28 protein-coding genes and 2 pseudogenes are annotated in these 44,258 nt (G+C 53.1%); 12 read left to right on the forward strand and 18 right to left on the reverse strand.

Annotation, left to right across the window (positions count from 1 at the left end):
* Window positions 1-481: GH32 C-terminal domain-containing protein (locus CFLAV_RS27080; protein WP_040550394.1), on the forward strand; the 481-nt coding region annotated here is incomplete at its 5' end.
* 24 nt (window positions 482-505) lie between these two features.
* On the opposite strand, the gene CFLAV_RS27085 is transcribed toward CFLAV_RS27080, so the two are convergent.
* Window positions 506-2,089: an N-acyl-D-amino-acid deacylase family protein gene (locus CFLAV_RS27085; RefSeq protein WP_007418088.1), complete on the reverse strand. Its 1,584-nt coding sequence runs from the start codon at window positions 2,087-2,089 to the stop codon at window positions 506-508.
* Window positions 2,090-2,136: 47 nt separating this feature from the next.
* On the opposite strand from CFLAV_RS27085, the gene CFLAV_RS27090 reads away from it, so the two are divergent.
* On the forward strand, window positions 2,137-2,883 hold the full coding sequence (locus CFLAV_RS27090; RefSeq protein ID WP_007418089.1) for a YqjF family protein: 747 nt from the start codon (window positions 2,137-2,139) through the stop codon (window positions 2,881-2,883).
* A gap of 20 nt (window positions 2,884-2,903) precedes the next feature.
* Here CFLAV_RS27090 and CFLAV_RS27095 read toward each other — a convergent pair whose 3' ends face one another.
* The 4 genes and pseudogenes from CFLAV_RS27095 to sorA all read right to left on the reverse strand — a co-directional run bounded on the left by CFLAV_RS27095 (window position 2,904) and on the right by sorA (window position 7,655).
* Window positions 2,904-3,374: a Uma2 family endonuclease gene (locus tag CFLAV_RS27095; RefSeq protein ID WP_007418090.1), complete on the reverse strand. Its 471-nt coding sequence runs from the start codon at window positions 3,372-3,374 to the stop codon at window positions 2,904-2,906.
* Window positions 3,371-6,016: pseudogene (gene uvrA / locus CFLAV_RS27100) on the reverse strand (excinuclease ABC subunit UvrA); the annotation flags it as partial. The pseudogene uvrA (CFLAV_RS27100) and the gene CFLAV_RS27095, both read right to left, overlap by 4 nt.
* A 54-nt stretch (window positions 6,017-6,070) precedes the next feature.
* Window positions 6,071-6,403: a SorB family sulfite dehydrogenase c-type cytochrome subunit gene (gene sorB / locus CFLAV_RS27105; protein ID WP_007418092.1), complete on the reverse strand. Its 333-nt coding sequence runs from the start codon at window positions 6,401-6,403 to the stop codon at window positions 6,071-6,073.
* A gap of 7 nt (window positions 6,404-6,410) precedes the next feature.
* The gene (sorA, locus tag CFLAV_RS27110) at window positions 6,411-7,655 is read right to left on the reverse strand and encodes a SorA family sulfite dehydrogenase catalytic subunit (protein ID WP_007418093.1); all 1,245 of its coding nucleotides are present in this window, start codon (window positions 7,653-7,655) and stop codon (window positions 6,411-6,413) included.
* An 88-nt stretch (window positions 7,656-7,743) separates the two neighbouring features.
* Between sorA and CFLAV_RS27115 the strand changes: the two genes are divergently transcribed.
* Entirely contained in the window at window positions 7,744-8,016 is a 273-nt protein-coding gene (locus CFLAV_RS27115) for a heavy-metal-associated domain-containing protein (RefSeq protein WP_160164672.1), read from the forward strand.
* Window positions 8,017-8,051: 35 nt separating this feature from the next.
* On the opposite strand, the pseudogene uvrA (CFLAV_RS27120) reads toward CFLAV_RS27115, so the two are convergent.
* A pseudogene (uvrA, locus tag CFLAV_RS27120) lies at window positions 8,052-11,168 on the reverse strand (excinuclease ABC subunit UvrA); the annotation flags it as partial.
* A 332-nt stretch (window positions 11,169-11,500) separates the two neighbouring features.
* Between uvrA (CFLAV_RS27120) and CFLAV_RS27125 the strand changes: the two are divergent.
* Window positions 11,501-12,676, forward strand: coding sequence for an NADH:flavin oxidoreductase/NADH oxidase (locus tag CFLAV_RS27125; protein WP_007418096.1), 1,176 nt, complete (start codon window positions 11,501-11,503; stop codon window positions 12,674-12,676).
* A gap of 15 nt (window positions 12,677-12,691) precedes the next feature.
* Here CFLAV_RS27125 and CFLAV_RS27130 read toward each other — a convergent pair whose 3' ends face one another.
* Entirely contained in the window at window positions 12,692-13,540 is an 849-nt protein-coding gene (locus CFLAV_RS27130) for a type II secretion system protein (RefSeq protein ID WP_007418097.1), read from the reverse strand.
* Window positions 13,541-13,746: 206 nt separating this feature from the next.
* On the opposite strand from CFLAV_RS27130, the gene CFLAV_RS27135 reads away from it, so the two are divergent.
* Window positions 13,747-14,358, forward strand: a complete 612-nt coding sequence (locus CFLAV_RS27135; RefSeq protein WP_007418098.1) for a helix-turn-helix domain-containing protein — start codon at window positions 13,747-13,749, stop codon at window positions 14,356-14,358.
* 20 nt (window positions 14,359-14,378) lie between these two features.
* Here the strand turns inward: CFLAV_RS27135 and CFLAV_RS27140 are convergent, their stop codons facing one another.
* From CFLAV_RS27140 to tdh, 3 genes are all read right to left on the reverse strand, one after another.
* Window positions 14,379-14,864: a P-loop nucleotide/nucleoside kinase family protein gene (locus CFLAV_RS27140; RefSeq protein ID WP_007418099.1), complete on the reverse strand. Its 486-nt coding sequence runs from the start codon at window positions 14,862-14,864 to the stop codon at window positions 14,379-14,381.
* A 77-nt stretch (window positions 14,865-14,941) separates the two neighbouring features.
* Complete coding sequence (locus CFLAV_RS27145; protein WP_007418100.1) at window positions 14,942-16,126, reverse strand: glycine C-acetyltransferase; 1,185 nt, start codon at window positions 16,124-16,126, stop codon at window positions 14,942-14,944.
* 12 nt (window positions 16,127-16,138) lie between these two features.
* On the reverse strand, window positions 16,139-17,170 hold the full coding sequence (gene tdh / locus CFLAV_RS27150) for an L-threonine 3-dehydrogenase (RefSeq protein WP_007418101.1): 1,032 nt from the start codon (window positions 17,168-17,170) through the stop codon (window positions 16,139-16,141).
* 371 nt (window positions 17,171-17,541) lie between these two features.
* On the opposite strand from tdh, the gene CFLAV_RS35235 reads away from it, so the two are divergent.
* A complete protein-coding gene (locus CFLAV_RS35235; protein ID WP_150107623.1) occupies window positions 17,542-17,883 on the forward strand; it encodes a hypothetical protein in 342 nt (113 codons plus the stop codon).
* A 111-nt stretch (window positions 17,884-17,994) separates the two neighbouring features.
* Here CFLAV_RS35235 and CFLAV_RS27160 read toward each other — a convergent pair whose 3' ends face one another.
* Window positions 17,995-18,762, reverse strand: a complete 768-nt coding sequence (locus CFLAV_RS27160; protein ID WP_007418103.1) for a hypothetical protein — start codon at window positions 18,760-18,762, stop codon at window positions 17,995-17,997.
* 526 nt (window positions 18,763-19,288) lie between these two features.
* Between CFLAV_RS27160 and CFLAV_RS27165 the strand changes: the two genes are divergently transcribed.
* Window positions 19,289-19,504, forward strand: a complete 216-nt coding sequence (locus CFLAV_RS27165; RefSeq protein ID WP_150107624.1) for a hypothetical protein — start codon at window positions 19,289-19,291, stop codon at window positions 19,502-19,504.
* Between the two features lie 60 nt (window positions 19,505-19,564).
* On the opposite strand, the gene CFLAV_RS33265 is transcribed toward CFLAV_RS27165, so the two are convergent.
* The 3 genes from CFLAV_RS33265 to CFLAV_RS33270 form a co-directional block, all read right to left on the reverse strand.
* Entirely contained in the window at window positions 19,565-21,889 is a 2,325-nt protein-coding gene (locus CFLAV_RS33265; RefSeq protein WP_007418105.1) for a PAS domain-containing sensor histidine kinase, read from the reverse strand.
* Between the two features lie 354 nt (window positions 21,890-22,243).
* Window positions 22,244-25,219, reverse strand: a complete 2,976-nt coding sequence (locus tag CFLAV_RS27175; RefSeq protein WP_007418106.1) for a DUF8740 domain-containing protein — start codon at window positions 25,217-25,219, stop codon at window positions 22,244-22,246.
* Window positions 25,220-25,502: 283 nt separating this feature from the next.
* Complete coding sequence (locus tag CFLAV_RS33270; protein WP_007418107.1) at window positions 25,503-28,319, reverse strand: FG-GAP-like repeat-containing protein; 2,817 nt, start codon at window positions 28,317-28,319, stop codon at window positions 25,503-25,505.
* 379 nt (window positions 28,320-28,698) lie between these two features.
* Between CFLAV_RS33270 and CFLAV_RS27190 the strand changes: the two genes are divergently transcribed.
* The 3 genes from CFLAV_RS27190 (at window position 28,699) to CFLAV_RS27200 (ending at window position 36,208) form a co-directional block, all read left to right on the forward strand.
* Entirely contained in the window at window positions 28,699-29,865 is a 1,167-nt protein-coding gene (locus CFLAV_RS27190; protein ID WP_007418108.1) for a hypothetical protein, read from the forward strand.
* Window positions 29,792-35,446 (forward strand): LamG-like jellyroll fold domain-containing protein, encoded by a 5,655-nt coding sequence (locus CFLAV_RS37040; protein WP_160164673.1) that lies wholly within the window; start codon window positions 29,792-29,794, stop codon window positions 35,444-35,446. Before CFLAV_RS27190 ends, CFLAV_RS37040 begins: the two co-directional genes overlap by 74 nt.
* Before the next feature lie 366 nt (window positions 35,447-35,812).
* Window positions 35,813-36,208, forward strand: a complete 396-nt coding sequence (locus CFLAV_RS27200; protein ID WP_040550405.1) for a hypothetical protein — start codon at window positions 35,813-35,815, stop codon at window positions 36,206-36,208.
* 202 nt (window positions 36,209-36,410) lie between these two features.
* Here the strand turns inward: CFLAV_RS27200 and CFLAV_RS27205 are convergent, their stop codons facing one another.
* Both CFLAV_RS27205 and CFLAV_RS27210 read right to left on the reverse strand, forming a co-directional pair.
* The gene (locus tag CFLAV_RS27205) at window positions 36,411-37,259 is read right to left on the reverse strand and encodes a hypothetical protein (RefSeq protein WP_150107625.1); all 849 of its coding nucleotides are present in this window, start codon (window positions 37,257-37,259) and stop codon (window positions 36,411-36,413) included.
* Window positions 37,260-37,426: 167 nt separating this feature from the next.
* Window positions 37,427-38,536 (reverse strand): hypothetical protein, encoded by a 1,110-nt coding sequence (locus CFLAV_RS27210; RefSeq protein WP_007418112.1) that lies wholly within the window; start codon window positions 38,534-38,536, stop codon window positions 37,427-37,429.
* A gap of 753 nt (window positions 38,537-39,289) precedes the next feature.
* Here CFLAV_RS27210 and CFLAV_RS27220 point away from each other — a divergent pair.
* Window positions 39,290-39,766 (forward strand): hypothetical protein, encoded by a 477-nt coding sequence (locus tag CFLAV_RS27220; RefSeq protein ID WP_150107626.1) that lies wholly within the window; start codon window positions 39,290-39,292, stop codon window positions 39,764-39,766.
* Between the two features lie 219 nt (window positions 39,767-39,985).
* On the opposite strand, the gene CFLAV_RS27225 is transcribed toward CFLAV_RS27220, so the two are convergent.
* Window positions 39,986-40,906: a hypothetical protein gene (locus tag CFLAV_RS27225; RefSeq protein ID WP_150107627.1), complete on the reverse strand. Its 921-nt coding sequence runs from the start codon at window positions 40,904-40,906 to the stop codon at window positions 39,986-39,988.
* Window positions 40,907-41,266: 360 nt separating this feature from the next.
* On the opposite strand from CFLAV_RS27225, the gene CFLAV_RS27230 reads away from it, so the two are divergent.
* Window positions 41,267-42,034 carry a HEAT repeat domain-containing protein gene (locus tag CFLAV_RS27230; protein ID WP_007418116.1) on the forward strand — a complete coding sequence of 256 codons (768 nt, stop codon included), beginning with the start codon at window positions 41,267-41,269 and terminating at the stop codon, window positions 42,032-42,034.
* A gap of 517 nt (window positions 42,035-42,551) precedes the next feature.
* Here CFLAV_RS27230 and CFLAV_RS27235 read toward each other — a convergent pair.
* Window positions 42,552-43,373 (reverse strand): HEAT repeat domain-containing protein, encoded by an 822-nt coding sequence (locus tag CFLAV_RS27235; RefSeq protein ID WP_083809171.1) that lies wholly within the window; start codon window positions 43,371-43,373, stop codon window positions 42,552-42,554.
* Window positions 43,374-44,258: the final 885 nt, after the last annotated feature.

The raw sequence follows: 44,258 nt of genomic DNA on the forward strand, positions 1-44,258 counted from the left end.
TCCCTGCGAACTCACGCTACGAAGCACTCCGAACGGTCCCCGTTTATATCGTCAACCCATTCGCGAAATTGCAATGCTTCACAAAGGGCAGGATGCCTGGACGAATCGCGTTTTGAAGGCCAATGAAGTGCTGCCGTTGGAGCCTTCAGGTCGTTTGTTTCACATTAAAGCGGAGGTCGAAATTCCAGAAGGAGCCAGGCTCACTTTTAACATACGAGGCATCCCGGTCGTTCTGACTCCGAAGTCGATCGAGTCCGGCACCGGCCCGGTTTCCGTCATGGGGCGAATAAAGTCGGTGGAGATTTTAGTGGATCGTGCCTCGATCGAGGCGTTTGTGAATGAGGGTGAAATTTCATCCACCAGGTTCGTGCTGCCAAATGAAAACGGCCTTTCCGTGAAAGCAGACGGCGGTTCCGTGACCATTCAGTCACTCTCCGTATATACACTCAACTCAGCCTGGAAGGACGGAATCGGAGATTAGCAGGCTGCCCCGAAGTACGGGCACTTATTGTATGCTGGGGGTGTGACGCAGGGCCTTGCCTGGGCGCTCGCCGGTAAGTTCGCCGTTTTTGATGACTGCCACACCATTTACGATCACGAACGGGATACCCGAGGGATAATGGTGAGGTTCCTTGTAGGTGGCGTTATCTTGAACTTTTTCGGGATCGAAAATGGTGAGGTCGGCCCAGTTGCCTTCCCGCAACTGGCCGCGATCCTTGAATTGGAAGGTCTGGGCGGGAAGCGTCGTCATTTTGCGAATGGCATCTTCCAGCTTGAGGGTGTGAGTCTCGCGAACATAGCGCGCAAGCACACGGGGATTGTTGCCATAACCGCGCGGATGGGGCACGCCTTTGCCGAACTCGCGCAGGCCGCTATCACAAGCAATCATGGTGTTGGGTTGACTCATAAAAATCTGGAGATCCTTTTCATTGATGCCATGAAACACTCCCGAGGCGCCGCCATTGCTCTCGATTTCCAGGATCATTTCGATCTGATCATCCAGGGAGTCAGAACCGCGCTTGGCTTTGGCGGCTTCGGTTATATCAAGGCCTTGTAACGACCGGTCGTGCTTATATTCGGCAATGAATGCGTATGAGTAATTATCTCGTCCATGCTCTTTCAGGCTGGCCTTCATTTTGGCAATGATGGCGGACTTCTGTTCGGGATCCTTAATGCGTTCCCGGAATTTTTCGTGACCGCCTTCGCGGGCAGTATCAGGCACAAGCTGGCTCATGCCGGTGCTGGAGGCATCGTAACTGTATTCGTCCTGGGTGATGTCGAGACCTTCGGCACGGGCATTTTCGATGGCGGCAATTACTTTTTCGGTCTGTCCCCAGACTGAATTGCCGGAGAGTTTGATGTGGGAAACTTCAGCGCGAATATGGGCTTCCCGGGCAATGCGGAAGAGTTCATTCAACGACTTGTAAATGCCGGTGCCTTCATCGCGCATATGACTGGCATAGATGCCATCATACTTCGAAGCCACTTTGGCGAGTTCGATGATTTCCTCGGTTTTGGCAAAGGTTCCGGGCAGATAAATCAACCCGGTGGAAAGGCCCACCGCGCCATCCCGCATCGCCTGATCGACATAACCCTCCATTTTGTCCAGTTCCTGCGGAGTTGGCGGACGCATGAAGGAACCGCCCATGGCTTTTCCGCGCACGGTTCCGTGGCCGATGAGGGAGGCAACGTTGAGTGCAGCGTTGGTGGCTTCTATGTTTTTGAAAAGGTTGCCGATATTCAGCTCTGAAGCCCCGCAGTTGCCCACCACAATCGTGGTGACACCCATGCGGATGAAATTTTCCGCATATGGCATTTCGGCAACCTCGTCAGCGTGGGTATGCACGTCGATAAATCCAGGAGCCACAATCAGGCCTTTCGCGTCAATTTCCCGTTTCGCATCGCCATCGATTCTGCCGATGGCGGCGATGTGGCCATTGGTGACTGCAACATCAGCAAAGTAGGCGGGATTGCCCGTGCCATCCACCACGCGACCGTGCCGCACGATAAGATCGTAAGTTTCGGCCTGCGCCAAAGGACCACAGATGAGAACCAAAGTGACGGCGAAAATGCGTGGAACCAATTTCATGGCATGACTATTAGCAATTCCGGTTTCGAAACGCTACTGTTTAAGCAATGGAATCCTCCAGTATAGGTAAAGTGCCAATTCGCGAGCGGACGTTTCTTACGGCTGAATGGCGTTATCTTGCCATGTTGAATTACGAGTTCGATCCGGAAATCTTGCGTCCTTATGTGCCCATGGGAACCGAACTGGATTCGTGGGACGGTAAAACTTATGTGAGCATGGTAGCCTTCCTGTTTCAAAAGACGAGGGTGCGCGGCCTTGCCATCCCATTCCATGAGAATTTTGAAGAAATCAATTTGCGCTTTTACGTGCGACGGAAAGGGCCGGAAGGCTGGAGACGTGGGGTGGTGTTCATTGCGGAAATTGTTCCACGTTTTGCGATCGCCGCAGTTGCCCGGCTGTTTTACAACGAAAACTACGTGGCGCTGCCGACTCGACATAAACTTGATCTTACGAAACCGAATCCAACGACAGATTACGAATGGCGATTTCAAGGTTGCTGGAATCGCATTCATTTGAAGACAGAAGGGAGTGCCCAGTTGGTGGAAGAAGGGGCGTTGGAGGAATTCATTACCGAGCATTATTGGGGATACGCCGCGCAGAAAAATGGAGGTTGCGTGGAGTATCGAGTTGAGCATCCGAAATGGCGGGTCTGGCAGGCGGAAGAAGCGCTATTGGAATGTAGTGTGAAGGGGCTCTACGGTGAAAAGTTTGTGCCGTTCCTGAATGCCAAGCCGAGTTCTGCTTTTCTAGCAGAAGGATCGGAGGTGACAGTATACGGTGGGAGGAGGATTTGAGCGGTCCTAATGAAAGGGACCTACGCTTTAAACAACTCTGACATGGCGTATTGAAAATCCGGCAGCAGAGGGTCGGAAAGAACGTCGCGGACTGCCAGAATCTGCTTGAGTGTCAATCCATACTGCCCGGCATGATAAACTTCAACGTTGTTGTAACGCGGGTCAACCATCCAGAGTCTGGGGATTTTAATTTCTTCGTAGAGGGATTTTTTCGTCACGGTATCCCAGCGATGATCCTCCGGGCTGACGATTTCCACGACCAGGAAAGGCTTTTGGTTGGCGGCCATGACGAGCGTCAGATCTGGAGCGACTTCGGTGTCAAGCGACAGAGCGATCCGAGTGCGAGGTGACAGCAGTTGCACCACGGAGCCATTTCCGACACTGGTCGCGACACGATCGTGCAAGCGTTTACAAATCTCCTCGTGGCGAGGTCCGGGTGGCGGTCGCAAACAGATTTCTCCGCCAAACAATTCTTCGTAAGGCTTGCTCATTTTCCGGCCAGGAGCGTACGTAAAAACTGCCCGGTATGCGAGCGTTTGTTGCGCGCGACTTCCTCCGGTGTGCCTTGCGAAACAATCGTTCCGCCTTCCTGTCCACCCTCGGGGCCAAGATCGATGACCCAGTCGGATTCGGCGATCAGGTCGAGGTTATGCTCAATGACGATTACCGAATGACCGGCATCGACGAGGCGCTGGATAACGTCGACGAGACGTTTTACATCGGCCATGTGCAGTCCGATGGTGGGCTCCTCCAGAATGAAGAGATTGCGTTTTGGGACGCGTTCGAACTGATCCGGCTCCCTCAATCCCGTGAGCAGATGGCTGACGAGCTTGACGCGTTGCGCTTCACCGCCGCTAAGTGTGGGGCTGGTCTGGCCGAGCTTGATGTAGCCGAGGCCGGTGTCGCACAAGGCCTGGAGCGGGCGTTTGATTTTTTGGAAGGCGGTGAAGAACTCCATCGCTTCTTCCACGGACATTTCCAGCACTTGTGCGATGTTCTTGCCGCTAAATTCAATGTCGAGCGTCTCGCGATTAAAACGGCAGCCTTCACATACTTCACAACGCACAAATGCAGGCGGCAGAAAATTCATCTCCATTTTGATGATGCCAGCTCCCTCGCATTCAGGGCAACGGCCTTGCGCGCTATTGAAGGAAAAACGGCTGGAGGTGTAACCACGCAGACGGGCTTCCGGGATCTGGGCGAAGAGATCGCGGATTACGTTAAAGAAGCCGACATACGTCGCTGGAGTCGAGCGGGGCGTGCGGCCAATAGGTGATTGGTCCACCTCGTACACGGCCTGCAACAAATCATGGCCGGACAAGTTGGAAACTTTGGCGCCGGATTTACGACCTTTGATGGCAGCATCGGCAGCGGGTAGAAGGCATTCGCGGATCAACGTGCTTTTACCAGAGCCGCTCACACCCGTGACTGTCACAAAGCGGTTCAAAGGAAAATGAACCGTCAGATTTTTTAAATTGTGGACGGAGGCGTTGCGGATGGTGAGCCAGAGATTCTTGACGGTCCTTTTAGCGGGATCACCGACCGGGCGTCGTTGGCCGCGCGCAGGATAACCGGTTTTAGCGCGGAGACATTTGCCAGTAACGGAATCAGGATGGCGCATCAGCTCTTCCAACGTGCCGCTGGCAACCACAGTCCCGCCATGAACGCCAGCACCCGGACCGAGATCGATTACGTGATCAGCGCGGCGCATCGTTTCTTCATCGTGCTCAACAACGATGACAGAATTGCCGCGCGATTTCAGAGATTGGAGAGCGTTAAGGAGTTGCTCGTTGTCGCGGGCGTGGAGGCCGATGGTTGGTTCGTCGAGGACGTAGAGCACGCCGCTGAGATTCGATCCAAGCTGTGCGGAGAGGCGAATGCGCTGGGTTTCACCGCCGGAGAGCGTGGGAACGCCGCGGCCGAGCTGGAGATAGCCAAGGCCGACTTCGGCAAGAAACTTTAGCCGCTCGCTGATTTCCGGCATGATGTCGCGGGCGATCAAGGCTTCGTGGTTCTTGAATTTTACCTTCCGAAAGAATTGTTCCGCCTGCTCGACAGACATGGAGGCGACAGTGTCAATGCTGGGAGGCGGTTCGCTTACGCGGAGGCGGACGGCGCGGGCTATGGGATTCAAGCGGGCGCCATTACAGTCGGGACACAACTCGCGATTTCCTTCCTGCCATTCGAACCACGATTCCTCAATAGCATCAGCGCGGGCGCCACGGTCGACGTCAGGCAAATAAAAGAGTTCGCCAAAGCCGCGGCATTTTGGACACCAACCTTGAGAGGAATTATAGCTGAACATCTTTGGGTCGAGGGGCCCAAAGGAGCGGCTGCATTTGGGGCAGGCACGTTCCGTCGAATGCACCGAAAGTTTGCCATGATTATCGAGGGCGAAGAGAATGCCGTGACCAAGCTTCAAGGTTTCATCAATGAGCATTTGGGGCGGACGCGCAGTTTTGGCTGGCTTGCGTTCCAACACGCCGACGATGATTTCCACATCATGTTCGCGGAAACGATCGAGGCGCAGGCGTTCGCTGGTCTGGTAAATTTTTCCATCGGCACGGATTTCCTTGTAGCCATGCTTGGCAGCCCATTCCGCGACGTCGGTGTGAAAACCTTTGCGGTTACGAACGACAGGGGCGAGCAGGAGGAGGTCGCCACGTTTTTTCTGTTCGGTTTGCAGACCCTTGCCAAGTTGGTCGCGAGTCTGGGCTTCGACCGGGATTTGGCAATCAGGGCAGTATTGGGTTCCCAAACGGGCGAAAAGCAGACGGATAAAGTGGTAAATTTCGGTAACCGTGGCGACCGTGCTCTTGCCACCGCCGCGGCTGTTACGTTGTTCGATGCTGACCGTGGGTGGAATACCGGTAATGAGGTCGACGTCGGGACGCGACAGTTGATCCACGAACTGGCGGGCGTAGACATTCATGGAATCGAGGAAGCGACGCTGGCCTTCCGCAAAAATGAGGTCAAAGGCGAGAGTGCTCTTGCCTGAGCCACTGACGCCAGTAATAACGACAAATTGATTACGAGGAATGGTGAGCGAGAGATTCTTTAAATTGTGCTCGCGTGCACCATGAATGAAAATAGCGTTTTGCGCTTCCGGGAAATGATCAGTTCCATCAAACACCTTGTGAAAATAACATAGGTATATGGTTTGGCAAAAGAATGGAGGCTGATTTCTTTACTTTGTAGATGGTTGATTCGTAGGGTTTTCCTTGCCGTAGTTGACGGTCAGATAATCCACCAGTTGATCGACATTGTTGGTCGAGATGGGAGCGCCGTATTTCTGCTTCATTTTGTTTACCTCGGCAGTCCAGACGGTGCGGGTGAGACGGGGTTGGGTGCTGATGTAATCGGCGGAATGGCAGAGCAGGCATTGGCTGGTGACCAGTTCGGAACCAGGGCCGGGCTTTAGTTTGGCCGTCTCGGGCGGGAGGGTGAATTTTGTTTCGGCGGCGTCAGCGATGAAGCAGAGTGCGGCCAGCGCGGCGAGAGGGAAAAGTTTAAGTTTCATAGGCGGTTTAGGAAACAGAAACGCGGGTGATTTCGACGACATTGCGCATGTAACCGGCAGGATTCCAGAGCGGTTCCATCGGCTGCGATTGGCCGATGCGATTCGTGGCTTTGACTTTTAATTCGTAACTCCCTACCTTGGCGGGACCAAAAGGAATGGTCCATTCGCGGAAGGAATATTTGCCCAAGTCCTTGCCGAGCTCCGCTTCGCGCCAATTTTTGCCACCGTCTTCAGAAAAAAGAATTTCACGGATACCATAGCCGCCGTCGAAGGCGATGCCTTTGACGATACTGGTTTGGGCAGACCTGAGTTTTGCTCCTTCGGCAAGGCTGGTAATGAATGAGCGGACGTTATAGCGGTTGATGGGAATGGTCTTTTTGGGAGTGGTGCCGGGTTCGACGCAGGCGCAGGAATTGTCCGGGATGCGGTAGGCGGGATTCATCCAGAATCCGTTGAACGGTTCGTCTATGACTGTGATTTCATTGAGATGCTTCACCCAATAAGTGCCGTAGTGGCCAGGCACGACGAGTCGCAGAGGGTATCCGTTGAGCCAGGGTAAATCCTCGTCATTCATTTCGTACGCAAGCATCACTTCGCCGTCCAGTGCCTGTTCCACATCGAGTGCTTTGACGAAATCAGGAGTATTGGGGAGGAGCGGCTTATCCATGCCGTTGAAGGTGACTTGCTTTGCTCCTTCTGAAACGCCGCATTTTTCCAGCACGTCCTTGAGGCGAACACCTTTCCAACGAGCATTGCCCATGGCGCCGTTGCCGAGTTGGCCACCAGGGACGCGAGGTTGAAAGAACCCGCGGCTGTTTCCAGAGCATTGGTTTACCGCGACAATTTCGACGGGTTCAAATTGGGATTTCAAATCCGCGACAGAAAGTTCAGCGGCGTTCTTCACCTTGCCCTTGATCTGCACCTTGAAATTTTCCAACTGATTTGCACTGGGGGGCGAGAGCGTCAGATGATAGCGAACAAAGAAGGCGTCGTTGGGAGTGATGACGCCCTCGTTGAAGACGGAAAAAGGAGTTTCAAGTTGAGGCGGACGAGTGGTCTGGCGAATCAGTGGACGTTTTTGCGGGTATTTGACGAGCGGACGTTCACCGTTTTCGAAAGGGAGAGAGATGGTATCGTCGGCAGCGAGAGCAGAGCTGCCGCCCAGGAAACCAAGCGCGCTGAGCATGCCCGCAGCTTGCAAAAAACGACGGCGCGACAGGGGCGTTCGCGTTGGATCGGAAGGATTGCGCATAATGAAATGATAAATCCTTGGAGAAACGGATTAAAGGAAAAATTTGCGCAGGCCATTTTCCTCCATCATGTTAGGAACAGAGGATGATATGGACAAGAAGAACATAGCGAACCTGAGTCCGGAAGAGAGGCTGCTGGAGACGCATGTCATTGAGATTGACGGAATGACATGCGATAGCTGCGTGAACATCATCAACGACGCCTTACAGGCAGTTGACGGGGTGAAAGAGGTGCGCGTTGACCGGCCAAATCGCAGGGTTCATGTAACTTACGACAGCAGCAAAACGAATATTCCCGCGTTGCACGATGTGCTGCTGGACCATGGATATCGGCCGACTATATTTGCCGAACCAGCTCGTTGACCCACTTAGCCCGGGTGTTCGCCGGCAAGCTCTGCTTTGAGAGCTTGTCCAGTATGGCTTTTCGCACAAGCTGCCACTTCTTCGGGCGTCCCTTCAGCAACGATCTCTCCGCCGCGGTCCCCGGCATCAGGGCCAAGATCAATGACCCAATCCGCGGATTTAATCACATCGAGATTGTGCTCTATGATGACCACGGAATGCCTGGCATCCACCAGGCGTTGAAAAACCTTGAGCAACACGCGGACATCGTCGAAATGCAAGCCAGTAGTTGGTTCGTCAAACAGAAAAAGTGTGGGTTTGGTGTCCCCGGCACTGGAATGACTGAACTCCGCGAGATGGCGAACCAGTTTCAACCGCTGACTTTCACCGCCGGACAATGTGTTAATGGGTTGCCCCACCCGGAGGTAACCCAGGCCAACGTCCTGTAGTAACTTCAAACTTTGTGCCGCGCGGCTGGCGGCTTTTGAATCGAGAAACTGCGACAGAAAATCGACAGCTTCGTCCACGGTGGCATCCAGTAAATCGGCAATGCTCATCTCCCTGCTGCGCGAGTCTGCATTGGCGGCGTTGCTGGAAACCAAAGGGGGTTGCACCTTAATTTCCAAAATGTGAGGACGATAACGACGGCCATTGCACTCGGGGCATTTGATAAAGACATCGCTCAGGAACTGCATTTCAATTTTCTCAAAGCCGGCTCCACGGCAGCGTTCGCACTGACCCTGGCCGGAGTTGAAACTGAACGCGCTGGAATTCAAACCACGTTGCCTGGCAAGTTCAGACTGGGCAAAAACATCGCGGATATCATCGAAGGCCCCGATATAGACTGCGGGATTGGAGCGAGGCGTTTTGCCGAGGATGGATTGGTCCACGAGCACGACGCGACCGAGTGACTCTGAACCTGTGAGGGTGGGGGTGTGGCCGTTACCAAGTTGCGTGTTGCGTGTTGCGTGCTCCGTTTCCTCGTTGTCCTCCGATTCACTGGGGGATGATTCCGGCTCATTCAGGCTGGAGCTGAGCAATGGCAGCAGGACTTCGCGGGCAAGGGTGGTTTTGCCCGAACCGCTGACGCCAGTGATGCAAACGAACCGCTCCAATGGGATTCTTACAGTGAGATCCTGCAAGTTGTGTTGAATAGCATGAGCAAGCGTTAAAAAAGATGTCTTTGCGGGTTCGGCAGCAGCCTGGCCGCGGCCGTTCCTGGTGGGTTTGGCCCCTTTGGTCTCAAGGCGCACGTGGCGACGTTGAGGAAGCGGGATATCGCGCGTGCCGCTGAGGTATTGGCCGGTCAACGAAACGGGAGATTTGAGAATATCAGTGTATGAACCTTGAAAGACGACCTGACCACCGGTGGCACCGTGGCCGGGGCCAATGTCGATGATTTGATCTGCCGCACGCATCACGCTCGCTTCGTGTTCCACGACCACGACGGTGTTGCCGGCATTCCGGAGCTGTTCCAGAATATTGACCAGCCGCCCTGTATCGCGTGGATGCAATCCGACGCTCGGTTCATCCAGTACGAAAAGCGTGTTCACGAGCCGTGTGCCGAGACAAGTGGTCAAATTCACACGTTCTGTTTCACCACCGGAAAGGGAGCGGGTGGGGCGGTCCAAGGTTAGATAACCGAGCCCGACGTTGTTGAGGTAACCGAGGCGGGCACGGACTTCGTTAAAGATCAGACCCAGTGGGCTGGAAGGTTTGACATTGTGCCTCGTTGAGAGTTCTTCGATGAAAGCCAGGGCATCGCGTAATGGCAGACGATAAAAGTCGGAGAGCGTGATCAATGAAGTTTGGCTTGAGCCATTGGAAGGGGCATTCCGTGGGGAAAATTTGCTCTGAACTTTATAGAGCAGGGTTTCCGCCTGGAACCTCTGGCCATGACAATCGGGACAAAGCACATATGAACGATAGCGCGAGAGCAGAACGCGGACATGCATCTTGTAGGCTTTAGACTCGAGCCAGCGGAAATAACCTTTGATGCCATACCAGGCGCGAGGCCATTCATGCATGGAATCCTTGCCATAGTCCTTATCGCCATTGATAACCCAATCCTGAAATCCCGCTGGCAAATCCTTGAATCGAACATCGGTCGGAACGCGACGAGTTCGGCAAAATTTCATCAAATCGGCCTGTGACTCTGCGCCTTGACCGGTCTGCCATGGCTTCACGGCACCTTCGGCGAGCGTCTTGGTTTTGTCAGGTAACGCCAGGTCGTAATCGATGGTGATGGTGCGACCAAAACCACGGCAGGTGGGACAGGCACCGATCGGGTGATTAAAGCTGAAGAGAGCCGTGGAAGACTCTTTATAATCGATGTCACAGGTGGCGCAATGGAGCTTGTTGGAGAAAGGTCGAATGTGGCGTATTGCGTGTTGCGTGTCAGTGGACTCAGCGGTCACGTAATGCAGGGAAAGTTTTCCTTTGCCAAAATGGTAGGCCTGCTCACAGGCTTCAACAAAACGCGCGCGGTTTTCTCTGGCAATTTTGACGCGATCTTGAATGACCGTGACCGTTTCTGGCTTTACCCGGCGTAAAAGGTCGGTTGCTTCCTCCAGACGCACAACTTTGTTGTTCACCAGGAGCCGTTGATACCCTTGTTTGCTAATCAGCGCGAGCGATTCATCGAGTGAAAGCTTTTCGGAAATGGGCAATGCAAAGGTTACCAACACTTCGTCAACCTTCGCTCCATTGTCCCTGGTTTTTTGTTCGGCAGAAAGCGTTTCCCAGATCCGCTGAGGCGGGTCCTTGCGGACGGGTTGATGGCATTGACGACAGTAGAGTTGTGAGACATGAGGCCAGAGCAGCTTCATGTAATCGCAGAGTTCGGTCATGGTGCCGACTGTGGATCGCGTGGTCTTGACGGAATTGCGCTGCTCAATGGCAATGGCGGGCGGAATGCCTTCGATGCTATCGACCTGGGGCTTGTCCATGCGGTCGAAAAACTGGCGGGCGTAAGGGGAAAAAGTTTCGATATAGCGGCGCTGGCCCTCAGCGAAGAGGGTGTCGAAAGCAAGCGAACTTTTGCCGGAGCCGCTAAGGCCAGTGATGACGATCAACTGATTTTGGGGCAGATCGAGATCAAAGTTTTTTAAATTGTTGTGCCGGACGCCGCGAAGACGAATTACAGCAGGTGCAACTACGGACTTTTTAGCCATTCAGGCAAAAATGTAATGGGGATTGGGCTTGTGTCAACCTTCTGAGAAACACCTCTTAAGACATCGCAAATAGCCGGGATGTATGGTGTTGAAGGGAATTATGGAGCATAATGATTGAAATGGCACGGGCGGGTGAATTCTTTATGCAACAGGAGTGGTTTTGCCTATTTAGATGACAACCCGAGGGCATAATAGATCGTGGATGTGCTAGGGTAATCGGTAGAGGAGTCGATAAAAATGGGCAAGAGGTGTTGCCGTCTTACAAGCCACTGAGGTGCTTATATCAATTTGACCAAGAGGAATCACAAACCAACCAGAATCAATATTCCATTATGAAAGAGCCCAAAACAATTCCCGAAGAACAACAAAGTTCCCACTTCACTGCGCATGGGTGCCGGACGGAAACGGCACATGATCGCGATGTTCCAGAAATTGACCTGCTCAGCCCGCTAACAATCCGGGACATTACTTTTCGCAACCGGATTGTAATGTCGCCGATGTGCCAGTATTCCGCCAAAGACGGGTTCGCGGACGATTGGCATCTGGTTCATCTAGGCAGCCGGGCGGTGGGGGGAGTCTCGTTGGTGATTGTTGAGGCGACGGCTGTGACGCCGGAAGGTCGTATTTCGCCCGGAGATGTGGGCATCTGGAGTGAGGACCATATCGAACCTCTGGCGCGCATTGCGAGATTTGTGCACAAGCAGGGAGCGATTGCCGGTATTCAACTGGCTCATGCCGGACGGAAGGGAAGTTGTGACGTTCCTTGGAAGGGAGGAAACCGTCTTAAAACCCGCGGGGAGGGAGGGTGGGATGTGGTTGCTCCAAGTCCGATTCCATTCGCAGCGTCAGACCCGCTGCCGATCGCGTTGGATATTGAAGGCATTAATGAGGTGGTAGCCATGTTCGAAGCCGCCGCAAAACGGGCGTTGAAAGCAGGGTTCAAGGTTCTGGAGATTCATTCGGCCCATGGCTATTTGTTGCATGAGTTTCTTTCGCCGCTCAGCAATCATCGCACGGACGAGTATGGCGGCAGCCTGGAAAATCGGATGCGATTGTTGTTGCGCGTGGCTGAAAGACTTCGCGGTTTTATGCCCGGCGAGTTGCCGCTTTTCGTGCGCATTTCCGGGACCGACTGGGTGGATGGTGGATGGGACATTGAGCAATCTGTCGAACTAGCTAAGCGCCTTAAGGCCTTGGGAGTGGATTTGATTGACGTCTCCTCCGGAGGAATAATTCCCGAAGCGCGCATCCCGGTGGGAAAAGGTTACCAAGTACCGCTGGCCCGACGCATCCGCGACGAAGCAAACATTAGAACTGGCGCGGTGGGACTGATTACTGAACCGCGGGAGGCAGACGAAATCATTACCAGTGGCGATGCCAATATGGTGTTCCTTGCACGGGAACTATTGCGTGAACCCTATTGGGCGTTGAAAGCCGAGCACGCTCTGGAGGAAGAGCCGCACTGGCCTGTGCCATATGGTTATGCGATCAAGCGGCGGGCAAAATGAGGATGCTTGTTGCAGTTACTGGTATGTACTTCGTTGATAAACCCAGGTGATATCGTCCTTCTCATTGGCGGGAACCGGCAGGGGAAGACTCACGCCGCCCTGTCTGTTTGGTTTCACGGTGCTGCCATTAAGCCATTTGTGAATCTCTGAGTGCCCGTCGGCAAATGAGAAGCCACAAGCCCGGTTGTGGTAGGAGGCGGGGAGATCGCTCCAGGCATTGAGTTCTGGCGGCCCATCGCCGGTGCAATAAACATACCAACCATCGTTGATGCTGTCGGGATGCTCATCCAGGAAAACAATTATTCCAGTGGGAGTACGAAAGTCGTTCATCTTCAAGAATTGCTGCCACGCGGGAAATAGATGTTGGGATGGAAGAAAGCTGGGGCCCGGGTTGCCAACAAAGGCGTTCATTGAAACACTGCGCACCCTTGCGCCGACCACGGGGGCTGTTGATTTATCTGCCGGACAATGATGGATGCCGACGCTCTTTCCCGTATATGGCGCCAGTTTACTTTGGGTTAGCAGGTTGAGATTGGTGTTTTGTGGATCAGCGCTCCAACTCATCACACCTTCCACCCAACCGCCCTGAGAGGTACCCGGTAAATTGGGAACGAGGACGTCGTTGTTATCCCCGGCGTACAGCAACCAGGCCAGGGTTAGTTGCTTGGTATTATTCATACAACCAGTGCCTTGGGCTTTCTCCTTCGCCTTGCTCAGGGCGGGGAGAAGGAGTCCGGCCAGAATGGCAATGATGGCGATCACGACGAGGAGTTCGATGAGGGTAAACGCGTTGCGTGTCTGGCGAAACGAGAGTATGGAGTCGAAGCTCGATGATTTATCACTTTCCAGATAATTGTTTTCCATATCAGTGTTCGATTAACCAGGAGACCGTTACAGCATTTCCATGGTGCCCGAAAAATGTCTCGCCGAAATGGCGGGAACGCTAATAGTTGTTGCCACGCCGGTCACAGTTGCAGTAAAAATCCGACAAAGCGGAAATGGCATTTATTAAAGTGAACCCAGTTTTTCCACTTTGCAAGAAATTTTTTCCAGTATAATAAACACACTCGATGACCAACGCAGCCAAAAAAGCAAAGGCCAAACCGGTTGGGACGACGCGGCCGGCAGATTCGACCAGCAACCATTTTTGCCGGCGTTTGAAACAGCTTAGAGCCGAGCGTGGCTGGTCCCTTGATTCGCTGGCGAACGCCTCCGGGGTCAGCCGGTCGATGATCAGCCAGGTGGAACGGAACCAGGCGAATCCCACACTGGCAGTGGCGTTCAGGATTGCACGCGCTTTTGGGATGTCCCTGGCAGAGTTGGTGGAAACACCCGAGGCGATGTCATCGGTGTTGGTGATTCGTGCCAGTGACCACGAATATCATTATCGGTCCGACAATGATTGCCAGATACGGACGCTTTCACCACTGCATCTGGAGAAAGATGTGGAGTTTTATGAGGTTCAATTAAAAGAAGGCGGGGCGTTGCGAAGTGCGCCGCATTTTGAGGGAACCCGGGAGTTTCTTACCGTCCAAAAGGGCAAAATCCGGGTGGAATCGGCCGGCGATGTCGAGGAATTGGAGCGGGGCGACTCTGCGCATTACCGGGCGGATGTGCCGCATGCCATTGTGAATATTGGCAAGGGCGAGGCGATGATATTTTTGGTGGATATTTATCGGTAGAGGATTATACCGCCACGGCATTAGTTTGTATCAATGCGAACCGCACCTTCGTCCGCTGCGGGAACTTCAAATACCTGATCGACCCACTCGAAGAGCCACTCGGGCACATGATAGGAAAAAGTTGAGCCGCGTTCCGCATTTCGTTTGTGCATCCGTTCCAGACGTTTGGTTCGGTCTGCCGAAAAGTGATACAGAGTCAAGGGCTGCTTCAACCCGGCCGCCCAGCCGCGAACAACATCGCGGTGGTCGCGCCTGAACGTGGGAATTTCAAGCACCACGTCACGGCTTTGAGCGATGTGGGTTTCCGACTGCTGAAGAATTCGAAGAATATGGGATTGAGATTGGTCGATGAGCCCTACCATGAAAGCAGGGTCGGGAGATGCGGGAAAAGCCGTTTGTACCAGTAATTCATCCAATGCAAAATGAATGGCATTACCTTCTTGAATGAGCTTTTTGGCATACGTTGTTTTGCCCGCTGCCGTGGGGCCACAAAGTAAATGTATCATGGTCTCGTGAGGCCGTTATACACTGACTTCGTGAGTACGGCTACCAAAACAACTGAGAGTAGTGGTATGACTTTGAATTAAATCCCAAGCTCCTGCTTTGCCTCAGAGAACTTGGAAATGGCGAATTCGAGATCTTCCAGGGAATGGGCGGCGGAAATTTGGGTGCGAATTCTGGCTTTGCCTTGCGGCACCACAGGATAGGAGAATCCAATCACGTAGACTCCTTTGCGCAACATCGCTTCCGAAACCCGGCCCGCGAGCGAGGCATCGCCCAGCATGATTGGTACGATCGGGTGAGTGCCGGGCAAAATATTAAAGCCGAGTTTGCTCATGCCTTCGCGGAAGTAAATAGTATTAGCTTCCAGCTTATCGCGCAGTTCCGTGCTTCTGGAGAGAAGTTCAAGTGCCTTCAAAGAACCGGCAACGATGGTGGGAGCGAGCGTGTTGGAAAAAAGATAGGGTCGCGAGCGCTGGCGCAGATACTCGATAATTTCCTTGCGGCCGCTGGTATAACCGCCGCTGGCGCCACCCAGGGCTTTGCCGAGTGTGCCGGTGATGATGTCGACGCGGTCCATGACGTTGTGATATTCATGAGTGCCGCGACCGCGTTTGCCGACGAAACCGACAGCGTGGGAATCATCCACCATTACCAGGGCATCATATTTTTCGGCGAGATCGCAGATTTTAGCGATGTTGGCGATGTAACCGTCCATGGAAAAGACTCCGTCGGTGGCAATCATGCGCGAGCGTGCGGTTTTGGCTTCCTGGAGTTTGGCTTCCAGGTCGGCCATGTCGTTATTTTTATAGCGAAAACGTTCGGCTTTGCAGAGGCGGATGCCATCGATGATGCTGGCGTGATTCAACTCGTCGGAAATAATGGCATCCTCTGCACTGAGGAGCGTTTCGAACAAGCCACCGTTGGCATCGAAACAAGAACTGTAAAGAATCGTATCTTCCGTGCCCAGGAATTCGCTGAGCTTTTTCTCGAGTTCCTTGTGAGGCGATTGGGTGCCGCAAATGAACCGGACCGAGGCGAGGCCGTAACCCCACTTATCCAATCCTTCATGCGCAGCCTTCAGGACATCCGGTTGGCAGGCGAGACCGAGATAATTATTGGCGCAGAGATTCAGCACGGCCGAGCTCTCAGTGACTCTGATGTGGGCTTTCTGAGGGGTGGTGATTGTGCGTTCTGATTTATAAAGGCCCTGGTTGCGAATATCCATGAGCTGATTCTGCAACCGCTCTTTTATTGCACCGTACATAATTTTTTTGGATCAGGCTGACTTCCAATCAAGAATCACCTTGCCGGATTGTCCGGAGAGCATGGCGTCGAAGCCCTTTTGAAATTCGGTATAATGGAACCGATGAGTGATGACCGGACTGATGTCCAGGCCACTCTGCAACATCACCGTCATTTTATACCAGGTTTCGTACATTTCGCGGCCATAAATGCCTTTGATGGTGAGCATGCTGAATACGACGGTGTTCCAATCGACGGCGATTTCCTTTTCAGGAATACCGAGCATGGCGATCTTTCCGCCGTGGCTCATATGGGCAATCATGTCGCGAAAAGCATCAGCATTACCGGACATTTCAAGGCCGACGTCAAAGCCTTCCACCATGCCGAGTTTTTTCTGCACTTTTCCAAGGCTGGTTTCCCTGGGGTTGATGGCGAGGGTGACGCCCATTTTGCGGGCGAGTTCAAGGCGGTAAGGATTGACGTCAGTGATAACTACGAACCGGGCTCCGGCATGTTTTACGACGGCAGCGGCCATGATGCCGATGGGGCCGGCGCCCGTGATAAGCACGTCTTCGCCGAGCACGGGAAAGGAGAGAGCGGTATGAACGGCATTGCCGAAGGGATCAAAAATCGCGGCGACATCGCGATCAATTGAGGGATTGTGATGCCAGACATTGGTCATGGGCAGCACGAGGTATTCGGCAAAAGCTCCGGGACGGTTTACCCCAATGCCCTTGGTATCGGCGCAGAGGTGACGGCGTCCAGCAAGGCAGTTTCGGCAATGGCCACATACCACATGTCCTTCACCACTGACGACTTCGCCGGGAAAGAAATCTTTTACATTGGCGCCTACCTCCACGATTTCGCCGACAAATTCGTGGCCGACCACCATGGGAACGGGAATGGTTTTTTGAGCCCAGTTATCCCACTTATAAATATGAACGTCGGTTCCGCAGATGCCGGTGCGGTCAACCTTGATCAGCACGTCATTGATGCCGACCTGGGGCATGGGCACGTCTTGTAACCATAAGCCGGGTTCTGCCTTGCCTTTGACCAATGCTTTCATCGATTGAGGTCCTTTGTAATATGTTACGGGTTTTTTGCCACAAAATCCAGCTGCCTTGCGTGCAATAAAGCAGAAGTAATGTCCAATAAGGTGCACAAACGAAATTCAATATGCAAGACGCAATTCCAGTATATTACCATAGCCAATCTGTGGACTCCTGCTGCCAAACCTTCCTGACCTGCTTTTGTGAAAAACCGCCCACGTTTTCGCTTTCAAGTAGGTGAAGAAGAGTAGGCGTTGGACTCGAATGGAGGAGCAGGGGGAAACGGAGGGGGGTTTTTCCCTATTGAGTGAATATAAATCAAAAGAAAATTGATGGGTTAGGTTGAACACAATTCATTATGAAAAAAACATTCATTATATTAGCGGCCATGTCCTTAATAACAGTTGGCTACAGTCAAAGCAGCGGGTCGAGCAGTTCCGATCCAAGCAGCAGCGGGTCGAGTAGTCCCAGTACCAGTAGCAGCAGTAGCAGCGGTGGTACGGGTGCGAGCAGCAGCGACTCGACGGGTTCAAGTTCGAATATCGGAGGAGCAGGCGGGATAGGCTCCAGTTTGGGCGGAACCAATGCATATGGCACTAACACTTATGGGACGAATGCAGCTGGAGGTACCGGCCCGAGCACCGGAGGGACAAGCGGGACTGGCACCAGCGGCTCCACAGGCACGAATGCTCCGAGCAGCAGCGGATCGCCCAGTGGAGGGACGCCATAAGAAACCGGAATATTGTCACAGCCAGGGACAGGCTGCGAAGTTTTAAAAAAAGCAATGCGGGTGCAAATGTAAATTTGCACCCGCATTTTTGTCGGCGAATAGAAGAGGAATTTATTTTGGCTGCTGGCTCGATGATGAGCCGGAGGTGTTTGTGGAGCTTGAGGAACCGGTGCCGCCCTGAGCTTCCGGCTTGGTTACCTCAACAGCGACCGCCTGGGTTTGGACGATGGCAACCTGATCGCCCTGTTTGAGTTGATCAAACTCCTTCACGGCAGGGTCTACCTTCAAATGAATGGAAGTACCTTCAGGACTCTTCAAGGTGAGGGTTCGATTACTTTGATCAATGGCTTCGACGGTGGCTGTTTTTTCGACTGTCTCCGTCATGACAGCGGCAGGTGCGTTACCGGGAGGTGCAACCCGGGCAGTATGGTAAGCGGCAGTTGCGGGTGCTTCTCCGGGCTTAGTCAGCATGATTGCCACGGCGTCCAGAGCCTTGACTTTTACCTGGTCGCCAGTCTGGAGTTGATCGAAGTTTTTAACCCTTTTGTCCAGTTTAACCGTCTTCGTTTCACCATCCGGGGTCTTCAGTGTGACCTTCCGCTTTTTTTTGTCGATCGATTGAATCGTGGCCTGCCATTCAGTCATGTCTGCCATAACAACGCCGGGCTTGCTATCGCTGCTGCTGCTGGCGCTGTCACTGCTGCTGCTGGCGCCTGTGCCGCCACTGCTGCTCTTATCGGAACTGGAACTGCTCGGACTACTGCTGCTGCTCTTATCACTGCTACTTGAGCTGCTGGGATCCTCCCTTGCGATTGCAAACTGTGGCACCGCGACAGCGAATCCAAGAACTGCTGCCATGTATAACGCTTTTCTTTTCATACTTTTCCTTTGTTTGTAGGCTGAAAATTCATTTTCAGCCTGGCACCAGGACGCACCGATTCGCGAGGACGGACGGCGCCTGCCAAGGTGTCTTTTTTCTCTCCTTTGTTCTGAACTTGCCAGATTGCTGGTAGTTGGCGCAAAAAGTTAGGTCACGCATTCAGTCCAGTCAAACGTCGCTGAGCCGTTTTCTTCCAAGCCTCTGAACATCAATACTGATTTACTGCATTTATTAAGGGACCCGCTTGCAAAGTTTTTTTGCAGGTGATGACGGATACGAAATAGCCTGGAAGATGGTGAGCATCTGCTGTTGCTGCGCGCTTCAGAACCAGTGGCCTAGTCCATTGGGAGTTCACCCTATATAAGAGATGCTTGCACTTGGTAAAGTCAGGGAGCATGGTTTTAACGCCATTCTAATGCCGGTCCTGGATGGGGCTGGTTTCGTAATTTGAAATGGATTGGGAGTTTTCCGGTGGGAGTCGCGTTGAAAGAGCACAAGAATCGTGCTTGGAAGATAAATAAAAGTGTGAAAACCAGCGCAAAGCAGATTAGAAATTACGGCTCGCAATATGGTCTGGCGATTTGGGAGGTGTCCATTGAAGTTGAAGCGGGTAAATTTGTAGCCTGTAATATGATTCACCCGGCTGAACCAGCGCCAACTGCCATTCTCGAGTATTATCAATGGAATGGAAATAATTTTAAGCCTTTACCCACTGCCATGAATCAACCGCGAGCCAGTTGAACAGGTGATTTCCGGGCGGGTGATTGGAACGAAGGCATATCCGGGCGAAAAATGAAGCAGTTACTTACTGGCTGGCAACTCGATCCAGAGGGTGGTTCCCTGCTGGGAGCGGGATGCCACTCCCACGATCCCGTTCATGCGTTCCATTGCCTTTTTAACGATGGCCAGGCCGATGCCTGTGCCGGGGATTTCCTTGCCGTGCAGGCGATTGAAAATCCCAAATATTTTGTCATGGAATTCGGGTTCTATGCCGATGCCGTTATCCTGAAAATTAATGCGCACATGGTCATTCACAAACTCGGTCCAGATATGAATTGCGGGTTGCACTCCAGGAGCCACAAATTTCAGGGCATTGGCAATTATCTGAATGGAAACCTTTGTGAGGAGATCCTGATTCCCCAGAACACGACCCATGGGGCGTGAGAGGGTTATGCGGGCGTTGTTCGCAGACACCTGTGACTTCAACCAGGCTGTTGCAGCACTAATGCAAGGTTCCACGTCCAAAGGTGAGCAGTGAACATCCATGTAAGCCAGTTCCCCATATTCCAGAAAATCAGAAATCAAGGCATCCATTCGTTTCGTCGCCCTCACAACCTCATTGGCCAGTTCGCGACCTTTTTCATCAAACAGCCGTGCATAATCTTCGACCAGCGTAGTGGTAAAGCCGTCAATTGCCCGGAGAGGGGCCTTAAAGTCATGAGCAACGGAATAAAGACAATTCTCCATGGTATGCAGGGTTTGTTTTAGTTCCACAGTTCTATCTTCGACCCGTTCTTCCAATTCATGCGTGTAGCACTCCAGGTTCTCCTTCGCTTTTAGCAATATTGCTTCAGTCTCTTTCCGTTCGGAGATATCCTCAACCGTCGCGACGTAGCCTACGACTTCATGGGCAGGAGAAAGAATGCAACTGGAGAGCACGCGCACCCAGTGGATCCGGCCATCGCGTCCAAGCAGTCTGTGTTCATGACACCATTTTTCCCTTTTTTTCAATGCCTCCTTCCAGCCAATCATGACCTCCTCCAAATCCGGTGGGTAGATTGCCCTGGTCCAGCCATGGCCGAAACTTTCCATGGGTTTCAGACCGGTAAGGTTTTCCCACACTGGGTTTACATAAACGGCCCGGCCTTCGGCATCCATGTGGAAAATGGCCATTGGAGAAGATTCCGCCAGGACGCGAAAGCGTTCTTCACTTTCCTCCAAGGCATCCATGGCAGCCTTGCTGCTCGTAATGTCTCTGAAAAACCATACTCTGCCATAATACTGACCGCCGTTGCCGTGCACGGGTAAGCCATAATGCTCCAAGGTTCTGCCATCCTTAAGGCAGATCTCATCGTGCACCCTCATATCGGGGTCTTTGTATGCCTGCGCCACCCGTTGACTGAAAGCTTCGGGGTCGCGTATGCAACTAACGGCCCATTCCAGAGCCACGTGATTGGAGCGTGAGTCAATAATGTAGTTTGGGAATTTCCAAATTTCCCGAAAGCGATGATTGAAGTAGAGAATCTTTTGTTCGGTCGAGATCAGAATGCCATCGGGAGAGGTTTCACTGAGTGCTTCGAGCAGAGCGCGTTGATACTGAACTTGTTCTTCAAATCGTTTATGTTCCGTTATGTCCCGGATGATCAGGGAGAACCCTTTCATTTCTCCTTGATCACTTTTCAACAGGGTAATGACCATCTCGGCCAGAAACCGGGAGCCGTCCTTCCGCTTGAGCCAAACTTCGGTCTGGGTTCGTCCTTTCTCCCTGGCAAAACTGAGTTCCTGCGCGGGCTTGTTCCACCGGATGTCTTCATCGCTAAAAAAGCAGGAATAATTGCTTTTCCAAACCTCAGAGGTTTTGTGGTTTAGAATGCGTTCGGCACCGATGTTCCAACTGGAGATGCGGCCGTCCTGATCGAGGAGGATCATGGCACATTCCTGGATGTGCGTTACCATTAAGCGAAAAAGTTCCTCCTGCTCTTGAAGACTGGTGTCCAGTCGCTTGCATCGGGTATGATCGCTGATGATTTCCAGCACCGAATCGACCGTTCCGGAGGGCGAGAATTCGGGTATAAGCCGGTTGTGGAACGAATGCGTTTGGGAGTGGGATTCAAGTTGAAAATCGAAATGCGACTGGCGATGGTCCGCGAAGACATCCTTCAGGTGTGTCTCCCATAAAGTGAGTAGTTCATGAGGCAACCCCATTTCGGCAACGGTTTTTCCCAAGGAAGAACTTAAAGGGATTCCAAGCAAAGTCTCGATGGCGGGATTAACGTAGAGATGGCGGAACTCCGGATCCAGACGAGCAATGACATCCGGTGAATGTTCAAGGAGGCTGCGGAACGCGCTTTCGTTCGGGAGATCGTGTTCGCCGACCAATCTACCGTTATATTGTTCCTTTTCCATATCCCCTCCCAATGGGGGTGATTCCCCATAAGTACACTAATAGCTTTTATAATTTAAATCTGTAGAAAGATTAATATACTTAATGCTGAGGAAAAGTCATCCGGGATTTGGGAATCGAAGGCGGAGTTTTAAGAGAATCAAGCGTGTGCGCCGTCAGATTTCGATTAATTTTGCAAGATCACTGTAGTTTTGGCGCGTCCCATCATCATTCCAAGGAAGTGGGAAATTCGTACACGCTGGCCGGGTTAAATAGCCGGGCAGAATTGCCGATAGAGCTTCATTTCGCGGAGCCGCTCGCCAATGATTTTGGCGGGCGGCACGAGAGTGGCTCACGAGCACCCAAACCGCAGTCTACTATTTTACTTCAAACGTTCCGCTGGAGCTGAGCGGCAGGAACACCCCGGCACCGATGTGTTGAAGTTCGATAGTGCCGTATTGCGGCGCATTTAAGTAACCGGCAGTTCCCACCGTGGTAGTGGGCACCGAGGTAGGGGAAGAACGGTAAACTCGATCGTAAGTACCTCCGAACAGCCGGGTGCCGTCGCGGGAAGAAGCAACCGTGGTCCAGATCTTGGCATCCCGGGCCGTCCAGGTAACACCCGCATCGCCGGAAATGTAAATGGAACCGCCACTGACGGCTGCAAGGAGGCGATTGCCGTCTCCCGAGGAAGCGACTGCCTGCCAGTATTGCGTGGTCGATTGCGCCGTCCAGTTTGTTCCGCCATTGCTGGAGGTGTAAATTTGTCCATTGACCACCGTTGCCACCAGTTTCATACCATCGGTGGAGGAAGCCACTGCCGACCAGTTTCGAGCAGCATCCCGTTGTGTCCAGGTCGCTCCCGAGTCGGTCGACGCCCAGATGTTGCCACTAGAGAAGACGGCGCAGACGCGTGTTCCATCTGCCGAACAGGTGATCGCCCTAATATTGCCGCTGCTCAATGACGTTGGCGCCCATGAGGCTCCCGAATCGGTGGAGCGATAAAGGCTGGTTGAATAACTGCCTGAATTACCAGCATAGAGGCGTGTCCCATCGTCGGATGAACAGACACAAGTGAAGTTATCGTCGCTCGATCCGTAATATTTCTGGTTCCACGAAACCCCTGAGTCGGCTGAGGTAAAGACGCCACCTTGGTTGCCGCCGAATCCGCCGTTCCCCTGCGCCACGGCGGCCAGATGTGTGCCGTCGGCAGAACTGGCCACTGCCAGGAATGTCGCGGATTGTGAGTTGGCATGAATCCAGTTATTACCACCGTCCGTTGACGTGAAGAGTTGATTTTGACTGACGCCGACGAGACGCGTTCCGTCGGCGGAGCAAGCAATCGATTGCCAACCACCGGAATTGACAGAAGGAATCCAGACCACGCCGAACTGTCCGCCAATCTGGCTGGCAAGGATGGACTGTCCTGTATATTGAGCCAGCTTCCAACCAGCGCTACCGGTGCCAGCGACGCGGACGATTTCTCCGACGTTTGGCGCTGTCGGCAACGTCACCACCACCTGTGCACTATTATTTGTTAATAAATAACCGTTGTTGCCGACGGCGGTTTGTGAGATTCCCGAAACCACGTTCCATTTAATCACCCATGGCACGTTCGTCAGGCCGGCGCCATTTCCGACAAAGTTCGTGGCGCCAACGGTGCCGTTAAAGTTCGCATTGGCATTCAGGCGTGGAATGTTTGCCGAAAGAATGGAATCGTTGGCGATTCCGCTGCTGATGTTTGCGGCATTGAGATCCGTCAGGCCGGCACCGTTGCCACTGATGGTGCCGCTCACCGATCCTGCCACGGTGCCGGTGAGAGAACCAGAACCGCTGAAGTTGCCGGTGAATGAACCATTGCCGGAGGAGGCATTTACGTTCGTGAGTCCCGAAGCGTTACCATTGAATGCTCCAGTGAAAGAACCATTGCCGGAAGAAGCATTGACGTTCGTCACACCCGAGCCATCGCCCGTAAGAAATGCCGCGCCGACGCGAGCGGCCTGAATAAAGCCGGGGGTGTTCACGGCGGGCAATTGAAACAAGAGCACAACTTCTCCATCACCATCCGGGTTTGCGGTCCCGCCAAATCCCGCCGGAGATACATAAAAGGAATCATTAGTGTTTCCGGGGATAAAGCTATTGCCGGCGATGATTGCATCTCCGTACGAGCCGCCACCGCCACCGCCGCTGTTGCTGAAATTTTGATAGCCGCCACCGCCACCACCGCCGTAGCCGCCACCGCCACCACCGCCGAAATTTGAGCCCGCACCAGCACTACCACCCGCCTGGTTAAGAGATGCTATCCCCGTGGTCGTGGCATTGGCCGCATAGTTCTGTCCGGCGTTCGGAGCACCACTGCCACCATTGCCGTCATAACCACTCGTCGTTCCGTTACCTGTCGGGGTCGGCGAATTCCCGCCCGGCGCGCCGCCACCATCGTAATCGGCACCGCCACCACCCGCGCCAGCCAATGCTTTCAAGACATAGGAGCTACCGGTGAAATAAAATACGGAACTGCCCTGGCCGCCAATTCCACCTGCACCGGCGCTAAATGCTCCAGCTGCATTACCGGATCCAGCACCGCCGCCCGCGCTTCCTCGCTGGCCGACGACCACGGTAAAGACTTGTCCGGGTGTGACTGCCAGCGTCTTCTGGACATAACCGCCGCCGCCGCCATTCGGCGAGTGGACCGCCCGTCCGCCGCCCGCGCCCCAGAGCTTCGCCACCATTTGCGAAACTCCCGCCGGCACTGTCACCGTGTAAACACCGGCGGCCGTCCAGCGATTCGTAACGCAAGTCGTATAACCTTTCACGGCGAGGATGTTTGTCGATAACGCGGCATCTGGAATGGTGCCGGTCACTTGCGCGCCATTGAGGTTGGTCAATCCGCTTCCGTTGCCGGTCAACAACCCAAGAATGTTGGTGGCCTGCACCGAGGCGGCGGAGGCTGCCGTCGCAGCTGTCCCAGCAGTTGGTGCAAAAATGGCATAGGGCGTCGGGGTGATGGGTTGGAGCGGGGAGAGAGCGGTGAAGCCGGTACCGCCATTCGTCTGCACGGCTATTGCGAGCCAATAATTGCTGCCGTTGAAAACGCCTGCGCCGAAATCGAGCGTCGCGGTGAACAGGCCGTTACTGACGGCAGCGGCGCTGTTGGTAAGTGGCCCGGCAATGGCGTTGCCGTTGATGCTTGAGTCAAACAAAGTAAACACCAGATCAAAACTGCCATTGGCGGGAACGCCGTTATTTTGCAAATGGCCTTGATAGCTAAACGCGGTTCCTTGGGCCGAGGTTGACAGAGGGGTGAAGTAAAGTTGGCAGAGGGCAAGACAGGAGACGAGATGTTTTAATTTCATGGTTGAGTCTGATTCGGCCGGTACGTCTTTTGAGTTCGATTCAAACGTCGAATCAGCGGCTGTTCTTGGCCATGGAAGAGCCAGCACCCGCGATTTGTGTAAGGAAAAGAGCGATGCGGGTCAAGGAGGAACACTTTTACTAGGTAAAGGGTATACAGCGACTCAGAGTGGCTTGAACGTTTGACGGCCTGTGGTGGTGCAGGGTTACCATCGTAAGTTGTTTGAAGATGGAAGGTTCCTTGAGAATAGGAACCTTCCCGTATGTGAAGATGTTAATGTCGTATCATGGAGCGAATGAAGTGCCGGCTTGCGGGGAGGTGCTTAGTTTGCTGATGGCCGCTTTCAGTTCAGCGACGGTTTTTTCGAGGGTTTCGATGCGGGTGTCGCGTTCAGATAAGAGTTGGCGCATTTGCTGCACTGCGTTCGTTGAGGTGCCTTCGTGGGCTTTTACAAAGCAGAGGACAGTGCCGGTTTGTGTGCCGCGGCTTAGGTTCTCAGCAGTAAAGTTGTCCAAGGCGATGCCGATGGTTGAGCCGGTGCCGGTCGAGCGCATCGCGATGCCGGGAATGGAGGATGGGGCGAGGGTATCGCCAATGTGGACGGGGCCGTTTTCCAGGGAAACCTTGACGGGGACGCGTCCGGCGAGGACGAGAGGTTTGCCGGTGAGGGGAGCATCAACAGATTTTCCGTTCGCATTGATGATGAATCCGCTGGTGCCGTCAGAGATAACGCCGAGGATGCCTTGGTTGTCTTTGCCGCAGCGGATGACGCTTTCGCGGCGCAAGGGATCGGCGCAGACGATGTCGCCGGCTTCCACATTGTCGGCGGCAGGAATCGTCTCGGCGAGATCCGGCGTGGTGCTGGCGAGGAACGAGCCGACGGCCCGGACATTGCCGGTGTTATCAATCGACATGCGATCACCAATCCCGCTCTGCCAAAAGGAGGCCTTGCCGTTTAAGGCATAAAAAGACCACTGCCCATAGGTAGCCACCCCACCACGATCGTAGATATTAAGTTCGGCATTGGGGCCGGTGGAGATGAACATACCGCCGTAGACAGTGCCATTGGCGATGATGTTGCTGTTGACCGTCAACGTTCCGGCTGCCGTATTGATGTTGCTGGCTGTCACCGTTCCAGACACCGTGAGATTGGTGAGGGTGGCGCTGGATGTAATGATATTCGCGGGCAACTGGGCCGTCGGCACCGTTCCAGTGGTTAACTGCGAGGCGTTCAGGTTGGTCAAACCGCTTCCGTTGCCAGTAAACGTGCCGGTAGACGATCCAGAAAATGAACCAGCAAATGAGCCACCCAATGTGACACCGTTCTCGGTATTGGTCACTACTGCAGTTGGTAACCGCGCCAGCGGAACTGTACCGGAGGTAATTTGGCTTGCATTCAAGCTGGTCAACCCGGTGCCGTTGCCGGAGAAACTTCCATTATAGGCATAGATGAATCTCGGCGTGTTCGTCAGCACAGTCAGAGTGTTGGCATTGTGATTCGCACAAATCAAATCCACCAGACCGTCACCATTGACATTGGTTGCCACGACTGACACTGGAGCCTCGCCCACATCGAAAGTATTGAAAAGGCCAAAATGCCCGGTGCCGTTGTTGGTCAGGACCGTCAGAATGGTGCTGCCCGAATCCGCACAGATCAAATCCACCTGACCGTCGCCGTTGACATCCGCCGCCGCAACCGAATACGGCGTTGGTCCCGCGCCCAGTGTAGAAGAAAGGGCGAAATGTCCCGCACCATCGTTGATCAGCACACTCAGCGAGCTAACACTCATGTTCACGCTGATCAAATCCACCTTGCCGTCACCATTGACATCCGCTGCCGTGACCGAACCCGGACCAAAGCCCACGCCCGGCGAAGCGGAAAGGACAAAATGCCCCGTGCCGTCATTGGTCAGCACGGTGAGGGAGTTGCCACTAAAATTCGCACTGATCAAATCCGCCTTGCCATCACCGTTGACATCTGCCGCCGTAACGCCAAACGTTCCGCTGCCCGCGCCTGGCGAAGCGGAGACGGCAAAATGCCCGCTGCCGTCATTGGTCAGCACAGTGAGGGAGTTGCCACCAGAATTTGCACTGATCAAATCCACCTTGCTGTCACCGTTTATATCCGTCGCGATAACGCAATGCGGAAAACTGCCCACGCTCAGCAAAGCCGAAAAGATAAATTGCCCGGTACCGGTATTAGTAAGCACGGTGAGGGTACTGTCATTTTGATTCGCACTGATCAAATCCACCTTGCCGTCGCCATTGACATCCGCTGCCGCGACTGAAGTCGGAGCGACTCCCACGCCCAGCGAAGCCGAAAGGGCAAAATTCCCCGCGCCGTCATTGGTCAGCACTGTCAGGTTGCCATTTTGATTGTTAGGGCCGTTATTTGCGCAGATCAAATCCAGCTTGCCGTCGCCATTGACATCGGCTGCCACGACCGAATTCGGACCAAGGCCTGTGCCCAGAAAAGCGGAGCGCACGAAGTTTCCCGAGGGGAGAGCGGTCGCGGCGATGGTGCCGCTGGAATTAACGCTCGCCAGATTGATATTGGTCACGCCGGCACCATCGCCGCTAAACGTGCCGGTCAAATTCATTCCGGTCGCATTGTTGGTCACCACCGTTGGCGGCAATTGCGCCAGAGCAATCGTGCCGCTAATGTTCGTCGCAGCAATCGAATCGGCGCTGGCCGCAGTCTGGGCCGTGCCTGCATTGGGAGCGAAGATCGCGTAAGGGGCTGGCGTCACCGGCTGAAGCGGAGCCAGCATGACATAAGGATTTACGTTGCCATTGGTGCGCGCGCCGATTTGCAGCCAGTAATTGCTGCCGGTGAAAACACCTGCGCCGAAATCGAGCGTCGCGGTGAATAGGCCGTTACTAACGGCAGTGGCGCTGTTCGTGATTGGCCCGGCAACGGTGTTGCCGTTGATGCTGGCGTCAAACAAGGTAAACGTCAGATCAAAACTGCCATTAGCGGGAACGCCATTATTTTGCAAATGGCCTTGATAGCTAAACGCGGTTCCCTGGGCCGAGGCTGACAAGGAGGTGAAGAAAAGTTGGCAGAGGGCAAGACAAGAGAAGAGATGCTTTAGTTTCATGGTTGAGTCTGCGTCGGCCGTACGTCTTTTGAGTTTGATTCAAACGTCGAATCAGCGGCTGTTCTTGGCCATGGAAACGCCAGCACCCGCACTTTCTGTAATTAAAGGGGGTGTGCTAGTCAAGGGCGAACGCGAACTCTTCCTTTCTAAAGCGCAAGAAGTGCGCTACGGCTCACAGGGCCTTCGGGTTGGTTTTATGAGGAAGATTGGGATTCAAATGCTGCAAAGATTTTTGAGGGTTGGACGATGTATGCCCACCCCTCGTTGAATTGTAAACAATGATTCGCGAGACTTTTAAAAAGTCTTGATCTCATGCGTAAGCTTATTAATCATCGGTGAGTTTTGGGTGTTCCAGTTCTCGTTGTAATCATTTTGGTTCATGAAAAAATTAGTTGTTGTCCTTTGTGCGATCTTGGGCGTAACAGTCGTATTCTTGACGAGAAAGCCGTCATCCAGCAATGCGGTTACCGAGGTTCCTATACCACTCACCACGACTCAAGCGACGTCCTCTCCAAAGCAGACTGTCCAGAAGCCGTCGGCGTCAACGCGAGATTCAAAAGCGGTCGGCAGCGTCGCTCCCGGGGCTTCGCAACAGTTCGCGGCATGGCTTGCGGTGTTTGATGCGAGGTCGGCGACGCCGGAGAAAATAGCGATAGGCCAAAAGCTGGCGGAGGCACGACGGGAGGAGATGAAGCAACTTATGCGCGACAATCCGCGTGAGGCTCTGGCACAGTCGGTTTCGTTGCATCAATGGGAGGCGTTGCCGCAATCAATTCGTGAGCAGGTGGAGAAACCTTTTAGCGAAATAGCAGATTACGATGTTTTATCTGATTGCCGGTCGACGGATGAGAAGCGGGAGTCGACGATGGCGACGCAGTTTGTCCGGGGTGAAGGCAAGGTTAATGTTTTTGGGTTATTCGAGGGAGTGCCATCCAAGACCGGTCTGCCGGTGCAAGGGATTTCGTTGGATGGAGAAGTGGTGTTGCGGAATGAGGTGTTGCAGGTGTTGGATGACGCTGATGCAGCAGCTGCGAGAAAGATGTTTGCAGAGGGGAATCCGGCGGATGAATCGTTGGTGACGGGTAAGAAGATTTCCGGTGGGAAGATTACAATACTGTGGGGCGGGAAAGTGTTCACTTTCGCGAGCACGGAGGAGTTGAATGAGGTGGAGAGCGCAATGGAGCAAGCGAGGGCGCAGGTTGGGCCTAACACGATGCAGGCCGTGATGGGGGTATATGCTACTGCGGCGTGGGGAGGGACGGGACAGAGCAGTGGTAATCCGACGACGATCAAGCCGCTTTCGTTTAATCCCGCCTGGTCAGCAACGCCCAAGAAGGTGCTGGTGGTACGCGTGGATTATACGCCACCAGCAAGCAATCCTTACACATTGACGATGCTGACCAATCTTTATGCGTCTGCGTCTAATTGTTACCTTGAGATGTCGTACAGCAATACCTGGTTGATTCCGACTTATGCGACGCAGGTGGTGCAGTTGCCCCATCCCGGCGAGCTATTATTTTACGAACAGCACTTACACTGCCAATAGCCAGGGGAATCTTGTGATTGTGGAAGGGTTGGCTGCCATCATTGCGGCAGGGTTGCAGACAACCAACTACGACACGGTTCATTTGCTCGCGCCAGATCCGTTGTCCTATGGAGGGGCGTTTGCGGCGATCGGGGGAAATTTTGCCTGGTTTAATGGCGTCATGCCGACCAATGTGATTGTACATGAGACCGGTCACAATTACGGACTGGGCCATGCAAATTCCATGCAGGACTTTACGTCAAGTTGGTTGCTCAGCCCCAAGAGATCCAATGGTTCGTGGGTTGGTTCTGCGGAGTATGCTGACATTTATGACATGATGGGAGGCAGTGGGCCGCACGCACCGTTTCCGAATAGTCATTTTCATGCCCGAGCCAAATATATGCTCAATTGGATTCCGCCTGGTCAGGTGGTGGATGCGACCACCAATGGTGTCTATCGCATCTATTGCTTTGATCATCTGGAAACGCGTGCACTGGGGAAGCCAATGGCATTGCGTCTGACGGCAAATGGTGTGGAGATCTTTGGTGGTTTTCGCGAGCGCTACGCGAGTGCGCCTGATACGTCTGGGTTGTGCCTCGTGACAGGGGATGATCTATCTCGTGGCGGCCCGTCTCAATACCTTATCGATACCGTTCCTCTGCCCGTTGTGAGCAACAACGTGGTGGTGAAAGATTTAGAGGACTCTCCGCTGGGGGTTGGTCAGTGGTGGGAAGATCCTTCGGGAACATTTCGTCTTCACACGGTTGCTCTTGGTGGAACCGGAGCGAATGCTTATGTGGATGTACAGGTGGAGAAGCTCGACAGCAATCCATTACAACTTTTCACGGATGCCACACTGCGCACGAACGGATTGATGGGGAGTTACGTCAGTCGAAACCTTATGGCGACCAATCAGTTGGATTGGCGTGGGAATCAGACTATTTCGGGGCGGCGCGTGGATAAAACCCTTGATTTTGGGACTCCAGACTGGGGCAATAGTGCATCTGTTGGCATTACAGGTGGAAATGCCACGAACTGGGATAACTTTTCCGTGCAATGGGATGGCGTGCTCGTGGTGAACCAGACAGTTGATGTAGTTCTGCGCAGTGATGATTGCAGCCAGATGTGGATTGATCTGAACCATGATGGCGTCTTTGCCACCAGTGGGCCGGAGTTCATTAATAACAATTGGGGCATTGGTCAATCAGCAACCGATTCCGCAGCAACGACGTTGAAACCGGGGACTTATGCGATACGCATCCAGTACGTGGAAGGCGGAGGAGATAATGTTCTGAGATTGTTGACTACTGTGGAACCCTTTTCCGTGTATGCGGATGCCAATCTGACGACAAACGGTTTAGTGGGTAGTTACGTGAACACCAGCCTGCGCAGCGTTTCGGCGCAAACTGACTGGCGCACGTCGCAGACCATCGCTGGAACGCGGATTGACGCGTATCCGGGGTTCTTCGACAGCGGCTGGGGTGATCGCACGACACTCCATCTCACGGGAGGAACCACCAATACCGATTGGGAAAATTTCTCGGTGCAATGGGACGGGTGGATTCAGGTCACGACGCCGATGACATTTGCTTCGCGCAGTGACGATGGCTCGCGGTTCTGGATCGACTTGAACAAAGATGGATCGTTCGGAAGCGCGGCACCGGAACTGGTGACCAATCACTGGGGTGTTCCAATGTCGGGAGAAATTTGGAGCGGCATGACTCCGGTGGTTAATCCCGGTAATTACCGCATTCGCATTCAATATGAAGAAGGCAGTGGTGGAAACACGTTCGTACTCGCAGGACAAAAGGCGTGGACATCGCCAAGTTGTGCCGGCGGACAGACTTTGATCGTGGACACGACGGCGAGTGAAGGTCCTGGGTCTCTTAGCGAGGCGATCAATACTTTGAACCAATGCGGCAGCGGAACTATCCAGATTACTGCTGCTGGCACGATTCATTGTCCACCGTCGTTTAATCCAGCCATCCAAGGCCAGATAACGATTCAAGGACCGGGTGCGGGTTTGCTGCAACTGAGTGGTACGAATGCCCTGGGGGTGAGCAGCAATCTGTTTACGGTGGCCACTAATGGTTCGCTCATGCTCAGCGGGATGACATTGGCAGACGCGAACGGCATTTTCAACAGCGCCGGGACGATCAATATGACCAATTGCACACTGGCTAATTTCGGGCCTTCATCGTCGGGTGTGGGTGCAGCGATTTATGTGACGGGGACACTGCGGCTGACGAACTGTGTTTTTGGCGCGCTGAAAGCATCCGCGACGAACGGCATGTTCGAAGTGCCACCGGGACAAACACTGGTATTGACGGGCTGTGGCACCCTGGGATTAACCAATGGATTTCTCTGCAACTTTGGGACGACAGTGTTGAATGGTTTCACGGCGCATGATGGTGGGGCGGTGCGTGTCGGTGAAGGGTCCATGATTTACAATGCGGGTTCGTTGGTAGTAACCAACAGCCTGTTCACCAATGCTTTTGCGACTGGCGGTGCGATCGAAGTCGCGGCGAGCGGCACATTGACGGTGGCGAACAGCACGTTCTCGGGTGTGAAAGGCGGCGCGATTTGCAATCGGGGGTTGACGATTGTGAATGGAACCCTGCTGACCAATTGTGTCTCTGGTATCATGCGAACTGGTGGCGCCATTTACAACGCGGGCTCTTTGCGGGTCACGAATTGTGTCTTTTCAGGGAATATTGCGGCGGGCGGAAATGGCGGAGGTGTTACCTCCGGTAACTGGGGTGGAGGCGGGGGTGGAGGCGGAGGTTTCGGTGGTGCCATTCATAATGAAGCCGGCGTTACTGTTGCACAAGGCTGCACGTTTCTGAACAACCAGGCACGTGGCGGTGATGGCGGACATGGAGGTGTCGTCGCGAGTTATACGATACCTTATCCTGGCGGCACAGGTGGTTCTCCGCAAGGTGGCGTGGCACCAACAGGTAACTTTGATTTACCGGCCACACCTGGGATTGTAACGGGGGCGGGAGGCAGTGGCGAAGGGAGTTGGACCATGGGTTTCCCAGTTGGCGGCGCCGGTGCTTTCGGCGGTGGCGGCGGTGGCGGCGGCGGCAGGAACTATCCGGCCAGCTATCCTTTTTCAGACGGCGGTGCTGGCGGCACATTTGCAGGCAACGGTCATGGAAATGATGGATCCTATCCTGGAGGCGGTGGTGGTGGTGCGGGTGGCGGTGGTGCCATTTGTGTCCTGACCGGCTCGGCAAGGGTGACGTCCTGTACGTTCTACGGCAATTCAGCAACGAATGGAATGGGAGGAGGGGGCGGTGGAGGAGATGGCCAGCCCGGACAGGGCCTTGGTGGCGCAATTTTTAACGTCGGTGGACAGCTCGCCATGACGGGCAACACTTTTGCTGGTAACAGAGCCGCGACCCTAGGTGACACGGTTTATGAGCTGGTGCAGCACTCGCCGGTCTCGAGCGGATTGGTCGCGTACTGGGATTTCAATACTCCCGGAGCCAACACGAACGTCAATGATGTGTTCCTGACTTTTAGCGGAACCCTGCGGAACAGTTCGAGCAACGCCTGGGTGAGTGGAGTGCTGAGCAATGCGCTCTCCTTTAATGGCACCAATGCTTACGTGTATGTGCCGACTTCTCCCTTGTCCACCAATGGCACGCTCTCGGGCGCGGCCTGGGCGTGGGCAGACAGTCGTGGTGCCTGGGCTACGATCATGAAGAATTGGGGATCGACCCTGGCCGGGCAATTTCACTTCGGGCTGGAAGATCCCACTGGCCGGTTGAACCTCTACATTCAACAACAAGATGGGACGCAAGTCGGTTTGAGCGAGCCGGCACAGTTTCCGACCAACTCCTGGCAGCATGTGGCGTTTGTAGCCGATGGGACAATGCTCCGATTGTATCGCAATGGAGTTCAGGTGGCCGCGACGAATTACGACGGCACGCTACGCACTCCTTCGCCGGTGACGCTGCTTACCATGGGCGCGAAGCTTAACGACGCGGGCACCGCTCCTGATCCCAGCAGTTTTTGGCGCGGCAGGCTGGATGAAATGGCCATTTGGACCCGTCCGCTGGGCAGCAACGAAGTGATGAACCTGTACCAGGCGGCGGGATCGAAGCTGGGCACAATGGCATACGCCAATTTGCTGGCGGTGACGCTTCCGCCAACGATCACGAACACAAGCAGTGCGGTTGTGAGCGGAATGATCAATCCAGGCGGGTTGAATTCACTGGCGTGGTTCGAATGGGAATCGATTTCTCCGTACGCCGGCTATGCCACGCCGCCAGTGCTGGTGAGCGGCACCAACAATGTGAATATTACCAATGTCCTCAATGGATTGCAGGTGGGCGGGAGATACGGTTATCACATTGTTGTCAGCAACGCATTTGGTGTGGCGGTGGGTACAAATTTCTCCCTGCCATTCGGAGCGCCTGTCGTCGTTACGCTTCCTCCGTCACAAGTCACTTATGATACGGCGGTGTGGCACGGGACAGTCGATTCCGGTGTTCTCCCGGCAAAGGGGTGGTTTGAATGGTATGTAAACGGGGTAGGCACGACGAGCGCGCCGGTGGTGATTCCTGCCTATTCGGATACCATGCCCTTGGATTTGTCTGTTTCAAATTTGATCATTGGTGGAACTTACCAGGTCAGGTTCTGTGCGAGTAATTCCCTGGATGTGGCCTATGGCCAGTACTATGGCACGAATCTTTACAGCGCCGGTTCATATCCGGCCTTTAGCGACAAACTGGTTGCCTACTGGCCTTTCGATGAAACGAATGGTTTCGTTTTACATGATGCCAGCGGTTCCACGAATGATGCCACGATAATTACCACCCGTCCGAATCCAACATGGACCCCGGGCATTCTTGGTGGTGGATTGGAATTAGATGGGACCGAATGTGCCATTGTTACCAATTATCCGAAGGCTACAACTGCGCTGACTTTTTCAGGCTGGGTTTGGGCGGAGTATCCGCCTACCTGGGCAACGATTGTCAAGAATTGGGGTGACAACCAGGCAGGACAATTCCATCTGGGAATGCTTGAGGGGCAGGGGTATGTCAGCCTTTACTCGGGGGATAGTCCAACCTATGTGCGGGACCCGGTTATGCCCATGGGATCATGGCAGCATTTTGCATTTATCATCGAGACGAATTTGATTGCTCTCTACCACAACGGGGTGCTTAAAGATAGACACCTTTTGGATGTCAATACGCTGCTGAATAATAATATTCAATCGCTCGGTATCGGGGCGAAACCATCGGATGATCCTGGCTCTATCTCTCAACTCACTCCTGGATATTGGTCCGGCAAGTTTGATGATTTCGCTCTTTGGAACCGTGCGCTGACGGATGATGAAATCGCCTTGATTTATCGTTCCGGCAGTTTTGGCTACAGCCTCAAGTCACTCATGGCGGCGCCACATATCACAGTTATGCGTAGTGGAAGCAATCTCAACCTGGGCTGGCCAGCGGGGTTGGTGGGTTATCATCTGGAGCAAAGCCCGACTGTGAATGGTCCAAATTGGACGGCGGTATCGGGTGTGACGACGAATGGCTACACGGTGCCTGCGGCGGGGAGTGCGATGTTTTATCGGTTGCACGGTCCGTGATGGGGAGTCGTTGCTGCGTAAGTGTCTCTGAAGTGGGAAGTGCGGCGATGGTGGTCGAACGGTCGCCCGCTTCGGGGCTGGATTCATTTTTTGGTGCAGGTTCCAGGGGCTTACGCGCCCTGGCTAATGACTGGCGTCCCTTTGGGACTTGGGGATAGAGCGTGGTGGAGGGAAGGTGGCATGGGGGGGGCGGCAAATAGGTCTTGCCATGTGTTCGAAGTCGGAGGTGACGCGGCGCTGGGGGGAGCACTGAGGGTTATTTGGGGGGAATCTTAGCGGTTTCCATGGTTCGCGCGAAGAGGTTATAACTGGTGGTGGGACTTGTTGTTGGGTGCAATGGGATTAGTTTATTTAAAGGTGGGAAGCATGAATACCGCTATCTCAAAACCGCCGGAACACTTTGAATTGCTTGAGGGTTACGCATGTTTTAAGCCCATCGGTGCACCCTGCCTGTCGGAGGTGGTGAGGTTGATTTCCCAAGCGGTTGCCTATGCGTATGATCATAAAATACCCAGATTGCTGGTGAACACAAGCGGGCTCACTGGCATATACCAACCCACCATCATGCAACGGTATGATGCCACGCGCGAGTGGGCATCACAGGCCAGGGGATTTGTAAAGGCGGCGTTGTTTGCCAGACGAGAGGTGATTGATCTGACAAACTTTGGAGACAGTGTCGCCTTCAACGCCGGGCTTTGTGGCAAAGCGTTCACTTCCGAGGCTGAGGCACTCGCATGGCTCCTGGACGATGAGACAGGGTGATGGGCCGAAATTGTGAACCTTCCCCTGGTGGGGCGCGACGGGCGGGGAATTGGTTGCGTCCAACCTCACCCCGCTCCGCTGGCATTTCAGAGGCTTTTCCCTCATTGCAGCCAGTGAAAGTTTCGGTCGCGGTGCTACCGTACCCAGAAGGTGGTACTAGGTCAATCGCCCGTGCGAGCTCTCCATGCCAATAAAAACAAGCCTATTTTTTAATCTGTGGGGACAGTGCCTTATTTTTCTGTTCCTCCGGGATCGCGTTGGTCTGGCCAGGTGCCGAGCTTTGTGTTGGTGCACCGCCCTCAGGGAGAGTGGATATCCGCGTGACTGTTAGTTCGACCACTTGAGCCACGTGTAAGTCCTCACGATCTTTGCCTTTCCAATTGGGGGTCATGAGCTTTAAAACCGCCCGTGCTGGAAATACAATTCCGTTTAGGTTAGTCGTTTCAAGTAATTGATAACTCAGTTCGTTAAATCCTTTATCAAACGGAGCACCATGCCGAATAATCTTGGTCTCAACCTCCCCATTAGCTGCAACTTCGATATCGAGAGTCACCCCATTATTCGTGATGTTTAAATTCGAAAGAAAAGCACTTCCCGGTTTGAGATAGCTGGCCGTGTAATACCCTTCGTTCTGAGGATGGTTGAAAATATCTAGGCTGTCCCTACAGTTTGGGATAAGAGGAAATCTGCGAATTCGCTTGCCGTCAATCAATGGCAATTCCGGCTTCGGACAGATACTCAACCAGAACGCAAACAGTTCAGTATTGCCAGCTGTAGGAAATGCAAGTGGACAGACAACAGCTTCTGTTTTGGATTTGCTGGTAAACATTATGTAGCTACTTACGCCACCCGGAACCTTCCTGAAGTACTCGGCAGCTGGGCTATGTTCCTTTGGATTCTTGTAATTGAGTTCAGCCTGCCACCACCCATTGCTATAACTAAAAACGGCATTTCCTTCGGTTTCCCAGTAAGGTGTCGTTTGGCCATGCCTGACAACCTTTCGCGTAATTTTCGCCTCGGCAACAAAAGGAGGCACAGCTTCCTCTGCCATGGTGGCTGGCACTGATCCGAAATTGAGCGCAACTATGATGAGAACCCACATCCAGGATAGGGCGTTCCATCTAATCCTTGGTCGCAAGTGAATCATGTCGATCACAATTTCTGGCGGAAAGATTTTGTAACTTCTCACACTTCCTTGGGTTTGTTAATAAAGTTTAATTAACGATCATTCGCAGATTTTCCATTGGATGGCGAGGAGATTGTTTTCAGAAGCTGGGTAGGTGGGGAATTTGAGTCGAGCATTTGCCTCGAAAGGCGATAATCACTCACAACGGTTTTACCAGGGATATGGACATCCAGTGACCTCCCTGAAGAAAAGCGTCCGGCCTTGACGACCGAAGCCTCAATCGTTGTCTCTATTTTCGGCGTTTCACTTCCTAACCGTTTTGAGTTAAAACGGGTCAGTTTGAAATTAAGAGGCAGCGTTAAACCATCTACATTGGTCACGCCATTTACCTCGTAATGCGCTGCGATTGACTCCGGCTTAATCCAGCCTGATTTTTTGAGGTCGTCGAGATAACCATCGGGAAGAAGTTGCTTGCCGGCCCAGCCATACACTGCATCGGAAACCAGGTTGGGATATTCAGTAAGCTGCTTCCAACTGGCCCGCCTAAAACGGGTTTTTTGCGGATTTCCATCATCCCAAATCTGAAGCAACATTTTATTGGTTCCATCCATCTGTCCGTTTGGAGGCGTAAAAGCAAACCAGAGAGTGGCGACATAGGACGAATCAACTGGCGGGAACTTTCCTTTTGCCTCAACTGCAACCGCGACATTATGAATGTGGTTCGCAGCTTCCATTCCTACCGGAGCATTTGTGCTCCTACCATGGATCAGGGACGAATTCGAGCTGGAGTAAACCTCGATGCGGGAGGTATTCGTAAAGTAGACATCCTCTCTTTTCGCTTTTTTCAGTTCAGCCTGTAAACTTCCAAATGGAGATTCTGAGCTACGGTAAGCCGATTCCAACACAGTCAATTTGAAAACAGAGTCATTCGTCGTGTAAGCTGCTTCATAATACCCAATGCCACCCTGGCCCTGAATCACTGGTTCGGTGCGGATACGCCATTTATTAGCGGCAACTTCCACCTCAAACATCATTACCTTTTTGTAAGTTGTTTTGCCCAAAGTATCGAACCGAGTGTACGTGAGATAGCCCAGTGCTTCGTAACCATCCGCGGCGCAAACCGTGCCACCGCTGGCCAGCAATAGCAGAGTGAGCAAGCGGTGTATGGACGGCAACAAACGCTTGATTAGGTTTCCATTCATATCTAATTAAAGGGTGCCAAGAAGATGCACGCGACAGGGGATCAGTCAATTGATAACCGAGCTACCGCTAAAGCAATCAATATCATCAAAATAAAAACTGAACATCACCGGCACCATCGTGATTGGATGACGACGCAAGGGTGAAGCACGCAAGGCAGCGATGTCTCTATTCTTGCTAATCCCCCGCGTAATTCCGCTCGCACTCCGTCCCCCGAACTACGTAGTACCAGTTGCAAAAGTTGTGTTCATGCTGCTCCGATTAAGGCATTAGTATTTTTATCGTTGTCATGCGCGACAGAGTCAATCAACCCTGAACACGCAGAAATACGACCCTGTCCTTGGGGAGAGGATTAAGGCGATTGGGTTTCGCATGAAGGAGTAAAACCAAAGTATTGACACAAGTCGCACCCTTCGCATTCTCTGCTTCATGATACCTGCACCTCTTACAGAAGAAAAGGATGGCATTAAACGCTTGATTTTGGGTGCTGGTGTAGACATGGTTTAGAGCAAGCGCCGTGGGGAATCGTTCCAGTTTGTATTGTTCGTACATTGGAAATATCGCAGCACGCGTCGCACATTGAATTTTAGATGTCTATGCACAACACGAGTTTCATCGCAATATTTCTACCCGGTTGCAGCGCGATTTCTTGTAAGAAGGCGACGAAGTAAAAGAATAACAATGCCTTAGATAGGATGAGGATGGAAACGGCAAGGACAGGACGAAAATGGAAATTACCGTTTGTGTTGGGGTTCGTGAGCTTATTGGTAGTGCTCGGCTTCAAAGCAATTCAGGCAAGCACACGTTTGCCAAATGACCTGTCGGTGGTATTTGTGGGATTTACCAATAATCCAACGGGTACATTTAGACCTATTCGGGTCATTATCCCGCCGACGGGGGCGACCGGCCTGTGCGCTTTATTTCGAGTCGGCAACGTGGGGTCAAATCGCTTTATTGCTTTTGAAACAATCGCAGGTGAACAAAAAACTGAGCGAGGGTGGGAGCCGTTTCAAGTCAGCGGCGTTGGGGGTTCAGTTTGGACACCTGGTTACAGTTGTTTATATGCCGTGCCATGGCCGACTGGCGTGCCAACCAATGCGACTTGGCGTTTACAATTGCGTTGGAACCGGGAGGCTTCTCGGTGGGGCAAGGCCATCAACCTGAAGTTACGTCGAGAGTTGTTTCACGATAGCAAGTATTACCATGCTACGAGCTCGGAAGTCATTCCATGAAGGGGTCAGGCCAATAGGCAGACTAAAGTATTGACACAAGTCGCACCTTTCGCATTCTCCGCTTCATGATTCCTGCACCCCCTATAGTAGAAAAGGATGGCATTAAACGCTTATTTCTGGGTGCTGGCGGAGACATGTTTTGAGCAACGCCGTGAGGAATCGTTCCAGTTCTGATTCGGCGTTTCGGACATACTCAGCTTTTACTTATGACACCTTGGATCATTTGCTCTGGCCTGCATTCCCTGAAGTTTGCATTGCCTTTGAAAAGTTCCTTACCTCGTCGAGATAATTGGGTGCTTTTCCTTTTGCCTGTTCCGTCAAATGAGGATCGTCTTTCGGCGGCCAAGGTTGGTTCGTGAGCATGTAACCGACTGGAATGATGATGTCTTTTACCTTGATCCTCAAATCCGTGACACCAATGACCTCTCCGGATGCAGGGGCTTTGATGGGACTCGGATCGAGACTCACGATCTTTCCCTGCCCCAAATAACGCTCTTGAATTACTTCCGAGCTGCCTGGACTTAATCGCGTAACAAGCCAGCTTGTCGGCACCGTCATCGTTCCGATATTGGTCCAGGTTAATGCTTCCAAGCGGCCCACTTTCATTCCCAGAGGAAGCTCAAATTGCATCCCCGGAACACTCAAGACAGTGGAGCCCACCCGGCTCTCCCTGCTTTCCTTAATCACTTTGAATTCCATATTGGCTAGCGGCATTTCCTTCTCTTCAGGATGTGCGCCGAAATATTGAACGCCGCCCGGCAAGCTGACTGACCAGGGTAGAATCACGGGTTTCTTCCATCGATCGGTCCCCAAGTCTCCAGCCACAGCTCCGAGCCAGACCGTGCGCGGAAAGAAACCTGCGGCTCCAGGCTGCATTTGGTCGGAGATGGTTGCGGTTACTATCCCAGCAGGAGGTGGTGGCAAACTCACCCTGCCGAAATTCGTTAGCGCGGGCGCGTTCCGGAGCAGACAATAAAGATTCGTTCCGTCGAAGACGCACTCTTCAACTGCGCCCGGCGAAAGGTATTTCGTTGTAATCAACCATGCCTGATCATAGCGGATCAATTCGAAGGTGCCCTGGTAGTTGGTTAGGACCTTACCGTCGCGTGAGTAGTTGGTCAGGCTCAAGGTTCCTGTCATTTCGAAGCGCGGGCCTGGAACTTGAGCATCTGCTGAGGACGCTGTTAGAAAGAGGGACGTCAAACAAAAGACCAGTTTGAGAATCGATTGATGCGATCTAATCATAGGGCCTCTTCGATATGGAGTTATTGTGGCTTTGATTTCTTGGAGTATTAAATGACAGCGGTAGTTTGAACCAGTTTATTCTTCATCGTTTTAGAACACCTTCTTCGCCTCATTATGACGCTCAATGTAAAAAATCTATTCATGTGAGAGGATTGTTGGGCTGGCAATCCATTACTTAAAGGGACATGGTAATCCTGTCGACCGCACATTATTCTTTTCCTCGTCCCCATTCTCGAAGAGATTTTTAGAATCGGCATGGCGAATAAATTGAGAATCATCACACTGGCTGTGGCTTTGCTTGCGCTAGGTGGCATCACATGGGCATGGGTTCGCTCGCGTGAGCCTGTTTATCAGGGAAAGCGGCTAAGTTATTGGCTTGAGCAATATGAGAAAGGCTTTAAGCCCGGAACGCCCCCGCCGCTGGCGGAAGAGGCGATTCGTCACATTGGTACCAATGCCCTTCCGGTGCTGTTTAAAATGATCACTGCACGCGATTCTCAAGCAAAGAAGCTGGCAATGCATTGGAGCGCCCGACAAAAAGTGATTAAATTCCATTTCGAAACGGATAGCGCAATGAGGAGACAAGCATTGGTAGGGTACTCTGCGCTCGGATACACAGCCGAACCGCAGGTGCCGCAACTTTGCCTTCTATTGACGAATGACAGCCTGCCTGAGGTGCGAATGAATGCTGCAACCGTCTTGGGATTGATTGGGGGTGAAGCCAGACTGGCAGCGCCTGCGCTGCTTGTCACTGCCAAGGATACCAATTTCGAGGTCCGGAACAATTCGCTTTGGGCGCTGAGCCGCATTTATGGAAATCCCGACCTCGTCATACCCGGATTAATTGAAGCACTAGATGATCCATATGCACTTGCTCGCCAGAATGCTGCCATTGCACTGGGTCGTTACGGTCCTCTGGCGACAAATGCAGTTCCTGCGCTCTTGAGAACGACGAACATAACCCCCGCAGCATGCTCTGCACTACTCCAAATCGCTCCTGAAGTTGTAGCACAGCGGAAATGAAGATTTAGTGTTTGGTTGGGTTCTTCCTGCTGCAATTGTAGTGATAAAATCAGTAATGTCCGGCTAGGGGGAATTATCCAACAACTTTCAGGGTTGGGGAGGAAGAGGCGATGGTTGTTGAACTGTCGCCCGCTTCGGGGCTTGTTTTACTACGTTGCAGGTTCCAGGGGCTCACGCGCCCTGGCTAATAACGGTCGTCCCTTTGGGACTGGTTGGCTGGCGTGGGTTGTGGCAAATCGGTGGGCCGCGTACGCGGGTTGCATTTTGAAGGGAGAAATGAATCTCCTTACGTCGATTACTACGCGATTAGGGATGGTCGTGGGGTGGGTTGGATCGTGAGCCGCGTGCGTGGGAAAAATTTGGGAGATTGGTTGCGAGAGTGGCAGGGTGAGCAGGGCTAAATAAAAAATTGTTTCAGAATTAATTGGTGCAATCTGTTCATGCTGAATTCTTCCGATGTGAGAATTGTAGCCTTGATGCCTGAGAGGATATGATTACAAGCGTAGTGAAATGTAGTTTATTTTGGATGGTTTTTGCTTTTGACATGGCGTGGTTTCATTTTCATCCGGGCCAGGAAAGCTTCTTCGGGATCGATTTTATCCAGCGACCTGTCGGCTGCTTCCCTAGTGAATCGATCCTGAAGAGCCAGAATCAAAGCGGGAACGGCGGACTGAGCGGCGCTTCCGTAATATCCGAGACTCTGGGCAGCCAAGATACGAACTCCAACACTGTTATCTGTTAATGCTTTGATGAGCAGCGGTATGCTGGCTTCGGGTTCGGCGTGAATGAATCCAAGGGCCATGATGGCACTTGCACGGATGTGTTCGTTGGTGTGGCTGGAGTCCCGGACCAGGAGGGGAATGGCCCCACTGGCTGAAGGGCCAAGCAATGCCAGCGCGTTCAGCGTTTGCACTCTCGAGTCAATGGACAGGTCGTCCTGAAGTGACGCGATGAGGGCTGGAGCGGCACATTGAGCCTGCACGCCGAGTGTGTGAAAACCTCTTACGGCAGCCGCATGCTTAACCTGAGCACGGACCAGGTGAAGGTTTGAAAAATTATATTTTTTTGAAAGGGCAACTAATTTGATTTTGATGGGAGAGTCTTCTTCGCGAAGCATCTGGACAAGCGTGGGAATGGAATTCGTCCCTAGCGCAACGAGTGCGTTTTGTGTGTCTTCGTAAGACGGCCCCTCTGCACCCGTGCCAACGTAATAACCTTCCATCCAGTGGCTCAGTCGTTTTCCATTGTAGAGAGGATCGGAAGGTTTTAAGGCCATCCAGGCAATGGTGGCGGAGAGAATGATTAACGATAGGATGATGATGGCTCTCCGTCTCTTCACAATGGCGATTGATTTAATATGGAACCAGCACGCAAGCGAGAAGAAAACGGTTACATCTCAGGTTTTTAGTTTGCAGTTTTTCAGGAGAATGGGACGGATGGGACGGTGTGGTGAGGACGGGTGTTTACTGATCGGGTGGGCTGAGGAGTGTGGCAATAGTTGGAGGATGCGCCCATGTGTTCCGCTTCGGGTTGTGTGTAATGAGTTATTTAAAATCGCGGGCCGAAGCGGGGATTCTTTTTTGGATTCTTTTCTATAAACGTGCCGGCCCATACGGGCCTTAAGAGGAGGTGGCGAGAAAAAAACGATAATTCCACCAATAAACGTTGGTTGGTGCAGCGGATTCGATCTTTGGTCATACGCTACGGGGCGGCGTGGGTTTGATTAAAGCCGGTGGGTCGCGTCCGCGGATAGGCTCGACGGGCTGAGTTGAATCACCGACGAGCTTAGAATTCCGGCGGAGCGTCATTCCACCATTTAAACGATTGCTCGCGCGTTGTCAGGCGTCGGTGGTCGCGTACGCGATTCGGAGCGGAGGAGCGATTAAGATTCCTTGGCTAGGTCAGTGCGGCGCCCAGCGGAGTGGATCGCCCTACCCACGATGCTGACGCGGCGGATGGGAATCATTCGCCGCGTGTGCGGACTGGCGCTATGAGGGAGCGGAGTTGCTTAACGAAGTTGGAAATGGGGGTTGGACAGTGTACGTCCAACCCCCTGTTGCATTGTTGAGGCGATCATGAATCCATGACCAGAAGACAACAACCATGAATACAAATGGCAATCGAAGAGAAGGTGTGAAGGTACATTCGTTTTGGCCGAGGTTTGAGGGGATGTGGAGTTTGGAGTTGGGGATGAAGGCGAGGTTTTCGAGTGCGAAATTGGCGC

The organism is Pedosphaera parvula Ellin514 (genome assembly GCF_000172555.1).
GTDB lineage: Bacteria > Verrucomicrobiota > Verrucomicrobiia > Limisphaerales > Pedosphaeraceae > Pedosphaera.

Bases quoted from the DNA above. Each gene is read 5' to 3' on its own strand.
- CFLAV_RS27190 (WP_007418108.1), top strand. From the start codon at position 28,699: ATGAAAAAATTAGTTGTTGTCCTTTGTGCGATCTTGGGCGTAACAGTC.
- CFLAV_RS33265 (WP_007418105.1), bottom strand. From the start codon at position 21,889: ATGGAAAAGGAACAATATAACGGTAGATTGGTCGGCGAACACGATCTC.
- tdh (WP_007418101.1), bottom strand. From the start codon at position 17,170: ATGAAAGCATTGGTCAAAGGCAAGGCAGAACCCGGCTTATGGTTACAA.
- CFLAV_RS27175 (WP_007418106.1), bottom strand. From the start codon at position 25,219: ATGAAATTAAAACATCTCGTCTCCTGTCTTGCCCTCTGCCAACTTTAC.
- CFLAV_RS27210 (WP_007418112.1), bottom strand. From the start codon at position 38,536: ATGAATGGAAACCTAATCAAGCGTTTGTTGCCGTCCATACACCGCTTG.
- CFLAV_RS27145 (WP_007418100.1), bottom strand. From the start codon at position 16,126: ATGTACGGTGCAATAAAAGAGCGGTTGCAGAATCAGCTCATGGATATT.
- CFLAV_RS27160 (WP_007418103.1), bottom strand. From the start codon at position 18,762: ATGAAAAGAAAAGCGTTATACATGGCAGCAGTTCTTGGATTCGCTGTC.
- CFLAV_RS27085 (WP_007418088.1), bottom strand. From the start codon at position 2,089: ATGAAATTGGTTCCACGCATTTTCGCCGTCACTTTGGTTCTCATCTGT.
- sorA (WP_007418093.1), bottom strand. From the start codon at position 7,655: ATGCGCAATCCTTCCGATCCAACGCGAACGCCCCTGTCGCGCCGTCGT.
- CFLAV_RS27200 (WP_040550405.1), top strand. From the start codon at position 35,813: ATGAATACCGCTATCTCAAAACCGCCGGAACACTTTGAATTGCTTGAG.
- CFLAV_RS27090 (WP_007418089.1), top strand. From the start codon at position 2,137: ATGGAATCCTCCAGTATAGGTAAAGTGCCAATTCGCGAGCGGACGTTT.
- CFLAV_RS35235 (WP_150107623.1), top strand. From the start codon at position 17,542: ATGTCCTTAATAACAGTTGGCTACAGTCAAAGCAGCGGGTCGAGCAGT.
- CFLAV_RS27115 (WP_160164672.1), top strand. From the start codon at position 7,744: ATGGACAAGAAGAACATAGCGAACCTGAGTCCGGAAGAGAGGCTGCTG.
- sorB (WP_007418092.1), bottom strand. From the start codon at position 6,403: ATGAAACTTAAACTTTTCCCTCTCGCCGCGCTGGCCGCACTCTGCTTC.
- CFLAV_RS27130 (WP_007418097.1), bottom strand. From the start codon at position 13,540: ATGGAAAACAATTATCTGGAAAGTGATAAATCATCGAGCTTCGACTCC.
- CFLAV_RS27140 (WP_007418099.1), bottom strand. From the start codon at position 14,864: ATGATACATTTACTTTGTGGCCCCACGGCAGCGGGCAAAACAACGTAT.
- CFLAV_RS37040 (WP_160164673.1), top strand. From the start codon at position 29,792: ATGCGACGCAGGTGGTGCAGTTGCCCCATCCCGGCGAGCTATTATTTT.
- CFLAV_RS27230 (WP_007418116.1), top strand. From the start codon at position 41,267: ATGGCGAATAAATTGAGAATCATCACACTGGCTGTGGCTTTGCTTGCG.
- CFLAV_RS27135 (WP_007418098.1), top strand. From the start codon at position 13,747: ATGACCAACGCAGCCAAAAAAGCAAAGGCCAAACCGGTTGGGACGACG.
- CFLAV_RS27125 (WP_007418096.1), top strand. From the start codon at position 11,501: ATGAAAGAGCCCAAAACAATTCCCGAAGAACAACAAAGTTCCCACTTC.
- CFLAV_RS33270 (WP_007418107.1), bottom strand. From the start codon at position 28,319: ATGAAACTAAAGCATCTCTTCTCTTGTCTTGCCCTCTGCCAACTTTTC.
- CFLAV_RS27205 (WP_150107625.1), bottom strand. From the start codon at position 37,259: ATGGCAGAGGAAGCTGTGCCTCCTTTTGTTGCCGAGGCGAAAATTACG.
- CFLAV_RS27095 (WP_007418090.1), bottom strand. From the start codon at position 3,374: ATGAGCAAGCCTTACGAAGAATTGTTTGGCGGAGAAATCTGTTTGCGA.
- CFLAV_RS27225 (WP_150107627.1), bottom strand. From the start codon at position 40,906: ATGACAGGAACCTTGAGCCTGACCAACTACTCACGCGACGGTAAGGTC.